Below are 56912 nucleotides of genomic sequence, written 5' to 3'. Positions count from 1 at the left end.
GTCCGAACGCCTTGCCCTTGCAGGTGGATCTGCTGCAACCCGCGGAAGTCTCGGCGATGCTGCCGAAGATCCTGCAACTCGCGGGCGGTCTCGACATCTTTCACGCGAACGCGGGCACTTATGTGGGCGGCGACGTGACGAGCGGCGATCCCGACGAATGGGACCGCATGCTCAATCTCAACGTCAACGCCGCGTTTCGCTCGGTGCATGCGGTGCTGCCGCATCTGGTCGCGCAGAAGTCGGGCGACATTCTCTTCACGAGTTCGGTCGCGGGCGTGGTGCCGGTGGTGTGGGAGCCGATCTACACGGCGTCGAAGTTCGCCGTGCAGGCCTTCGTGCATACGACGCGCCGCCAGGTCGCGAAGCACGGCGTGCGCGTGGGCGCGGTGCTGCCGGGGCCGGTCGTGACCGCGCTGCTCGACGACTGGCCGAAGGCGAAGATGGAAGAGGCGCTGGCCGCGGGCAGCCTGATGCAGCCGGTCGAGGTCGCGGAAGCGGTGGTGTTCATGCTCACGCGCGGGCGCAACGTGACGATTCGCGACCTCGTGATTTTGCCGAGCAGTGTCGATCTCTGATCATCAGGGATGCCAGGTAATTTGCCGCGATCTATTTTTCCTGTTGAATGAGCCATGACCTCTGACACCTTGAACGCCGCCACGCGTTACGCGATCGGCGTGGACGTCGGCACGGGCAGCGCCCGCGCCGGCATTTTCGATCCGGACGGCCGCATGGTGGCCTCTGCGAAGCACGACATCACGGTTTTTCACGAAAGCGGCGCCATCGTCGAACAGTCGAGCGGCGAAATCTGGAACGCCGTGTGCCGGTCGGTGAAGGACGCGCTGGCGCAGGCGAACGTGGAGCCGACGCAGATTGCCGGGATGGGTTTCGACGCGACCTGTTCGCTCGTCGTGCTGGGCGAGGGCGGGCGGTCCTTGCCCGTGGGGCCGTCCGATGAGGCGCAGCGCGACATTATCGTGTGGATGGATCATCGCGCCGTCGAGCAGGCCGAGCGTATCAACGCGACGAACCACGCGGTGCTTAAGTTCGTCGGCGGCAAAATTTCTCCGGAGATGGAAACGCCCAAGCTGCTGTGGCTGCGCGAACATCGGCCCGCCGTGTTCGACGCCGCCTGGCAGTTCTTCGATCTCACCGATTTCCTCACGTGGCGCGCGAGCGGTGACCTCGCGCGTTCGACCTGCACCGTGACCTGCAAGTGGACCTATCTCGCGCACGAACAGCGCTGGGACGAGAGCTATTTCCGCGCGGTGGGATTGGACGTGCTCGCCGACGAAGGCTTCGTGCGCATCGGCGAGCGCGTGGTCGAACCGGGCACGCCGCTCGGACAGGGACTGACCGCGCAGGCTGCCGCCGAACTCGGCTTGCGCGCGGGCACGCCGGTGGCGGCGGGCGTGATCGACGCGCACGCGGGCGGTATCGGCACCGTGGGCGCGGACGGCGCGCCCGAATCGTGTCTCGCCTACGTGTTCGGCACCTCGTCGTGCACGATGACGACCACGCGCGAACCGGTGTTCGTGCCGGGCGTCTGGGGTCCGTATTACTCGGCGATGGTGCCGCACACGTGGTTGAACGAAGGCGGCCAGTCGGTGGCGGGCGCGGCCATCGAGCGCCTGCTCGCGATGCATCCGCTCGCGCCCGAGATGCAGCGCCGCGCGGCGAGCGAAGGGCAGTCGCTGCCGGTCATGCTGGCCTCGCTCGCGGCGCAACAGGGCGGCGATCTCTCCGGCGCGATCGCGCTGGCCGACGGGCTGCACGTGGTGCCCGAATTCCTCGGCAACCGCGCGCCGTTCGCCGATCCGCACGCACGCGCGGTGATCGCGGGCCTCGGCATGGAGACGGATCGCGAGAGCCTCGTCGCGCTCTATATCGCGGGCATCGCGAGTATCGGCTACGGGCTGCGGCAGATTATCGAGGTGCAGGCGGCGGCGGGCGCGGCGGTCGATCGCGTGGTGATCAGCGGCGGGGCCGGGCGGCTCGATCTGGTGCGCCAGTTGCTCGCCGATTCGACCGGCAAACCCGTGCTCGTGACGCAAGCCGACGAACCCGTGCTGCTCGGCGCGGCGATGCTCGGCGGCGTGGCGGGCGGGATGTATGGCGACGTGCGCACGGCGATGTCCGCGATGTCGCGGATCGGCGCGACGCATGCGCCCGCCGCCGGTGCAATCGCCGCGCTGCACGACGCGCGCTACGACGCGTTTCGCCAGCTGCAAGGTGTGGCGCGCGCGATCCGCTGACGAGGTTTCGACGCAGGCCGCGCGACAGATTGCTCACGCCGGCTTGCTTAACGTCAGCTTGCTAACGTTAGCGATACGATTGTAACGAGTATTGTCACGATCGTTTCATCGGTATAGGATGTGTGCAAATAAACCATCACGGTTTGATGTGCATTGCACAAATTCGCTCGCCAGACCGCGCCAGCCTAATCCAGCTCAAAGCGTATGCCTACTGCGTCTGAAGCCTCCCAGCAATCCGTCGTCGCGTTGCGCCACGCCGCGCCCGCCGCGTCTGTCGTGTCCGGCACGCAGGCCGCGCATATCGAGCGCAATCCCGGCACGGCGTTCGACACGGCGTGGATCGACGCGTTGCGCGTCAATCAATCCGCCGTCGAACGCCGCACGGCCACGCTCGGCACACGCCGCGCCGTCAAGAAAGACGCGCAGGCCGCGTGGCTGCTGAAAGCCATCACCTGCATCGACCTCACCACGCTCAGCGGCGACGACACCGAAGGCCGCGTGCGCCGTCTCTGCGCGAAGGCGCGGCATCCGGTGCGCGCCGACCTGCTTGCGGCGCTCGGCATGGCGCCGGAGTCGATCCAGACCGGCGCGGTGTGTGTCTATCACCGCTTCGTGGCGGCCGCCGTCGACGCGCTCGATGGCAGCGGCATTCCGGTCGCGGCGGTCTCCACGGGCTTTCCGGCGGGGCTCAATCCGCACGCGCTCAAGCTCAAGGAAATCGAAGCCTCGGTGGCCGACGGCGCGCGCGAAATCGACATCGTCGTCACGCGCGAATATGTGCTCACGGGCAACTGGCGCGCGCTTTACGACGAAGTGCACGAGTTTCGCGCGGCCTGCGGCGAGGCGCATCTGAAAGCGATTCTCGCGACCGGCGACATCCGCGTGCTGTCGAACATTGCGAAGGCCTCGATGGTCTGCATGATGGCGGGCGCGGACTTCATCAAGACGTCGACGGGCAAGGAAGGCGTGAACGCCACGCTCGACGTCTCGCTCGTGATGGTGCGCATGATCCGCGAGTATCGCGAACACACCGGCGTGCTGGTGGGTTTCAAACCGGCGGGCGGCGTTTCCACGGCGAAATCGGCGCTCGCGTACCAGATCCTGATGAAGGAAGAGTTGGGGCGGCCTTGGCTCGAACCGGAGCTGTTCCGCTTCGGCGCGTCGAGTCTGCTCGCCGATATCGAGCGCCAGCTCGAACATTACGTGAGCGGGCGCTATTCCGCGTTCCATCGCCACCCCGTCGCCTGATCGCGGCGAGCCGCGCGCAGTGATACGCAGTCACACGCAGTCATCTTGACCAGACCACACCGATGAGCGTAGCCGAGTACTTTCGAACGATGGATTACGGTCCCGCCCCGAGGACGATCAGCCGGTGCGCGCGTGGCTCGCGCAGCACGAAGGCGTGTTTGGCCACTTCATCGACGGCGCGTGGCGTGCGCCCGCAGGCGGCGAGCGCTTCGAGGTGCGCGCGCCCGCCACGGGCGAGCCGCTCGCGCAAGTCGCGCAAGGCAACGCCGACGATGTCGCCGCAGCCGTCGCGGCGGCGCGCGCGGCGCAGCCCGCCTGGCAGGCGCTCGGCGGCGCGGCGCGCGCGCGTCATCTGTACGCGCTCTCGCGCATGGTGCAGCGGCACAGCCGTCTGTTCGCCGTGCTCGAAGCGCTCGACAACGGCAAGCCGATTCGCGAAACGCGCGACATCGACGTGCCGCTGGTCGCGCGTCATTTCCTGCATCACGCGGGCTGGGCGCAACTTCAGGATACCGAACTATCAGGCTGGTCGCCGCTCGGTGTGATCGGCCAGATCGTGCCGTGGAATTTTCCGCTGCTGATGCTGGCGTGGAAGGTCGCGCCCGCCATCGCGCTCGGTAACTGCGTGGTGCTCAAGCCCGCCGAATACACGCCGCTCACGGCGCTGCTGTTCGCCGAACTCGCGCATCGCGCGGGCCTGCCGAAGGGCGTGCTCAACGTGGTGACGGGCGACGGCGGCACGGGCGCGGCGCTCGTTGAGCAACCGGGCGTCGACAAGATCGCCTTCACGGGCTCGACCGAAGTGGGCCGCCACATTCGCATCGCCACGGCGGGATCGGGCAAGTCGCTCACGCTCGAACTGGGCGGCAAGTCGCCGTTCATCGTGTTCGACGATGCCGATCTCGACGGCGCGGTCGAAGGCGTGGTCGACGCGATCTGGTTCAACCAGGGTCAGGTGTGCTGCGCCGGTTCGCGCCTGCTCGTGCAGGAAGGCGTGGAAGCGCGCTTCATCGACAAACTCAAGCGCCGCATGAACACGCTGCGCGTGGGCAATTCGCTCGACAAGGGCATCGATATCGGCGCGATCGTCGATCCGGTGCAGCTCGAACGCATCCGTTCGCTCGTGGAAACGGGCAAGCGCGAGGGCTGCACGGTCTTTCAACCGGCGGACGTCGCGTTGCCCGCGGGCGGCTGTTTCTATCCGCCGACGCTCGTGACCGGCGTCGCGCCCGCGTCGACGCTCGCGCAGGAAGAAATCTTCGGCCCGGTGCTCGCGGCCATGAGTTTTCGCACGCCCGAGGAAGCCGTGGCGCTCGCCAACAATTCGCGCTACGGACTCGCGGCCAGCGTGTGGAGCGAGACCATCGGGCGCGCGCTCGATATCGCGCCGCGTCTGCAATGCGGCGTCGTGTGGATCAACGCGACGAATCTGTTCGATGCGAGCGTGGGCTTCGGCGGCTATCGCGAATCGGGCTTCGGGCGCGAGGGCGGACGCGAAGGCGTCTACGAATATCTGAAGCCTGCCGACTGGAGCAAGCTGCCGATGCGCGCGACGCGCGCGCAGAACGCCCAGCGTCAGGAAGCGGGCGTGTCGGGCAATGCGCTCGACCGAACGGCGAAGCTCTTTATCGGCGGCAAGCAGGTGCGTCCGGACAGCGGCTATTCGCATCCGGTCTACGCGCCGAATGGCGAGTGGGTCGGCGAAGTCGGCGCGGGCAGCCGCAAGGACGTGCGCGACGCCGTGGCCGCCGCGCGCGGCGCGCAGAAGTGGACGCAGGCGAGCACGCACAATCGCGCCCAGGTGCTGTACTACCTCGCGGAAAATCTCAGCGCGCGCGCCGAAGAATTCTCGCGCCAGCTCGTGCGCCGCGCCGGTTACGACGCACGCGCGGCCACGCGCGAAGTGGACGCCGCCATCGACCGTCTCTTCAGCTACGCCGCATGGGCCGACAAGTTCGACGGCGCGGTGCATACGCCGCCGCTGCGCGGCGTGGCGCTCGCGATGCACGAAGCGCTCGGCGTGATCGGCATCGCGTGTCCGGACGAAGCGCCGCTGCTCGCGTTCGTGTCGCTCGTCGCGCCCGCGCTGGCGATGGGCAATCGCGTGGTGGTGCTCGCGAGCGAAACGAACCCGCTCGCGGCCACGGATTTTTATCAGGTCGTGGAGACCTCGGACGTGCCCGCGGGCGTGCTCAATATTCTGACCGGCGAGCGCGCGGCCTTGCTACCCGCGCTCGCGAAACACGACGACGTGGACGCGCTCTGGTGCTTCGGCACGGCGGCCGATTCGGCGCTCGCGGAGCGCGAATCGGTCGGCAATCTCAAGCGCACCTTCGTCGATTACGGCAAGCAGTTCGACTGGTTCGATCGCACGAATGCGGGACTGCCGTTGCTGCGTCACGCGGTGCAGGTGAAGAACATCTGGATTCCTTATGGTGATTGAGGGTGACTGAGGCTGATCGACAGTGATTGATTAAGCGGCACGCGAGCGCATAAATACAAACGCGCGTGCCGCACACTCTACGGAGGAGACATTCATGCTGAAGAATCTGGACCCGCTGCTGAACGCCGACGTCTTGCAGGCGCTGCGTGCGATGGGTCATGGCGACGAACTGATCGTCTGCGATGCGAATTTCCCGGCCGACTCCGTCGCACGCGCGACAGTGCTCGGCAAGCTGCTGCGCATGGACGGCGCCGACGCGCCGCGTGCCGTGCGCGCCATTCTCTCGGTGCTGCCGCTCGACACCTTCGTGGAAACGCCCGCGATGCGCATGGAAGTAGTCGGCGAACCGGACACGATTCCCACCGTGCAGCGCGAAGCGCAAGCCGAGGTCGACGCCGCCGAAGGCCGCGCCGTGCCGTTCGCGGGAATCGAGCGCCACGCGTTCTACGCCCGCGCGCGCAAGGCCTATTGCGTGATCGCCACGGGCGAGGCGCGCGGCTACGGCTGCTTCGTCTTCACCAAAGGCGTGATTCTCGCGCCCGATGCGCCGGGCGCAAAGACCGCGCAGGAGCCGGGACGATGAGCGAGCGCGTCGTCATCCTCGGAATCTATGTGACCGATCTCGCGTTTCGCGCGAGCCGCATGCCGGTGATCGGCGAGACCATCGCGGGCTCGGCGTTCGCGATGGGGCCTGGCGGCAAGGGCTCGAATCAGGCGGTGGCGGCGGCGCGCGCGGGCGCGGACGTGGTGTTCTGCACGCGTCTGGGCAACGACGCGTTCGGCGAGATCGCACGCGCGACGTGGGCCGCCGAAGGCATCACCGCGCGCGCGCCGGCCATCGACGGCATGGCGACGGGCGCGGCGCATATCTTCGTCGACGAAACCACGGGCATGAACGCGATCATCGTGGCGCCGGGCGCGGCCGGCACGATGGCCGCCGCCGACGCCGAAGCGATCGAAGCCGATATCGCGGCGTCGCGCGTGTTCGTCACGCAGCTCGAACAGCCGCTCGACGCGGCGCGGCGCGGCCTCGAAATCGCGCGCCGGCATGGCGTGACGACGGTGTTCAATCCGGCGCCCGCGATGGCGCTGCCCGACGACATTTACGCGCTCTGCGATTACGTCACGCCGAACGAAACCGAAGCCGCCGCGCTCACCGGCATCGCCGTGCGCAATGCCGACGACGCGCGCCGCGCCGCCGACGTGTTGCTCGCGAAAGGTGCGGGCGCGGTCATCGTCACGCTTGGCGAGGCGGGCGCGCTGCTGCACACGCGCGAGGCCTCGGTGCTGCTGCCCGCGTATCAATGCGGGCCGGTCGTGGAAACGGCGGGCGCGGGCGACGGCTTCACGGGCGGTTTCGCGGCGGCGCTCGCGCGCGGCGACGACGCGCTCGCGGCCACGCGCTTCGGCTGCGCGCTGGCCGGCATTTCGGTGACGCGGCCGGGCACCGCGCCGTCCATGCCCACGCGCGCGGAGGTGGACGCGATGCTCGCCCGCACGCCCGCCGCGGCGCATTGAAGCGCAAATGAAGCGCAAATAAGGCGCGGCGCGCGCTGACGCACACGCAAAGGATGATGTCCATGAAGGCTTCGTTTTTGGCTCGATGTTTCGGCGACCGGCAACTGAATTTTCTGCTGGCCGTGAATCTGCTCGTCGTGCTGGTCGCCATCGCGATCTCGCACGGCCAGTTCGTCGGCATCGACAATCTGCAGTCGATGGGTTCGCAGTTGCCCGAAGTCGCGCTGCTCGCGCTCGGCATCATGCTGTCGATGCTGTCGGGTAACGGCGGCATCGATTTGTCCGGCGTGGGGCTCGCGAATCTCTCCGGCATGATCGCGGCGCTGATCGTGCCGCATGTTGTGAGCGGCGACGACTCGCCCGTGCTCTACACGGCGCTGTTCTGCGTGATCGTGGTGGGCATGGGCTTGATCGGCGGGCTGCTCAACGGCGTCGTGATCGCGCGGCTCGGCCTCACGCCGATTCTCTGTACGCTCGGCACGCAACTGCTGTTCACGGGCATCGCGGTGGCGCTGAGCAACGGCGCGTCCGTGCACGTCGACTATGTCGAACCGCTCGCGGATATCAGCAACGGCAGCTTCTTTCAGGTGCCGATCTCGTTTCTGCTGTTCGTCGCGGTGGTGATCGTGCTCGGCTGGCTGCTGCGGCGAACGCCCTTCGGTCTGCGGCTCTATCTGATGGGCACGAATCAGCGCGCCGCGTTCTATGCGGGCATTCCGCGCGCGCGCATGCTGATTACCACCTACGCGATGTGCGGCGTGCTCGCGTCGCTCGCGGGCCTCGTGAGCGTCTCGCACACGCTCAGCGCGAAATGGGATTACGGCAATTCGTATCTGCTGATCGCGATCCTGATTGCGGTGATGGGCGGCGTGAATCCGTCGGGCGGCTACGGACGCATCATCTGCGTGTTTTTTGCCGCGACGGTGCTGCAATTCCTGTCGAGCCTGTTCAACCTGATGGGCGTGTCGCAATTCTTCGGCGATTGCGCGTGGGGCCTTTTGCTGCTGCTCTCGCTGGCCTTCGCGGGCGCGGAACGCGTGCGCTCGATCTTCGGACTCGGCGCGGCGCAGGGCGCGCGCAAGCGGCCCGGTTGAAGCGAAGCAGCGCAGGCAAAGCAATACAGCGCGCGGACATCGGGCCTCGGGCGTCCGCCGCCAGACATTTCGGGGCGACAGCGAACAACAAGGAGACAACATGAAGCTCAAACGACTCAGCATGGCGCTCGCGGCGGGCGCACTCGCGGCGGGCACGTTCGCCGCGGCGCAGGCGCAGGACAAGCAGACCATCGTCACGGTGGTGAAAGTGACCGGCATTAGCTGGTTCAACCGCATGGAAGAGGGCGTGAAGGAGTTCGGCAAGGACAATCCGAACATCACCGTCTATCAGACCGGTCCGGGCCGCGCCGACGCCGCGCAGCAACTGAAGATCATCGACGACCTGATCGCGAAGAAAGTGAGCGCGATCGCGGTGGTGCCCTACGATCCGCCCACGCTCGAACCGGCGCTCAAGAAGGCGATGGATCGCGGCATCAAGGTCGTCACGCACGAAGCCGACAACGAGAAGAACACGATGGTCGATGTCGAGGCCTTCGACAACAGCGCCTATGGCGCGGCGCTCAACGACCGTCTCGCGACCTGCATGCACAGCGAAGGCAAGTGGGCAACGCTGGTCGGCTCGCTCGGCAGCCGCTCGCAGGTGCAATGGGCGAACGGCGGCATCGACAACGCGAAGAAGAAGTATCCGAAGATGCAGCTCGTGGAGACCAACCTCGAAACCAATAACGACGGCGAGCGCGCCTATGAAGTCGCGAAGGAAACGCTGCGCAAGCATCCGGACCTGAAGGGCTTCCAGGGTTCGTCGTCGCTCGACGTGATCGGCATCGGCCGCGCGGTCGAGGAAGCGGGCCTGCAAGGCAAGATCTGCGTGTACGGCACGGGTCTGCCGACTGAGGCGGGCAAGTACCTCGAAAGCGGTGCGATCAACGGCATCGCGTTCTGGGACCCGAAGCTCGCGGGCATGGCGATGAACAAGATCGCGAAGCTGCTGCTCGACGGCAAGACCGTGGAGAACGGCGCGAATCTCGGCTTGCCGGGCTACGAGAAGGTGACCGTGTCGAAGGGTCCGGGCAAGGGCATCATCGTGCGCGGCCAGGGCTGGGTGAGCGTCGACAAGTCGAACTACAAGCAATACAACTTCTGATCGCGCGAACTTGAAGTTCGCGTTGAACGCGGCGCGCATTTTTGCTGAGAGGCGAAGCGCGCGCCGCGCGATCTAAGCGAGTGACCGGATCGGGATGAGTGAGGATATGGCTTCGGAACCGTTATTGCAGGTGCTCGGCGTGCACAAGCGCTTCACGGGCGTGCACGCGCTGCGCGGCGTTACGCTCACGTTCGAGCGCGGGCAGATCTATCACCTGCTCGGCGAGAACGGCTGCGGCAAGAGCACGCTCATCAAGATCATCTCGGGCGCGCAGCCGCCCGACGAAGGCGAGATCGTGATCGACGGCGCGCATCATGCGAGTCTGTCGCCGCTCGAATCGCTCGCGGCGGGCATCGAGACTGTCTATCAGGACCTTTCGCTGCTGCCGAACATGAACGTGGCCGAGAACGTCGGCCTCACGGCGGAACTCGCGGAACACGGCGGGCGCCTCTCGCGCACCTTCGACCGGCGCGAACTCGCGCGCACGGCGGCGCGCGCGCTCAACGCGGTGGGCTTGCCCGGCGACGCCGAATTTCAGGCCACGCTGATCGAACAATTGCCGCTCGCGACGCGCCAACTTGTGGCGATTGCGCGCGCCATCGCGAGCGAGGCGAAGTTCGTCATCATGGACGAACCCACGACCTCGCTCACGCAAAAGGAAGTGACGAACCTGATCGCCGTGCTCGCGCAGTTGCGCGCGAGCGGCGTGACCGTGCTGTTCGTGAGCCACAAGCTCGACGAATGCTATGCGATCGGCGGCGAAGTGATCGTGCTGCGCGACGGCCAGAAAGTCACGCAAGGGCCGATCACGAATTACACCAAGGCGCAGTTGAGCGAACTGATGACGGGCCGTTCGCTGTCGACCGAGCGTTATCGCGCCGCGTCGGCGGATGCGAACGTCTTGCTCGACGTGCGCGGTCTCGCGCGCGCGGGCGCGTTTCGCGACGTGTCGTTCACGCTGCATCGCGGCGAGATTCTCGGCATCACGGGGCTGCTCGATTCGGGCCGCAACGAACTCGCGCGCGCGCTTGCGGGCGTCGCGCCCGCGCAAAGCGGCAGCATTACGCTCGAAGGGCAAGCCATCTCGCTGGCCACGCCCGCCGACGCCAAACGCGCGCGCATCGGCTACGTGCCGGAAGACCGCCTGAACGAAGGGCTCTTTCTCGACAAGCCGATTCGCGACAACGTGATCACCGCGATGATTTCCAGCCTGCGCGACCGCTTCGGCCAGATCGACCGTGTGCGCGCCCGCGCGCTCGCCGAAGACACCGTGAAGGAATTGCAGATCGCCACGCCGAACGTGGAGAAGGCCGTGCAGTCGCTCTCGGGCGGCAACCAGCAGCGCGTGCTGATCGGCCGCTGGCTCGCGATCGATCCGCGCGTGCTGATTCTGCATGGCCCGACCGTGGGCGTGGACGTGGGATCGAAGGACATCATCTATCGCATCATGCAGCGGCTTTCGGAGCGCGGCATCGGCATTCTGCTCGTGAGCGACGACTTGCCGGAACTGCTGCAAAACAGCGACCGCGTGTTGATGATGCGTAAAGGCCGCATCGCCGAGGAGCATCGCGCCGAAGGCTTGACCGAAGCCGAGCTGTATCGCGCGCTGCTCGCGGAGGCCGCGTGATGCACGCCGCGCATTCATTGCCGTTTCGTCCGATGTCGTTTCGCCCAATGTCGCTTCGCCCGATGAATCACACGCAGCAGGCAACCGCATGAGCATGAATCAGACCATGAGCACGTCCAACACCGTCGAAGTCGCGCGTCAGTCGCCGCCGCTGAACTGGCGCGCGAAACTCGCGCGCAATCCGGAGTGGTTCACCGGCACGCTGATCGTCATTACCTGCGTGGTCGTGGCGTCGATCAATCCGCTCTTCTTTCAGTGGGCCACGCTGTTCGACCTGCTGCATTCGGCGACCACGACCTCGCTGTTCGCGCTCGGCACGCTCGTGGTGCTGGCGTCGGGCGGCATCGACGTGTCGTTCACGGCCATCGGCGCGCTGACGATGTACGCGATCACCAAGGCCGTGTTCGCCTGGTGGCCCGATGCGCCGTTCGCGCTGATTCTCGTCGCGGGCGCGGTGGGCGGCGTGTTGCTGGGCATGATCAACGGGCTGCTCGTGCATCGTTTGCAGGCGCCTTCGCTGATCGTGACGATCGGTACGCAGTATCTGTATCGCGGGGTGCTGCTGACTTTCGTCGGCACGGTGTTCTTCATGAATATCCCGCACAGCATGGATCATTTCGGGCGCATTCCGCTGATCGCCTACAAGACCGCCGACGGGCTCAACGCGGTGCTGCCCGCGTCCGCGATCGCGCTCGTGCTGGCCGCGCTGCTCACGTGGTGGCTGCTCAATCGCACGATGATGGGACGTGGCGTCTACGCGATGGGCGGCAGCACGGCGATCGCGGAACGCCTCGGCTTCAATCTGCGCGCGATCCGTCTGTTCGTGTTCGGCTATACGGGTTTTCTGGCGGGCGTGGCGGGCATTCTGCACGTCTCGAACACGCGGCTCGCCAATCCGTTCGATCTGGTGGGTTCGGAACTCGACGTGATCGCCGCCGTGATTCTGGGCGGCGCGCGCATCACGGGCGGCAGCGGGACGGTGGTCGGCACGCTGCTGGGCGTGGCGCTCGTCACGCTCATCAATAACGTGCTGATTCTGATCGGCGTGCCGAGCACCTGGCAGAAGGTGGTGATCGGCGCGTTCATTCTGGTTGCGGGGACGTTGTTCGCGCTGCGCCGGCGCGGCTGAGTTTTATCGACGTCGTCAACAAACCAGCAAACGGGCGGCCGTGTAGTGCACGGGCCGCCCGTCGCGCATTCAGGCCTTGCTGCGTTTGCGCGGCGCGGCGCCTTTCTCGGTGATGACCGACGCGAAGTCGCCCATCTGTGCGAATCGCCACGCTTTGACGACGCCGATTTTGCTTGCGTCCGCAACGAGATGGCTTTCGACGGCGCTCGCCATCGCGGCCTGCTTGAGCGCCACTTCGTGGAAATTCCAGCACGTCACGCCGCGCGCTTCGTCGATGCCGCCCGCTGAAATAAAGGCTTTGTTGATGCCCATTCGGCGCAGCATCTCCAGACTTTCGTCGCCCGCGAACGAGTCCGACGACGGCACGTACACGCCGCCCAGCAAGATCATGCGCACGTTGGGCATGCGCCGCAGCACTTCGGCCACGTTCAGCGAATAGCACACGGCCGTGATCTGCAGATGCGCCGGAATCAGGCGCGCGAACGCGGCAAGCGTGGTGCCGCAATCGATGAAAATGGTGTCGTTTTCGGCGATCAGACGCGCCGCATGCGCCGACGCCTGCGCCTTGGCCGCCGCGAAGTGATCCTTCTCGTGTTCGAGCGAATAGCCGGCGGCGTTGGGCACGTGCTCGGCGCTGACGATATAGCCGCCGAGATAGGTAAAGCGCTCGGGATTCGCGCCGATGTCGCGCCGCACGGTCATTTCGGACACGCCGAGCAGCGCGGCCGCGTCCTTCAGATGCATGACGTTGTGTTGGGCGAGCGCGTCGGCGAGCGCCTGCAGCCGGTCGGGTTTGGCCATGTGATCGTCCGCCTTGCGCGCCGGGGAGGGGCGCAAAATCCGTTAGATTTGTATCGATAACTTGATCGGATTATAACAAGGCGGGATGCCCGTGTGACCGCCAATGCAGGTTTGCACGCGTTTTTAAGCGTGTTTTATGCGTGTTAAGGGATGCGTTACGACGTGCGCTCGGGCAGTGCGGAAGCTGCGGGCAACACGATGCGGATGCACGCTTCGTCGTCGCTGAACGCGCCCGTGAGCGTGCCGTCGTGACCCTTGACGATCGCGTGCGCGATATACAGGCCGAGGCCGAGTCCGCCGCGGTTGGACGGATTGTCGAGCGAGCCGCTCTTGAACGGATCGAGCAGCCGTTCGAACGGCGCGGCCGGACGTTCGAGCAGGCGATTGCGGATCTCGATGCGCGGTCCTTCGCTCGTGAGCGTGGCGGCGAGCGTGACGCCTTCGCGCGCGTCGCCGTGCTTGCGCGCGTTGCCGAGCAGGTTGGTGAGCGCCTGCGCAAGCCGGTCCGGGTCGATATAGGCGTTGCCGAGGTCGCCGTCGATGTGCACGTCGAGCATCATGCCCGGATGCGCGAGGCGCGTCTGTTCGGCGACCGATTCGAGCAGCTCGCGCAGCGGCGCGTCCTCGCGCTTGAGGCCGAGCCCCATGCCCGAGCGGATGCGGCTCACGTCGAGGATATAGCCGATCAGCGACTGCATGCGCCGCGTCGAGCCTTCCACGCGCTTGACCGTGTCGTTGCCGGAGGCGAGGCCGCGCCCCATCAGCAGCATCGCCATGTTGATGGTCTGGATCGGATCGCGCAGATCGTGGCCGAGCGTGGCGAGCAGCGTGGTTCTCGCGCGCTCCGATTCGCGCATCTGCACGAGCGCGATTTCCTGCAGGATCGAGCGCAGTTCGCGCGCGGCCAGTTGATCGAATTCGCTCCAGTCGCGGCAACGGCCCGTGACGGTCTGCTTCCAGACTTCGAACGAGCCGCGCGGCGTGAGGCGCGGGCCGTTCGGGCCTTGCGCCACGACCTTGTCGGGCGGCCCGGCCCAATGAATCGTTTCGACCAGTTCGTCGCGCAGCCACACGATCGTGATGCGGCTGTCGCCCTGCATCTGGATCGCGAGGCAGCCCGCCGCGCGGCTCGCGGCGAGTCCTTGCGCGAGCGTTTCGGGCAGCGCGTCGGCGGCGCTCGAACAGGCCAGATGATCGACGCGCGTGCGCGCCATGTGTTGTGCGAGTTCGAGCAGCGTTTCGCGGCATACGGCGTCGGCGTGCTTGCCGCGCAGCACCACTTCGTGATCGACGACGAGCGCGACCGCTTCGCAGTCGACGAGCGCGGCAATGTCGGGCGCGGCGCGCGCGAGTCCGGCGAGCGGCGCGTCGGCTTGCGCGAGTTCGCCGGCGATGCGCGCGCGCAGGTCGTGGATGCGGCGGTCGGCGTCGGCGCGCTGGGTCGCCTCGATCTGGCCGACGAGAATCGACACGATCTGCGTGAGCACCGTCGACGAAAGCCGCACCGCATGCGATGCGCGATAGGGCGTCATGTGATGGCAGGCGAAGAGGCCCCAGAGCTTGCCGTCGCGGATGATCGACACGCTCATCGACGCCGCCACGCCCATGTTGCGCAGATACTCGATATGGATCGGCGAGACGCTGCGCAGCACCGAATGGCTCAGGTCGAACGGCATGCCCGTTTGCGGATGCAGCGGCGGCTCGATCGGCACCGGCTCGGCGTTCACGTCGGCGATCAGGCGGATCGGATTGAGCACGTAGAGGCGGCGCGCCTGCTGCGGAATATCGCTCGCGGGATAGCGCTGCTGCAGGTAGGCGGGCAGGTCGTCGCGCCGGGTTTCGGCGATGACTTCGCCGCTGCCGTCGGCCATGAAACGATAGCCCATCACGCGGTCGAAGCCGGTCATCGCGCGGATCGCTTCGGCAGCGGCTTGCAGCAACTGCCCCACGTTCTCGTGGCGCGCGGCCTGCAAACGCTGGATCGCGCGCTGCGCGAACAGCGCGAACTGCGTGGCGGCCGGCGACTTCAGGCTGATCTGTTCGAACTCGACGACGAGCGTGTCGTCGGTCCAATGCATGATGAGATCGAAGCGCTCGCCCGACGCGCCCTTGCATTCGACGCTCTCGCTCGTCATCTCGCGGTCGGCGAGCGCGGCGCGGATCGTCTGGCGCGAGAGCGGGCTCAAATGAAGGTCGGTGATCGGCTCGCCCAGTTCGGGCACGGCGCCGAGCCACTCGCGCGCGTTGGCGCTGCGCGCGATCAGGCAGCCTTGCGTGTCGAAGCACAGCAGCGCGCCATGCGGCTGGACGCGGCCCAGCAGATGAATCGGCTCGCGGTCGCAGTTCGCGACGATTTCAGCGATTTCGGGCTTGTTCAAGGTCGGGTGGCTTCGGCTCGGACGGACGCGCGCAGAGGGCCTGCGGCTTTCGCGTGACTTTCGCATTGTCCGCGAAGCATGCGCGCGCTGCCAAGGAGAATCGTGGCGCGGGGCGCGGGGCGCGATCCGATGCGCTGCGATTACGTGAGCCGATGCGGCGCGACGAGCGGGCCAGGCGCGATCGTCGCGCGATGCGCTGCGCGATGCGCTGCGGGTGCGAACTGTGGCGCGGCCCGCTGTGTCGCTCAGGCGCCCGTGCGCTCCGACTGCCGCGTGACGAGCGCTTCCGCCTTGCGCGCGGGCGTTTGCGCGGACATCTTCGCGAGCAGGGCGGGCAGCGTGCGGAAGGTCAGCACCGAACCGGCCACGGCGAGCAGCAGCGGGAACAGCAGGTCGTGGCTCGCGTGCGTAAACTCGACGATCAGCACGATCGCGGTGAGCGGCATCTGCATCGACGCGGCGAGGAACGCGCCCGCGCCGATCAGCGCGCACGCGCCGGGCGCCATGCCGGGCAGGAAATGATTCCAGACGCCGCCGAGCACGACCGCGAGCAGCGCGCCGTTCGTGAGGCCCGGCGTGAGCAGGCCGCCTTCGGCGCCCGCGCGCAGCGTCGACGCCTCGATCGCCACCTTGAGCACGAGCAGCGCCGCCGCGAGCCCGATGCCCAGTTCGCCGCCGAACGAGAGCGACGCCGCGCCCTTGCCGTTGCCCGCGAGTTGCGGAAAGACCATCGTGAGCGCGCCGATCGCCGCGAAATTCAGCACCGACAGCACGACGAGATTCACGCCGCGCGGCGCATGGGCGCGCGCGCTCGACGTCAGTTGCACGAAGCCATAGGCGGCGAGGCCGAACAGCGGCCCGCAGACGGCGGCCCAGATCAGCAGCGGCGCGCTCGCCACGAAGGCGGGCACGACGTATTGCTGCTCGTTGCCGAGGCCGCTCCAGGCGACGACGGCGGCGACGGTCGAGGTCACGAGCGCGGCGATCATCGCGCGCGGCGCGAAGGTGCCGAGCAGCACTTCGAGCACGAATACGGCGCCGCCGAGCGGCACGTTATAGACCGCGGCGAGGCCCGCGCCCGCGCCGCAAGCCACGATCAGGCGGCAGTCGTCGCTGGAGAGACCGGCGCGATGCGCGAGGCGTCCGGCGAACAGCGAGCCGATTTCGCGCGGCGCGACTTCGCGGCCGAGCGGCGAACCGAGCGCCACGGTCACGATCTGCAGCAGCGCATGCACGACGGTGCTCACGAACGGCATGCGCGGATCGGCCGAGGCGACCGCCTTGCGGATGTTCACGAGCGGCTTGCCGTAGCGATACAGCGCGGCCCAGCCGAGACCCGCGACGAGCCCGCATGCGCTCAGCACGATCAGACGCCGCAGCGGTGCGGCGGCGCTCACGCCATCGAGAAAACTTTCGTGCCCGACGAGCTGCCCGAGGCTGTAGCCGTAAGAGATGTGCTGGACGAAGTGCAGCAGCAGCGCGAGCGCCATGCCGCCCAGTCCCGCGCCGACGCCCGTCAACACGGTGACGAGCGCGAAGGCGAGCGGTTTGCTGGGTGCGGCGGTGGCGGGACGAGCGTTCATGGCAGCCTGCTTGAGGGCATCGGGTTATTAATTACGGGATAACCCGCATGCTACCGGCTCGCGCGTATGTTTGTGGTGACTTATTTAGATAGATTGATGAGTTTGATACATGGACGCCGCCGCTCAAGCGCTGTGCCGGCTCCGGGTAAAGCGTTGTTCGGTGACTTTCGTGCCCCACTGATCGCCTTCGGCTTCGCTGACGAGTCCGAATCCGAACGATTCGTAAAGATGGCGCGCCGCGTGCAGGCCCTTGAAGGTCCACAAATACGTTTCCTTGAAGCCCGCGTCGTCGACGAATTGCATCGCTTGCGTCATCAGTTGCCGCCCGACGCCCGCGCCGCGCAGGCTGTCGTCGACGATGAACCAGCGCAGGTGCGCGATGCCGGTCGCCAGGTCGCCGTCGATGGCCAGCGAGGCCAGCGCGCGGCCGTTCTCCATGTAGAGCCAGAGCGCCTTGCCGGTGGCGGGCAAGGCGCCCGCGAACGCGGCCAGTTCGGTCGCCACGCGCTGCTCGAAGAACGCGCCGAAGCCCCAGTGCGCCGAATAAAACCGCGCGTGCAGGCTCGCGATATCGCCGATACAGCCTGGCCGGTAGCCGTCGGCGATGGCGCCGTCGCGCGGGGAGTCAGCGGGTTTCGGGTCTGGTTTCGGATCCGACGCCGGGTCGGACTTCTGGTTGGGGTTGTCCTGCGAGAGCGCGTCGGCGTAGAGGGCGAGCGAGCGCACGAGCGCGTGCTGCTCGGACGGCACCATGCGCCGCAGTGCGTGTGAGACCTGATCGGTGGCGAAGCGGTCGATGCGCTGGCGCAGCGTTTCGCCCGCGGGCGTCAGATGCAGCAGCGACGAGCGGGCGTCTTCGGTGGAGGCGGAGCGCTGCACGAAACCGGCCGCTTCGAGTCGCGCGACCTGGCGGCTGGTGTTCGATTTGTCGAGACGCAGGATCTGGCCGAGATCCTTTGCGCTGATGCCGGGCGTCGCGCCGATCTCGATGACGGCGTGCACGGCCGAAGGCGCGAGGTCGCTATCGGCGAGTGTTGTGCGCATAAAGCCCAGTTCGCGCACTAATTTCCGCGAAAAATCGCGTATTTCGAGAATCGTGCTATCTCGGGGTGTGACGGGAACATCGACGAAATCCATGGCGCGACTCGCATTGACCAGTGTGAACCGTCAATATAGTTGCGAGTCGCAACCAATTCAAGCGGCAAATTGGCGGCGGGCGTCGAGTGGCGTCGAGCAGCGTGGATGAGCGTCCGCGCGCCTTAGCTTTGCCCCGAATGGCGCAGCCGTTTGAGCACGAGCACGCAGAGCGCGGGCAGATGCACGACGCCCATGCCCGTGGCGATGACGGCCCACGGCGGCGCGGCGGGTCCGGCCAGCATCGCCGACATCACGCCGAACGCGAGCCCGACGAGCAGCAGCACCGCGTGGGCGATCACGCGTTTGCGCAATCCGGCCGTGTAGCGCGGCAGGGTCACGTGGACCCAGGCGACGATCAGCAGGGCAACGGTGGTCACGGCGGCAAACATGCGATTTTTCTACCTTCTTTGCGTTCGATAAACGGGAGTGGCGGCGTTCGTTGCGTTCGTAGCGTCCTTCAGGAAGCTTCACGCCGCGTCTCAAACCCAACGTATAGCGTGTTCCACGCGATGCCGCAACGCGCGCAGGCGGGCATCGCGATTGCGCTGAACGGGCAGTGAGAGGTCGCGAGCTTTCAACGGAGGTCAGCCATCATGAACGACGAACGCGAAGAACGCATCCGCCGCCGCGCGTATCAGCTTTGGGAAGACGACGGTTCGCCCGAAGGCAAGGCCGACGAATATTGGGGCCGCGCCGAAAAGCAGGTCGCCGCCGAATACGATGCCGAGGGCGAAGTGTCGGACGTCGCCACCGATCAGGCGTCCAAGCGCCGTCACGCCGGCGCGCCGCTTCAGGAGGCGGATGTGATGCCGCCCGCCGAACTCGCGCGCGACAAACGGCGCGGCTGACCGGCTTCCTCGTCTTCTGACTGCGCGACGCGGTCCGCACGACCGCCGTACACGCTTGCCCGCCGAGCCGTTCGCGCGAACGGATGCCAGGCACGGGTGCTAAACTCGTGCGCAGGAGATGGCATTCCTCCTGCATTTTCCCCAACCGCCGGACCGGCAGCGCTGCTTCCTGCTCCGGCTGATGATGCCTGCGAGTCCTGGGTCGGGACGCCGCGGGCTTGCGCCTGGCGTGTCACCGCCCAGCGTGTTCAGCGCATCGACCATCGCGCACGCGTCGGAGAGAGCCATGCAAGGCAGCCAGCTGACCATTTACGTAGCGAACCAGACCCATCGCGTTCATCACCTTCCCATCGTCGAATGGATACTCGACGAAGCACGGCAAGCCGATATTCCCGGCGCCACGGTCGTCCCGGTGGCCGAGGGCATCGACACGCAGGGGCGCTATCATGCGGCGCGTTTCTTCGAGCTCGCGGAGCAATCGGTGGCGATCGCCCTGATTGCCGACGATGCGCGTATCGACGCGTTGCTCGGCAAGCTTGCGGGCGCCGGCGTGCGTCTGTTCTATACGCGCGCGCCGATCGAATATGACTCGCTGGGCGAGAACGCAAGCGACGACCGAAGCGCCGACCAAGGCGAAAACGCAAACGAGCGCGGTTCGGCGTGATCATCGCGTAGAGCGGATTGGCGAACCCGGCGCGAACGTCCGCGCAGCGGCCGGTGAACTAGAATGGAAACGTATCCCGCAGGCATTCCGCCACGCGGGCGAGGCGCGTCATGCACGGCTATCAGCTCACGTTCTACACCGAACAGAATTGCCACCACGGTCATCGGACCGTGTGCGAATGGCTGCTGCACGAGGCGAAGCAACTCGGCATTCAGGGCGCGACCGTGATCCATTGCGCGCAAGGCACCGGCCACGCGGGCGAGCATCACGCGGCGCACCTGCTCAAGCTCGCCGACCAGCCCGTGCAGATCATGCTCGCCGTCACCGAGGACGAAGCCGAGCGTCTGCTCGACGCCGTCAAGGCCGCGCAGGTGAAGGTGTTCTACACGCGTTCGCCGGTCGAGTTCGGTCTGATCGGCGAACACGCGGCGCCCGCCGCGACGAAGCGCTTCGCGCTGTTCGGGCGCAAGCCGCACTGAGTCCGCGAACCGGCTTCACGGCTTCATCCGCCGCAATTTGATCAGTTGCGGCGCGCAGGCTTGTCGCATAAAATCGCGGCACTTTCGGAGATGGCATTCTTCCCGTAACCGCACCGCTTCCCGGCGGCGCTGATGATGCCTACGAGTTCCTGGGTGCAGGAGGTCGTGGGCCGTCCATGCGACGCCTCCTGTCGCCCGGGTTTGACGTCGACTCAAACCTGGATTGCAATGAAATACCTGAAGTCTCTCGAATCGTTCGCGATGGTTGTGTACCTCGCGCGCTGGCTGCTGCTTTCCTGCGTGCTCGGCGCGCTCGCGGGCACGGCCTCGGCGGTGTTCCTATTCGCACTCGATCTCGCGACCGGCACGCGCGTCGCGCATCCCTGGCTGCTGTGGCTCTTGCCGTTCGCGGGTCTCGCGACGGGCTGGGTGTATCTGCGCTTCGGCCAGTCGGTCGAAGGCGGCAATAATCTGCTCATCGACGAAATCCACGATCCGCAGAAAATCGTGCCCAAGCGCATGGGGCCGCTGGTGCTGGCGGCGACCGTCGTTACGCATCTGTTCGGCGGCTCGGCGGGGCGCGAGGGCACGGCGGTGCAGATGGGCGGCGCGCTCGCCGACCGCATCACGCATCTGCTCGGGCTCGGCCGCGAAGATCGCCGCATTTTGCTGATGGGCGGCATCGCGGCGGGTTTCGCGTCGGTGTTCGGCACGCCGCTCGCGGGCGCGATTTTCGGGCTCGAAGTGCTCGCCATCGGCCGCTTGCGCTACGACGCGCTGCTGGTCTGCGTGGCGTCGGCGCTGGCCGCCGATCAGGTGTGCCGCCTCTGGGGCATCGAGCACACCGTTTATACGATTCCGTTCGTGCCGCACGCGTCGGCGGCCGGACTGGCGTCGGCGATCGTCGCGGGCATCGCGTTCGGTCTCGTCGGCATGCTGTTCGCAGATTCGACGCACGCGTTGTCCGCGTTCGTGAAGCGCAAGATCGCCTGGGCGCCCGCGCGGCCCTTCGTGGGCGGCGCCGTCGTCGCGGTGGCGGCGACGGCGCTCGGCGTGCCGCAGTTTCTCGGGCTGGGCATTCCGACCATCGTGCAGGCGTTCCAGCAGCCGCTGCCGGTCTACGACTTCGCGGGCAAGTTCGCCTTCACGGTTGTCACGCTCGCGTCCGGCTTCAAGGGCGGCGAGGTCACGCCGCTGTTCTATATCGGCGCGACGCTCGGCAACGCGCTTGGCCACGTGCTCGCGCTGCCGATGCCGGTGCTGGCGGGGCTCGGTTTCGTCGCCGTGTTCGCGGGCGCGGCCAATACGCCGATCGCCTCGACGGTCATGGCGATCGAGCTGTTCGGCGCGGATATCGGCGTGTACGCGGCGCTGGCCTGCGTGGTCGCGTATCTGTTTTCCGGGCACACGGGCATTTATCGCGCGCAACGCGTGGGGCAGGCGAAGCATCCGCTGCTGCCGGCGGGCGTGCGGCTTTCGGAAATTCCGGCGCTGCGCCGCGCGCGTCGCGACGAGGCGCGTGCCGCGAGCGAAGTGAACTGAAGTGAAGGAAGCGCCGGGCGTTTGACGGCGCGGCGCGTATCGCGTCAAAAGACGCGAAAATGGCGAGAGACTGTGAGCAAGGAGAAGTCGATGGACAAGCCGGAAGCGATCAACAGATTGCCCGACGCGGTGTGCGCGCGTTTCGACGGCACGCATCTCGATGCGGCGACGGGCGAGGCGATCCGCCTCTCGACGGTTGCCGCCGACGGCTGGCCGCACGGCGCGCAACTGAGTGTCGGCGAGATCCTCGCGGTGAGCGCGAGCGAATTGCTGATCGCGATCTGGCCGCAGTCGAACACCACGCGCAATCTGCGGCGCGACGGCCGTCTGACGCTCTCGCTGGTCCACGACGGCGCGATGCTCGAAATTCGCGGCGAGGCGAGCGAACTCGCCCAGTCGCTGCTCGATCTCGCGGTGTTCCGCGTGCGCATCGTCTCGGTCGACGGACATCGCGCGACATACGCCGAGGTGCTCAACGGCGTGACGTATCGCCTTCACGAACCGGAGAGCGTGCTCGCGCGCTGGCGCGAGCAGATTGCGAAGCTGCGCGCGATTATCTGAGCGCAGCGCGGCGGTTTAGTCCTGCTTGTCCGCTTCGGACCACGAATCGGCTTCCTTCGTGTCGCCCGTCACCGAATACAGCACCTGCGTGTTGCGCGTCTTGAGGAAATCCTCGAGCGCTTCGCCGCGCATCGCCGCGTAAATGTGCAGATTCGAGGTGCCGACCACCGCGCCGAGTTTCTCCAGCATGAAGAAAATCACGCCGTAGTGGATCAGCCCGCGCCAGTCGCGGCGGCGCACCAGATCGCGTTCTTCTTCGCTCAGGCCTGCGGCTTCGAAGGTGCTTTCCGGATCCTCCAGGAAGGCGCGGCGATGCGATGCGTCGATCAGCTCGTGCAGATATTTATTGAGCCGATACGCCTTCACGCTCGTCGCCACATCGAACGGATAGGTGCCCGTAAGCGTCTGCGCGCCGTCGAGCTGACGCGCCATGTGCGCGCGATGGCGCGCCTGCGCCTCGCCCGGCAGCGCCGCCGCCGTGTTTTCGAGCACGAGCGTACCGATGCCCGTCATCGACGGCAGGTAGTAGCCGCTGTGCACCTTCTTCACGCTGGACGCGAGTGCGCCGCGCATGATCAGCCACATGATGACTTCCGCGCCTTCGAGGCCGCCCAGTTCGGCGTACTCGGCGTGCGTGAGTTCCGCGAGCGCTTCGGGGTCGTTCGCGATGGCGTCCATGAACTGATGGTCCCACGGCACGTTGTTGAAACCCGCGCGCTCGCCGTGAACCTGGTGCGAGAGGCCGCCGGTCGCCATCACGACGACGCGCAGATCCTCGGGATAGCTTTCGACCGCGCGGCGCAGCGCCTGGCCGAGCCGGAAGCAGCGGCGCGCGCTCGGAATCGGGAATTGCAGCACGCCGACCTGAAGCGGCACGACGCGCACGGGCCAGCCTTGCGCGTCGTGGTCGAGCAGCGCCGACATCGGCGAAAAGAAGCCGTGATCGAGCGGCTTGTCCTGGAAGAACGCCATGTCGAATTCGTCGGCCACGAGGCTGCGGGCGATGTGCTGCGCGAGCTGCGTATCGCCGCCGATGGCGGGCAGGGCGCGCGCGCCGCCGCCTTCGTCCGCGACTTCATAGCGCTCGCCGATGCCGAGCGCGAACGCCGAGTAATGATCGAAGAAGAACGAGGTGACGTGGTCGTTGTAGACGTAGACGATGACGTCCGGCTTCTGCTCGCGCAGCCAGCGCTTGACCGGTTCGAAGGTCGCGAAGATGGGCGCCCAGGCCGGGTCGTCCTGTTTGTGCGCGTCGAGCGCGAAACCAATGGTGGGCGTATGCGAAACGGCGATGCCGCCGACGATCGTGGCCATGAGTCTCCTCCTGCTGGCGGTTTATTTGGGCGAATGCGCCGACTCTAAACTTGCGTGCAGGTTATGTAAATTGACTTTGAGCGTGACTTTCCATAACCTCAGGTGATGAATTTCGACGACTCATTCGACCCTGATCACGCCTCTGGAACACCGGCCGCCACGCGCGCGCTGATCGCCGCGCGGCTGCGTCTGCGGCATCTGAACTGCATCGTCGCGATCGCCCAGGAGCGCACGCTCGCGCGTGCCGCCGCGCGGCTGAATCTGAGCCAGCCCGCCGTGTCCAAGACGCTCGCGGAGCTGGAGCAGTGGGCGGGCGCGCGGCTTGTCGAGCGCGGCCGCAACGGCGCGGCGCTCACGGCGGCGGGCGAGCATTTTCTGCGTTACGCGCTCGATGTGCGGCGCGCCGTGGAGGCGTCGGCGTCGGCGCTGACGCGCGAGGATCTGGCGCGCGTGCAGTCGGTGCGGATCGGCGCGCTGCCCACGGTCGAGGCGGCCGTGCTGCCGCCCGCGATTCTGCGCGTGCAGGCCGTCATGCCGCAACTGGGCGTGAAGATCCACTCCGATTCGAACAGCGAATTGCTGCGTGCGCTGAAGGCGGGCGAGGTCGACCTGATGATCGGACGCATGGCCGAACCGGCGTCGATGCAGGGCGTTTCGTTCGAATATCTCTATACGGAGTCGCTGGCGATGGCGGCGCGCGCCGGGCATCCGCTCGCGCGCGCGGGCGCAGCGCCCACGCTGGAGGACGCGCTCGCGTACCCGCTCGTGATCGCGGGCGAGCAGACCGCGCCGCGCCATCACACCGAGGCGTTTTTCGAGTCGCGCGGGCTCGCCTTGCCGCCCGGTTGCGTCGAGACGCAGTCGGCGGCGGTGGCGCGCGCGGTGGTGCAGGCGTCGGACGCCGTGTGGATCGTGCCGCTGCGGGTGGTCGAGCAGGAACTGGCGGCGGGCGCGCTGGCGCGCATCGAGGTGCCCGCGCCGCACGGCGTCGAGCCGGTCGGCATGCTGCGGCGCACGACCGTGCCGCTGTCGGACGCGGCGCAGGCGTTCATGGAGGCGCTGCGCGAGGCGCAGGGAGGCGAGGGGAAGGGCGGCGGGAAAGACTAAAAGAAATTACATCTGGCGGATAGCGTTCGAAGGAGTCGCATCGCTTAATCTGCGTGCATTCCATCACGGGTCCGCGCCCACACGCGGATAGCGCCATGCGACGTCTCTCCCGAATCCTGGTCGCGCTGCTTGCGACGTTCTGCAGTCTGTCCGCGTTTGCCGCGCCGCGTCTCACGCCGCAACAGTGTGCGGATTACCCGTTCAAGCCGGTGGCCGCGGGCAAGGTCACGCACCAACAGTTGATGCGCGAACTCGGCGAACTGGAGGCCCGGGGTTACGACCCGGGCTCCGACGACGGTGTGTATCCGAGCGATCTGCAAGCCGCCGAAAAGCAGTTGCACGTCGATTACCGCACGCAATGCCGTCCGGTCAGCGGGACCTGACGGCAGCTTCGTTACGCGATGCGCGCATTGCACGCATCGCACATGACGTCGCTTAGAACGCGATGGCCACGCCGAACATCGCGACGAACTGGTTCGCGGTCGACGACGGCGAGGTGTTCTGCGAGTCGCCGACCACCGGCTGGGCGTCGATGATATCGCCCGCGCCGTTCGCGCCGAGCGTCTTGCCCGAAGCGTGCTGGTACGCCTGGATCGTGTAGAGCGTGGTGCGCTTCGAGAGGTGATACAGCTCGCGCAGCGAAATCTGCTGATAGCGCGCGGCGTCGTGAATGCCGTTCGCCGCCGACGCGCGCGTGTAGCTGTAGCCGCCCGACACTTCGAACGGCGTGCTCACGCGGTAGCTGACGAGCGCGCCGTAGGTGTTGAACACGGCGGTGTCGGTGAACATCGAGTGCGAACCCGGACGGTAGAGCACGTTCGAGTAGTTCACGCCGAACAGCAGGTTGCCGACCGTGTACGTCGCCAGCGCCGCGAAGTGCTGCACCGCGCGCGCCGACAGATAGCCCTGGTTGAGGACCGAATGCGGGAACGTCGCGCTGGCGGACGTATCGAAACCGCCCGTGTAGGTGCTCGTGTTTTCCATCCGCAGATAGCCGGCCGCGACCGACAGCGGGCCGCCGTCGTAGCGCAGCGCCGCGCTGATCAGGTTGCCGCTTTGCATGCTGCCGGGCTGGCCGCCGAAGCCGTATTGCACGCTGCCGCGCACGCCCGCGATGGTCGGCGAGGTGTAGGTCACCGAGCTGTTCGAGCGGATATCCGTGTCGAAACCGTCGATGTCGCCGGGGTGCGCGCCCGTCGCGCCGGTCAGGTACGTGACCGGGCCGAGCGTGCCCGCGAGCAGATAGTAGGGCGTGTACTGGCGGCCCATCGTGAGCGTGCCGAGGTGGCTGTCCTGCAGGCCGACGAACGCGTAGCGATTGAACGCGAGGCCCGCCGACTGCTGCGCGCCGGTGCCCGGATCGAAACCTTCCTGCAGATCGAAAATCGCATTGAGCGTCGAGCTCAGCGCCTCCGAGCCCTTGAAGCCGAACTTCGAGGCGTAGAGGTTGCCGTTGCGCATGTAGACGTTCGAATGACCGCCCTGGTTATTCGCGTAGGAGATCGCTTCGTCGACGTTGCCGTACAGCGTCAGGCTGCTTTGCGCATGCGCCGTTTGCGACAGCATCGCCGCGCACATCAGGAGCGAGCCGCTCCAGAAAAGGTGTTCTGTTTTCATGATTGTTGCCGCGAAGTTTGCGTGGCCGCTGTCTTCGTCGTGTTTTAGGTGTCTTCACGTACGCGCCCCCGCCGGTCGGATCGACGGCGGGGGCGCGTTTTCAAATTTGAACCGAGTGGTTAAAAGCGGGGCGGCAAGTCGCGTTGACGTCCCGCTTTTTGTCTGCCTCTGCGGCCGGGTTTAGTGGCTGTCCGGCAGTGCGTAGGCGATCACATAGTCGCCGCGATCCGGCGACTGGCGTGCGCCGCCCGCCGAGATCACGATGTACTGCTTGCCGTCGATCGTGTAGCTCATCGGCGTGCCCTGGCTGCCCACCGGCAGACGCGCCTTCCAGACTTCCTTGCCGGTCGAGCTGTCGAACGCGCGCAGGTAATAGTCCTGCGTCGCCGCGAAGAACACCAGACCGCCGCCCGTCGTCAGCGAACCGCCGATGGTCGGCATGCCGATCGGCGTGGGCATGTGCATCTGCACGCCGTACAGACGCGTGTCCTTGACCGTGCCGAGCGGCACTTGCCACGCGACGCTGCGCGTCTTCAGGTCGACCGCCGTGAGGCTGCCGAACGGCGGCTTCTGGCACGGAATGCCCAGCGGCGAGAAGAAGCGGTCCTTGGTGACCGAGTACGGCGTGCCGCCGAGCGGTACCGCGCCCATGCCGGCGTTGACGGCTTCGTTGCCGTCGGAGGTGCCGCCGCGCTGCTTTTCCTTCACGAGATGCACCCAGAGGCCGAGGCGCATGTCGTTCACGTAGATCATGCCGGCGTTCGGGTCATACGACAGACCGCCCCAGTTCATGCCGCCGAGCGAGCCCGGGAAGCTGAGCGCGTAGTCGGTGTCCGGCGCGGTGAACAGGCCGTCGTAGCGCATGCCGCGGAAGGTGATGCGGCACATCAGCTGGTCGATCGGCGTAACGCCCCACATGTCGGCGTCCTTGAGCACTTCGGCGCCGATCTGCGGCATGCCCACGGAGAGCGGCTGCGTCTTCGCGTACGGCTCGTTCGGAATCGTCGCGGGCTTGACCGGGTGCTCGACGACCTTCGTGAGCGGCTTGCCGGTCGCGCGGTCGAGCACGAACAGCTGGCCCATCTTGGTGCCGACGATCAGCGCCGGCACTTTCTTGCCGTCTTCCATCGGGAAGTCGATCAGAGTCGGCTGCATCGGCACGTCGTAGTCCCACAGATCGTGGTGCACGGTCTGGAAGTGCCACTTTTCAGCGCCGGTGGTGGCGTCGAGCGCGAGGATCGAGCCGCCGTACTTTTCGTCGAGCGCGGTGCGCTTGACGCCCCACAGGTCGATCGCCGCGTTGCCGACCGGCATGTAGACGGTGTTCGAGGTCGCGTCGTAGGTCATCGGCGCCCACACGTTCGGCGTCGAACGCGTGAAGGTCTTGCCGGTGGCCGGTGCGGCGTGGTCTTCCGGCTGGCCCGGATCGAACGCCCATTTCATCTTGCCCGACATCACGTCGAAGCCGCGGATCACGCCGCCCGGCATGTCGAGCGAGACGTTGTCGGCCACGCGGCCGCCCACGACCACGGTCGTGCCCGCGACGGTCGGCGCCGAGGTGAGCTGGTACAGCGGGCTCTTGGCCTTGCCCAGACCCGCCTTCAGGTCGACGATGCCGTGATCGCCGAAGTCGTCGCACAGCTTGCCGGTGTCGGCGTCGAGCGCGACGAGCTTGGCGTCGATCGTGTTCATGTAGATGCGGCGGCGGCATACGGCCGGATCGCCCGAAGCGGCGATCGGCGTGACCGGCGTCGAACCGGTGACCGTCGGCTGCACCAGCGGCAGGCTCGCGTCGAAATACGCGAGACCGCGGCAGCGCACCCAGACCGTGGTCTTGGTCGGGAATGCATGGCGCCACTTCTCGGCGCCGGTGGCGGCGTTCACCGCGATCACCGTGTTATGCGGCGAGCACAGGAACAGCGTCTTGCCGACCTGCAGCGGCGTTTCCTGGTCTTCCGAGCCGCCGCCGTCCGGGCTGAGCGGCACGTCGCCGGTGTGGAAGGTCCATGCGACCTGGAGATTCTTGACGTTGTCGCGCGTGATCTGCGTGTAGCCCGCGAAACGGTCGCCGCCGTCCGAATGGCCGTACGCGGTCCAGTCGCCCTTGCCCGCGGTGCCCGCGACCGGCGCGGTCTCGACGCCGAACTTGCCGTGCGGCACGAACATGCCCCACACGAAGCCGGCGTTCACGACCAGCAGCAGGGCCGCGATGCCCCACGCCGCGCCGCGCGCCGGCGACTTGCCTTCGCCCTTGCGCAGCACCGGCCAGAGCGGCGCGAGCAGCATGCCGATCATCGAGAACATGAAGACGCGCGTGTTGAGCGGCCAGAAGTCGAAGCCGACTTCCCACAGCGCCCACAGCGCGGTGGCGATCAGCATGACGAGGTAGATCGGGAACGCGCTGGCGCGGCGGCGCGCGAGCTGGACGCCCGTTGCGCAGAGCGCGAGGCCGGCGAGCAGGTAGTACCAGCTGCCGCCGCGCGCGATCAGCATGCCGCCGCCGATCGTGAAATACAGGCCCAGCACGAGCCCGACGAGGCCCGCGAGGGTCAAGCCCACGCGCGCCGCTTTGCACATCTGTTGTTTATCTGATTCTGAAGGTTGCTTCGACATCGCTCTTTCTCGTTGTGACGCTCAAGTCCATCCGGTCCAGGCTCCGCAAGTCATTGAGGGACAAAGCGTCGCACCGGCTTCTAGATTAACTACTTGGTACATTTTATTGCTAAAATCGAAATCTTGCCGGGAAACGCGCAAGGGTGTCGGGGGAATGGCACAACGCGCACGCGCGTGCTTGCCGCGCGGTCGGATTGGGGGCGCCGTTTTCGTCGTGGTCGCGAGAATCGCTTGTCGACCGAATCTGTACGGCTGACTTAGTCAGTCATCCTGATCGTGAGCTTCGCGCGCCCGTCGATCCATCCTGGTTCGATATATGCCGGCATGCGCCGACATCGCCGCTCGTCGCCGAACGCGAAAATCCGTAAAATCGCTGCTAAAAAACCGCATGCTGCGCGTAAGGTTCGGCAACTTCCCCGTTCTTACCACTCGTTACACATATAACAAAGTCGGTCGTATTTTCTCCGTCGGCCTGAAATAAGATGTGCCGTTGTCGACGAGAGACGAGCATGGGTCCGAACAGCCAACCGCAACCGCTATTCAAGAAACGCCTGGGTTTTCTTGGCATCCACGGCCTGCGCCACGGCGCCGAGCCGGGCGGCGCGCCGTTTGCCGAATCCTCCGATCCGGAGGTCGTGCGGCACGATTCGAATCTGCTCGGCCGCGACTTCGTGGTCGGCGATCTGCACGGCTGCGTGAGCGCGCTCGAACAGCTGCTCGGCGAGGTCGAATTCGACGCCGGGCGCGACCGTCTGTTTTCCGTGGGCGACCTGATCGACCGCGGAGAGCAGAGCGAACGCGCGCTGGCCTTGCTTGAGCACGACTGGTTTCACGCGGTGCAAGGCAATCACGAAGAGGCGCTGTGCGCGGTCGTCGACGGCCGACTGCCGCGCGAGCGCTGGTACGAGGTGGGCGGCGACTGGGCGCGCTCGCTCTCGGACGGCGAACTGGCGGTGCATGCCGCGCGGCTGCGGGTGCTGCCGCTCGTGCGCATCGTCGGGGAAGGGGACACGCGCTTCAATATCCTGCACGCCGAGTTCCGCGGCAACGACGACCAGCTCGCCGCCGGCCATTTCGAGGCGGCCGTGCGCCGCCGCCTGCTCTGGGGCCGCGATCTGGCGTTCAGCGTGTCGCCCTCTCAGCAAGCCTTGTCCACGACTTATTGCGGTCACACGACCATGCGCGACGTTCGCCGCATCGGCGCGCATATGTTTATCGATACCGGCGCGTGCAGCCCCGGCGGCAAGCTCACGCTCGTCGAAGCGGGCACGAGCCGCGTCTGGTCGAGCTTCGCCTAAGCGCGCGTCCGCCTGACTTTTTCACCGCGTTGCACTTCGGCGTCGCGCGGCCGCCACGCCGCGCTATTCACGCTGCATCATTTGTCTTGCCAGCCCTCCATCACTGAATGATAATAATTATCATTCAGAACCAATCGTCGCCCGCTCGTGTCGCCTGCCGCCGCCGGACCGATTGGACAGGCTCAATACATACCGATTCAGTGGTCGAACGCTATTACCGCGAACTGTTGCGTTTTCTTTCCCGGCTGGTGAAAGACGGTGACACCGCTTCGGATATCGCCCAGGAAAGCTACGTTCGCGTGCTTACGCTGCGCGACTCCGGCGCGACCATCAGCGACCCGCGCGGCTTGCTCTATCGCACTGCGCGCAATCTCGTCATCGATACGCATCGCCGTGCTACAGTCCGCGCTCAATCGGTCGTCGACGAGCTGGACGAGATCGACGAGCCCGCCGCCCACGTGTCGAGCCAGCCCGAGCAGGTATGGGAATCGTCGCGCCGCACCGAGGCGCTGGTCGCCGCGATCGACGCGCTGCCTCCGCGTTGCCGCGAGGCGTTCGTCCTGCACAAGTTCGACGGGCTGAGCCACAGCGAAGTGGCCGCGCGCATGGGTATTTCGCGCAATATGGTCGAAAAACACATCATTCGCGGCGTGCTCGCCTGCAAGCAGCGCATGACGGCCTTCGAGGGCGCGGACAGTCAAGCGACCGTCGCCGCCGAATAAAAAACGATGCAAGGTTCTTCGATGTCAGGTTTTGGCTTCGTCGCGCGTCTTCATAGAGGTACGCGCTGACGATATGACGATGGAACGACCCCAACTCCCCGAGACGACCGACGCCGGTCTCGACGCCGATGCCGAACTCGACGCGCAGGCCGCGAACTGGCTCGTGCGGCGTCAGCGCGGCCTGAGCGCGCGCGACGAAGCCGACTGGCAGGCCTGGCTCGCGCGCGACCCGGCGCATCGTCGCGCTTACGGGCAGGTCGCCGAGATCTGGCAGGCGCTCGACCACATCCCCCAGCAGGATCTCGCGCGCTATCGCGCTGAAATCGCGGCGAGCCGTGCGCGCGGCGCACCGGCGTCGCCGGGCCGTCGCGCGTTCATGCCGCGCTTCGCGCTCGCGGGGACCGCTTTCGCGGCAGTGGGCGCGGGCGTGGTCGGCTGGCAATACTGGCAGAGCACGCCGACCTTCAGCGCGGTCTTCACCACCCGGCGCGGCGAACTGCAGACCGTGTCGCTGCCCGACGGCAGCAAGATCGAACTCGATACCGACACGCACGTCGAGGCGCGGCTGTTCCAGCATCGCCGCGAAGTGCGGCTGGTGCGCGGGCAGGCGATGTTCGCGGTGCAATCCAATCCGGCTTGCCCGTTCAACGTGCTCGCGCAGTCGGTCACGGTGACGGTGGTCGGCACGCGCTTTTCGGTGCGATGCACGGAAACCGGCCTCGAACACGGCACGGTGCGCGTGGAGGTGGAGGAAGGGCGCGTGCGCGTCGCTGCCGCGCCGCAACCGGACGCCGCGCCGCACAGCGTCGAACTCGCGGCGGGCGAGGCCGTGACGACCGGCGCGAACGGTCTGCCCGGCCAGATCGAGCCGATTGCGCCCACGGCGGTCGCGGTCTGGCGTCAGGGCCGCGTGGCGTTCAACAACACGACCTTGCTGCGCGCGCTGCAGGAATTCGCGCGTTACGGCGCGACCAATGTGGTGGTCGACGATCCGGTGGTCGCGCAGATGCGGCTGACGGGCAGCTTCGACGTGCATCAGCTCGACCGCTTCGCGCATGCCTTGCCGCGCGTGCTGCCGGTGCGTCTGCGCCAGCGCGGCAATCTCGTCGAAGTCGTGCGCGCGGCCTGACGCGGCCGGATCTATCGACGTTCTTCCACGCTTTTCTACGCGCGCCCGGTCCCACCCGGGTGCGCGCCTCATTGTCCGCGCACGCGTTCCGGCCCCGCCCGGCGTTCCTAATTTCTTGCGAATTTGATTTGCATAATCCCTCGATCGGGCGTGGACCGCGCTCTCGGCATTGAGGCCAACACTATGCAAATCGGGCTTTTCGCGCATCGGCGCACGGGCGTTCTGACGGGCGCCCTGTTTCTCTCCTGTGCGCTGGCGGCGTGTTCGCACGACCAGAAAAGCGTGCAGAAAAAGGTGCAAACGGTGACCGTGGAAACGGTCAAGACCGTGCCGTACGCGCAATCGTCCTCGATGCCGGGGCGCGCAACCTCGTTCCTGACCTCGCCGGTCACGCCGCAAGTCACGGGCGTGATCCAGAAGCGGCTGTTCACCGAAGGCAGCGTGGTGCACGAAGGCCAGGTGCTTTATCAGATCGATCCCGCGCCGTATCAGGCGACGTACGACGCCGACAAGGCCGAACTCGAAAAAGCCCAGGCGGCGCTGCTTTCCGCGAAACCGATTGCCGAGCGCGACCGCTCGCTCGCGGCCATCGACGCGATCAGCAAGGAAACGCTCGAAGAAGCTGAGGCGACGCTCAAGCAGGACGAGGCGACCATTGACGCCGACAAGGCCGCGCTCGAAAGCGCGCGCATCAATCTGGGCTATACGCGCGTGACCGCGCCGGTCACGGGCACAATCAGTGCTTCCGCCTACACGCCCGGCGCGCTCGTGACGGCCGATCAGACCACGGCGCTCGCGACCATCTACGCCTACGACCCGATGTATCTCGACGTGACCGAGTCGAGCACGGACGTGCTCGCGCTGCGCAAGAAGTTCGCGAGCGGCGAATATAAAACCGACGCGAACGGCAACGCCAAGGTCAAGATCACGCTCGAAGACGGCACGACCTACGCGCACGAAGGCACGCTGCAATTCGCGGGCGTGGGCGTCGATCAGACCACGGGCACCATCACCTTGCGCGTGATCGTGCCGAATCCCGAGAAGCTGTTGCTGCCGGGCGAATATCTGCATGCGGTCGTCGATCAGGGCGTGAACCAGAGCGCGATTCTGGTGCCGCAGCAGGCGGTCGTGCACGATCAGCGCGGCAACGCGACGGCGCTGGTCGTCGATGCGCAGAACAAGATCGAGTCGCGCACGCTGATGCTCGCGGGCACCGCGAACAACAACGAGTGGGTCGTGACGGGCGGACTCGCGACGGGCGATCGCATCGTCGTGGCGGGCTCGCAGTTCGTGAGCGTCGGCGACACGGTGAAGGCCACTGACGCCACTGCGGCCACCGACGCGACCGACGCCACCGAAGCGGCGGCCGCGTCGTCGTCGTCGCCTTCGGCGAACTGAGGGGCGAGTGCATGCGTATCGCTCATTTCTTTATCGACCGTCCGGTCTTCGCGTGGGTGCTCGCGATTCTGGTCTCGCTGACCGGCGCGTTCGCGATCACCCAGTTGCCGCTCGACCAGTACCCCGACATCGCGCCGCCGACCATCCAGATCACGGCGACCTATAACGGCGCGTCCGCGCAGACCAATCAGGACGCGGTCGTGCAGGTGATCGAGCAGCAGATGGTCGGTCTCGACAATCTGATGTACATGTCGTCCTCGGCGAACTCCGAGGGCAATATCTCGATCAAGCTGACCTTCTCGGCGGGCACGAATCCCGACACCGCCCAGGTGCAGGTGCAGGATCAGCTGCAATCGGCCAACGCATTGCTGCCCGAAGAAGTGCAGGAAAGCGGCGTGACCGTGCGCAAGGCGTCGCCGGACACCTTCCTCGTCTTCAACCTCGTGTCCGAGGACGGCAAGATGAGCAAGGCGGCCATCGCCGATTATCTGTACAGCAATCTCGAAGAACAGATCGAGCGTCTGCCCGGCGTGGGCCAGGCGCAGCAGTTCGGCTACGAGTACGCGATGCGGATCTGGCTCGATCCGAACAAGCTGCAAAAATACGCGCTGATGCCGTCGGACGTGGTCACGGCCATCGACGCCCAGAACAACGACGTGGCGGCCGGCGAAGTCGGCAACACGCCCGCCGTGAAGGGCCAGGAACTCGATGCGACCATCACGGCGCGCAGCCGCCTGACCACCGCGCAGCAGTTCCGCGACATCGTGCTCAAGACCGAGACGAACGGCTCGCAGGTGCTGCTCGGCGACGTCGCGCGCGTCGACCTCGGCCCGCAGGCGTATACGGTCGAAACCAACTTCAACAACAAGCCCGCTTCGGGTCTCGGCCTGCAACTCGCGCCGGGTGCGAACGAAGTGCAGGTCGACAAGGAAGTGCACGACTTCCTGAACAAGCGTGCGGCGAGCTTCCCGGCCGGGTTGAAGGTCGAATATCCGTACGAGATGGTGCCGTTCATCAAGACCTCCATCACGGAAGTGGTCAAGACGCTCGTGGAAGCGATCGTGCTGGTCGTCGCGATCATGTTCCTGTTCCTGCAAAACCTGCGCACCACGCTGATTCCGGCGATTGCGGTGCCGGTCGTGCTGCTCGGCACGTTCGGCATCCTCGACGTGTTCGGCTATTCGATCAACATGCTGACCATGTTCGGCGTGGTGCTCGCGATCGGCCTGCTGGTGGACGATGCGATCGTGGTGGTCGAGAACGTCGAGCGGCTGATGACCGAGGAGCATTTATCGCCGCGCGACGCCACCAAAAAGTCGATGACGGAAATCAGCAGCGCGCTGGTGGCGATCGCGATGGTGCTCTCCGCCGTGCTGTTGCCGATGGCGTTTTTCGGCGGCTCGACCGGCATCATCTACCGCCAGTTCTCGGTGTCGGTGGTTTCGGCGATGGCGCTCTCGGTGGTGGTGGCGCTGACCTTCACGCCCGCGCTGTGCGCGACGCTTCTCAAGGACGGCCACGAGAAGCCGAAGGGCCGTTTCTTCAGCGGCTTCAATCGCGGCTTCGACGCGTCGACGAGCAAATATCGCCGCGTCGTCGACCGGATGCTGCATCATCGCAAGCCCGCGATCATCGTTTATGTGCTGCTCGTGCTGGGCGCGGGGCTGCTGTTCGTGCGTCTGCCCACGTCGTTTCTGCCGACCGAAGATCAGGGCGTGCTGATGGTGACGGTGACCGCGCCGGTGGGCGCGACGCGCGAGCGCACCGAAGCGACGATGGCCAAGGTCGAGGACTATCTGCTCAAGCAGCCGGCGGTTTCCGAGGTGTTCAACGTCGCCGGTTATGCAGTCGGCAGTAACGGCCAGAACGTCGGCATGATGTGGGTGAAGCTCAAGGACTGGGACCAGCGCACGGCCGTCAACGACACGGCGCAGGGCTTCGTCGCGAAGGCGTCGCGCGATCTCTCGCAGCAGATTCGCGACGCCAAGGTGTTCGTGCTGCAACCGCCGACGGTGCGCGGTCTCGGCATCAGCTCGGGCTTCGACATGGAGCTTGTCGACGAAGGCGGGCTCGGCCACGCGGCGCTGGCGGCCGCGCGCGATCAGCTGATCAAGATGGCGAACCAGAGCGGCGTCGTGCGTCAGGTGCGTTTCAACGGTCTCGCCGATACGCCGCAACTCTCGCTCGATATCGACGACCGCAAGGCGAGCGCGATGGGCCTCGCGCCCGCCGACATCAACTCGACGGTCGAAGACGCGCTCGGCGGCGAATACGTGGACGAGTTCCTCGACAACCAGCGCATCAAGAAAGTCTATGTGCAGGGCGACGCGCCGTTCCGCATGACGCCCGAATCGCTGGAGCAATGGTATGTGCGCAACACGTCGGGGACGATGGTGCCGTTCTCCGCGTTCGCGACGTCGCACTGGACTTACGGGCCGCCGGAACTGGACCGCTATAACGCGGAGTCGTCGTTCGAGATCGTCGGCGATCCGGCGCCCGGCGTGAGTTCGGGCCAGGCGATGCAGACCATGGAGCAACTGGTCGCGAAGCTGCCCAAGGGCATCACCTACGCGTGGACCGGGCTGTCGTATCAGGAGCAGCTTTCGGGCGGCCAGGCGCCGTATCTCTACGCGGTCTCGGTGCTGTTCGTGTTCCTCTGTCTCGCGGCACTCTATGAAAGCTGGTCGGTGCCGCTGGCGGTGCTGCTGATCGTGCCGCTCGGCGTGTTCGGCGCGGCGCTCGGCACGACGCTGCGCGGGCTGTCGAACGACGTGTATTTCCAGGTGGGTCTGCTGGTGACCGTGGGTCTGTCGTCCAAGAACGCGATTCTGATCGTCGAGTTCGCGACGATGCTCGAAAAGCAGGGCGCCAGTACGCTCAAGGCGATCGAGCAGGCCGTCGCGTTGCGGATTCGTCCGATCGTGATGACGTCGCTGGCGTTTCTGCTGGGCGTCGCGCCGCTGGTGATCGCGAGCGGCGCAGGCGCGGCGGCGCGTCAGTCGATCGGCACGGGCGTATTCGGCGGCACGCTCGTCGGGACGGTGTTGGCGATCTTCTTCACGCCGCTGTCGTATTTCCTCGTGCGCAAGTTCAGCGGCAAGGGCGCGTCGCCGAGCGATCCGGGCGGTCGCGGCGGCGCGGGTTCGCCCGCCGACGATTCCGGTTCGACCGGCGCGCAGGCGGAGCAGAGCGTGTCGGAGCACGCGGAGCAGGAAGCGGGCGAGGACGCGTATGCGTTGCCGGATAGCGCGATGAATGCATCGACTCACGAGTCGAAGAACGGAGGTGCGGCATGAAGCGCGTAGTCCACTGGATGCTGGCCGGCGCGGCCGTCACGGCGCTGAGCGCGTGTATCGACCTGTCGCCTTCGTATCAGCGGCCCGCCGCGCCGGTGGCGGCGTCGTGGCCCGATGCGGCTTCGGGCGCGTCTTCAGGTGCGTCTTCAGGCGCGGCCGCGAATGCGTCATCGTCGGGCACGCTCGCCGCCGATATCGGCTGGCGCAGTTTCTTCGTCGATCCGCGTTTGCAGCGCACGATCGCGCTCGCGCTGTCGAACAACCGCGATCTGCGTATCGCGATTCTCGATATCGAAAAGGAGCGCGCGGAGTACCGCATCGAACGCGCGTCGCTGTTTCCGGAAATCGATCTGGGCGGCTCCGACGAAGCCGAGCGCACGCCGACGTCGGTGCGCCGCGCGGAGTCCGGCGAGTCGGCCACGACGACCGGCGCGAGCGGCGAGACCACGCACGTCTATAGCGCCAATCTGGGCTTCACGTCGTACGAGATCGATCTGTTCGGGCGCGTGCGCAATCTGAGCAACGCGGCGCTCGAAACCTATCTGTCGTCGATCGAAACGCGCCGCAGCACGCAGATCAGTCTCGTCTCCGATGTCGCGAGCGACTGGCTCACGCTGGCGTCGGACAAACGCTTGCTGGTGATCGCGCAGGAAACGCAGGCGAGCCAGCAGCGCACCTTCGATCTGGTCGATCGCGAGCACACGCTGGGCGCGGCGAGCGCGCTCGACGTGGAGCAGGCGCAGGCGAGTCTGCAGTCGGCGCGCAACTCGACGGCGCAGGCGCAGACCACGGCCGAGCAGGCGCGCAACGCGCTCGAACTCGTGGTCGGCACGCGCGTGCCCGACGCCGATCTGCCCGATGCGCAGGTCGATCCGGTCGCCAGCATCACGTCGATTCCGGCGGGCATTCCGTCGGCGGTGCTGCAACGCCGCCCCGACGTGCTGGCGGCCGAGCACACCTTGAAGGCCGACAACGCCGATATCGGCGCGGCGCGTGCGAACTTTTTCCCGACCATCAGCCTGACGGCGGCGCTCGGTTTCGAAAGTCCCGCACTCGCGCAGTTGTTCACGGGCAGCAACCGCGCGTGGTCGTTCGAGCCGTCGGCGGTGATTCCGATCTTCGACGCGGGCGAGAACCGCGCGACGCTCGACGCCGCGAAGGTGACGTTCAAGATCGACGTCGCGACCTACGAAAAGACCATTCAGACCGCGTTCGAGGAAGTGGCGAACGCGCTGGCGACGCGCAAGACCATCGACGAACAGCTCGACGCGCAGACGCGTACCGTGAAGGCCGATCAGCACGCTTACGATCTGACCATGCAGCTGTATCAGCAGGGCAGCGACAGTCTGATCGACGCGTTGACCGAGCAGCGTCTGCTGTACACGGCGCAGCAGTCGCTGGTCGCGACGCAGTTGTCGGCGCAGACCAGTCTGATTACCTTGTATGCGGCGCTGGGCGGCGGGGTCGATGCGGAATCGGCTGCGGCTGCGTCCGGCGCATCGGCCACGCGCTGAGCGGCGAGGCAGGTATCATGACCGGACGTTTTCAGATCAAGGGTTGAGGTAGCAAGGCCATGTGCCCGGAGTCGACACCATGCCGCAAACGCTGACCCGCGTGCTGCGCGAGATTCGCCGCGCGAGCCTGACCGGCAAGCTGTTTGCGGCGATGCTGGTCGTCAACGTGCTGGTGATCGGCGCGATGGCGCTGGGCGCGCGGCTCAGCTTCGAGCGCGGTTTTCTCGGCTATCTGGAGCAGCAGGAAATCAAGCGGCTGGAGTCGAGCGTCGGGCCGCTGGCCATGGCGTATCGCGATCACGGCAGTTGGGATTTCCTGTTGCAGAACCGCAGCCTCTGGCACGAGATCATGCGGCCTTATGCGCCGGCCTCGTATCCGGTCACGAGTCACGCGCCGTTGCCGCGTCTGCCGGTCTCGTCGCTGATCGGCACCAACACGCGCTTCACGCTGCTCGACGCGAAAGGCGCCTACGTGTTCGGCAATCCCGCGTTCGCGGATACCTCGCCGCGCCGTCCGATCGTCGTCGACGGCAAGACGGTCGGCTGGCTGCTGATGGTGCCGTTCGAACGCGCGACCGAAGCCGGCGATCTGCGCTTCCAGAAGACGCAGCGCGAGTCGAGCTGGATCATCACGATCGCGGCCACGCTGCTGGCGATTCTCACCACGCTGTGGATGGCGCGCGCGCTCGCCTCGCCGCTGCGCCGCATCGCGAGCGCGACGCACACGCTCGCGGGCGGCGATCTGAGCGCGCGCGTGCCGACGGTGTCGAGCGGCGACATCGGCCAGCTCGAACACGATTTCAACCATCTCGCGCAGACGCTCGAGAGCACCGAGCGCATGCGTTCCGCGCTGGTCGCCGACATCTCGCACGAACTGCGCACGCCGCTCGCGGTGATGAGCGGCGAGATCGAGGCGATCGAAGTGGGCGTGCGTCCGGTGAGCGTGGAAGCCGTGCGTTCGCTCGGCGGCGAAGTGAAGCGCCTGAGCCGTCTCGTCGACGATCTCTACGATCTCTCGCTCGCCGACGTCGGCGCGCTGCGCTATCACCACGAACAGCTCGACGTCTGCGAGACGCTGCGTTCGGCGTTGCGCCGCAGCGCGCGGCGGCTCGGCGACGCGGGCCTCACGCTGCGCGTCGATCTGCCCGACACGCCGCTGTGGGTGCGCGGCGACGAACGCCGCCTGCAACAGGTCTTCACCAATATTCTCGAAAACGCGCTGCGTTATGTCGATGCGGGCGAGATCGTCTGCGTGACGGCATGCGAGGACGCGCGCACCGTGTATATCGATTTCGACGACAGCGGCGCGGGCGTGCCCGAGGCGATGCTGCCTTCGCTGTTCGAGCGCTTCTATCGCGTGGAGGCGTCGCGCAGCCGCGCGACCGGCGGCGCGGGTCTCGGCCTGCCGATCTGCCGCGGCATCGTCGAGGCGCACGATGGCGAGATCGCCGCCGCGCGCGCGCCGCTGGGCGGCTTGCGCATCGCGATCGCGCTGCCGCGCAGCACGGAAACCTTCAGGAACCGACGTGACCATGAGTAACGAAACGCCCATCGACATTCTGATCGTCGAGGACGAGCCCAAGCTGGCGAGCGTGATGGCGGATTTCCTGCAAGCCGCGGGCTACACCACGCGCTGCGTGGACGACGGCCGCGAGGTGGCGAACGAAGTGGCGCGGCGCATGCCGGGCCTGATCGTGCTCGACCTGATGCTGCCGGGCCGCGATGGCCGCGATATTTGCCGCGATCTGCGCACGTACAGCGATGTGCCGATCATCATGGTGACGGCGCAGGTGGAGGAGGTCGATCGCCTGATCGGCCTCGAACTCGGCGCCGACGACTACATCTGCAAGCCGTTCAGTCTGCTCGAACTGGTTGCGCGCGTGAAGGCGATTCTGCGCCGCTCGCGCTTCGAGCGTTTTCCCGAAAGCGTGCCGCTGCAACTCGACGAAGAGCGGTTCGTGGCGACGTATCGCGGCGTGGAGATCGAACTCACGCCGATCGAATTCCGCTTGCTGAGGACGCTGGCGGCGCGACCGGGCCGGGTCTTTTCGCGCGATGTGTTGATGGACCGGCTGTATCCCGATGGCCGCATCGTCGAGGATCGGACGATCGACAGCCACGTGAAGAAAATCCGCCGCAAATTCGAAGCCGTTGCGCCCGATGACGACGTCATTCAATCCGTGTACGGCGCGGGATTCCGGCTGGCTTTATAAGGTATTGCCGAGTCTTGCGGGTTCGCTCAGGCGCGCGTTCAGCCGCCTTCTGGCCGCTTGACGAAAGCCTGCACGAAAGTCTGCACGGCCGCTTCCACCCAGCGGTCGATCTGCGCTTCCGAGGGGCGCGCGTTGGGATGCGTGAGGCATTCCAGTTGCGCCTCGCCGCGCACGATGCTGATGAACAGCATCGCGGCCGTGGTGTAGCCCACGGCCTGCACGTCGATCTGTCCGCGCGCCGCCGCGCGTTCGAGAAATTGCCCGACGATGCTTGCCACCACTTCCGGCCCCGCCGCATAGAACGCGCGCCCCAGCTCGGGAAAGCGCTGCGCTTCCGAAACGATCACGCGATACAGCGCGAGTCCCATCGGCGACACCACCAGATCGAGATACGCGCGCGCGAGCCGCGTGAGCGAGCGCGTGATGTCGTCGGTTTCGAAATCCATCTCGCGCAGCGAATTCGCGAATTGCCCGCATTCGCGCTGAATGACGGCGGCGAACAGCGCTTCTTTCGTCGGCCACGCGGCGTAGACCGTCGATTTCGAGACGTGCGCCTCGCGCTGGATCATGTCCGTCGTGGCGGCGCTGAAGCCGTGCGCCAGAAAGATGTCGCGCGCGGCGTTCAGGATCGTGTCCGCCTTGCTCGGGGCGGGCGCGGGGTCAGGCTTGCGGGGAGTGGGGGGCAGGCGCGCCGGTGCGCCGGTTTCCTTGTGCGTCGCCATTTGTGTTGAATCGGTAGCGATAACGGTGTCGCGGGATCGTAACACAGCGCCGGGACGCGCTTCCCGGCCACTGACATTGTCGCAGCGCAGAGTACCGATCGGTTCGATTTTTATTGACACGGCAATCATGTGCTCTTATCATCCAGTACCGTTCGGTACTATCCCGCCTGGATGATCCTCCCCTTATTGACGGTTTTCGCTGCGTGACGGCCCCGCCCGTGCAAGCAGCGCGGGGCCGTTTTGCGCGCGTTTTTGCTCGCGATTTGGCGAGCGGATCCAGGGCGGCGAGCCGCATCGGCCGCACGGACACATCAACTTGATCAGGATTGCAAACGGATGATGGAATCGCGAAACCCTTCCACGCGGAGCGCGCAGTGAACGCGCCCGCCGCATCCCCGCCGCCGCTGAGCGGCGGCAAACTCGCGCTCGGCACGCTCGCCGTCGCGCTCGCGACCTTCATGAACGTGCTCGATTCGTCGATCGCGAACGTCGCCATTCCCACCTTGTCGGGCAGCCTGGGCGTGTCCGTGGACGAAGGCACGTGGGTCATCACGGTGTTCGCGGCGGCCAACGCGGTCGCGATCCCGCTGACCGGCTGGCTGACGCAGCGCCTCGGCCAGATTCGCCTGTTCGTGGGCGCGATCGTGCTGTTCACGATCGCCTCCTGGCTGTGCGGCATGGCGCCCAATCTGCCGGTGCTGCTGGCCGCGCGCGTGTTCCAGGGTCTCACGGCGGGACCGCTGATTCCGATGTCGCAAGCGATTCTGCTCAGCTCCTGGCCGAAGCAGAAGTCCGCGACCGCGCTCGCGCTCTGGGCCATGACGGCCACCGTGGGGCCGATCGCGGGACCGTCGCTGGGCGGCTGGATCACCGACAGCTACAGCTGGACGTGGATCTTCTACATCAACATCCCGGTCGGCATTTTCGCGGCCACGGTCACGTGGATGATCTATCGCTCGCGCGAAACGCCCACGCGCAAGCCGCCGATCGATCTGGTCGGCCTCGGGCTGCTCGTCGCGTGGGTCGGCACCTTGCAGGTCATGCTCGACAAGGGCAAGGACCTCGACTGGTTCCATTCGCCCGTGATCATCGGCCTGACGATTGCGGCGGCAGTCAGTTTTGTGGCCTTCGTGATCTGGGAGCTGACCGAGGAGCATCCGATCGTCGATCTGCGCCTGTTCGGCCAGCGCAATTTTCTGGGCGGCACGATCGCCATTTCGATCGCGTATGGCGTGTTCTTCGGCAACCTCGTGCTGCTGCCGCAATGGATGCAGGAATACCTCGGTTATCGCGCGGTGGATGCGGGCCTCGTGATCGCGCCGATCGGCATCTTCACGGTGCTGCTCTCGCCGGTGATCGCCAAGGTGCTGCCGCGTTCGGACGCGCGCGTGATCGCCACGCTCGCGTTCATCGGCTTCGCGGCGGTGTTCTGGATGCGCTCGAATTACATCGTCGATATCGATACGTATCACCTCGTGCTGCCCACGTTGCTGCAAGGCATTCCGATGGCGATGTTCTTCGTGCCGCTCACCGCGATCATTCTTGCGGGCCAGCCGCCGCAGCGCATTCCGGCCGCCGCGGGTCTGTCGAATTTCGTGCGCGTGTTTTGCGGCGCGGTCGGCACGTCGCTGGGCGCGAACGAGTGGTACGACCGCACGGTCGTGCATCACGTGCGGCTCACCGAGCAGGCGACGCCGGAAAATCCGGCGTTCTCGCAGTTCGTCGACTTCGTCACGAAATCGATGCATGTCGATACGGCGACGGCGCACGCGATGTTCGGGCAGCTCGTGGAGTCGCAGGCGGCGATGCTCGGCCTCAACGACGTGTTCTGGATTTCGGCGGTGATCTTCATCGCCATCATTCCGCTCATCTGGATTACGCGCGCGGGCCGGGCTGGCGCGGGCGGCGCGGATTCGGCGGCGCATTGAACCGCGCATTGACTCTGTGTCGACTACATAAAACGGCGCTGCCTTTTTCGATCATCAGGAAAACATGACTCACGTTTCAATTACGCGTCCGCCGCTGCGGCCGCGCGCGCTGTCGATAGTCGTTGCATGCGCAACGGTTGCGATCATGAGCGGCTGCGCGAATTACATCGGCATCAAGAGCGACAAGACGCTCGCGCAGCCGCAGCAGTTCGAGTCGTCGCAAAGCATTCCGGCGCAGGGCGGGCAGTGGCCCACGTTCGACTGGGCGAAGCAGTTCGGCGACCCGCAATTGCAGAAGCTGATCGACGAGGCCATCGACGGTAATCCGACGATCGCGCAGGCGCAGGCGCGTCTGGCGAAGGCGTCGTCGTATATCGAGACCTCGAAGTCGGCGCTGGCGCCGAAAGTGACCGCGGGCTATTCGTGGACGCGTGAGCTTTACTCGTCCAATGCGCTTTATCCGACTCCCTACGGCGGCAGCTGGTACAGCGAAAACAACGTACTCGCCAGCGCCTCGTGGGATCTGGACCTGTGGGGCAAGAACCGTCAGCGACTCGCGCAGGCGGTCTCCGCACAGCGCGCCGCCGAAGCCGAGATGCAGCAGGCCCGCATCACGCTCGCCGCGTCGGTCGCGCGTACCTATAACCAGCTCGCCCAGCTCTACGCGCTGCGCGACATCGCCGCGCGCGAAATCGACAACCGCAAGACCATCGGCAACATCACGAACGGCCGCGTGGTCGCGGGCCTCGACACCAACGTCGAGCGTCAGACCGCCAACGGCAACATCGCTACGAGCCAGGCCAATCTCTCGCAGATCGACGGCCAGATCGAGACCGTGCGCTATCAGCTCGGCGCGCTGCTCGGCAAGGGTCCGGATCGCGGTCTGCAGATTGCCAATCCGGTGCTCAATCCGGTGGCCAGCGTCGCGCTGCCCGACAACCTGCCCGCCGATCTCGTCGCGCGCCGTCCGGACATCGTCGCCGCGCGCTGGCAGGTCGAAGGCGCGATGCACGACGTCAAGGAAGCGAAGGCCGAGTTCTATCCCGACGTGAATCTCGCGGCGGGCTTCGGCTTCGATGCGTTCGGCTGGGGCAAATTCCTCAACTTCACGAGCCGCCAGATGAACATCGGCCCGGCCGTGCATCTGCCGATCTTCGACGCGGGCGCCCTGCGCGCGCAACTGAAGGGCCGTTACGCCGACTTCGAACTCGATGTCGCGAACTACGACCAGACGCTGATCGGCGCGTTCCAGGACGTGGCAACCACCGTCTCGTCGATCCGTTCGGCCGACAAGCAGCTCGTCGATGCGCAACACGCGCTCGATGCGTCGACGAAGGCGTATCAGCTCGCCGTGATCCGCTACAAGGCGGGCCTCTCGGAGCAGCTGCAGGTGCTCAACGCCGACCAGAACCGCCTCGCCGCCGAGCAGACCGTGACGAACCTGAAGTCGCAGCGCGCCGACGAGCAGATGGCGCTGATCAAGGCGCTGGGCGGCGGCTTCGACGCGCAGAACGCGGGGCTCGTGCCGCCGGTGCAGGTCGGCAGCGAAGCGCGCGGCCAGAGCGACGTGAACGGCGGGCCCTGGCGCGATGCGCCGTGGACCGCACCGGCCTCGTCGGCCTCGGCCACGCCTGACGCGTCGGCACACGCCGCCACGAACTGAATTCCAATAACTGAACGCACAGCACGCAAGAACCCGGAGATCCTTCCATGAGCACCCCCCAGCAACCGGCCGCCAATCCGCAGCCGAACGCGAACAACGGCAAGCGCAAGCGCATGATGACGCTGCTTGTTCTCGTGATCGTGATTGCAGCCATTGCCTACGGCCTCTACTACTTCCTCGTCGCGCGCTTCAGCGAAAGCACCGACGACGCCTACGTGAACGGCAACGTCGTGCAGATCACGCCGCAGGTCACCGGCACGGTGGTCTCGGTCAACGCCGACGACACGCAGACCGTCAAGATCGGCGATCCGCTCGTGGTGCTCGATCCGGCCGACTCGCGCATCGCGCTGCAGCAGGCCGAGGCGAATCTCGGCCAGACCGTGCGCCAGGTGCGCGGCCTCTTCGCCGACGACAGCCAGTACGAAGCGCAGGTCGCCGTGCGTCAGGCGGACCTCTCGCGCGCGCAGGACGATCTGCGCCGCCGCATGCAGGTGGCGCAGACGGGCGCGGTTTCGCAGGAAGAAATCTCGCACGCACGCGACGCCGCGCGCAGCGCCCAGGCCGCGCTCGAAGCCGCGCAGCAGCAGCTCGTCGCGAACCAGGCGCTGACCGCGAACACGACGATCGCCAATCATCCGAACGTGATGGCGGCCGCCGCGAAGGTGCGCGACGCCTACCTCGCGAACGCGCGCAACACGCTGCCCGCGCCGGTCACGGGTTACGTGGCGAAGCGCTCGGTGCAGGTCGGCCAGCGCGTTTCGCCGGGCACGCCGCTGATGTCGGTGGTGCCGCTGAACTCGCTGTGGATCGACGCGAACTTCAAGGAAGTGCAGCTCAAGCACATGCGCATCGGCCAGCCGGTGGAAATGACGGCGGACGTGTACGGCTCGTCGGTGGTGTATCACGGCAAGGTGGTGGGCTTCTCGGCGGGCACGGGCTCGGCGTTCTCGCTGCTGCCGGCGCAGAACGCGACGGGCAACTGGATCAAGGTAGTGCAGCGTCTGCCGGTGCGTATTTCGCTGGATCCGGAAGATCTGCAGAAGCATCCGCTGCGTATCGGTCTGTCGATGCAGGTTGACGTCGACATCAAGAACGATGCGGGCAGCCAGTTGGGCAACGCGCAGAACACGGTGTACGAGACGAACGTGTTCGAGAAGTATGGCGATGAAGCCGATGCGGAGATTGCGCGGATTATTTCGCAGAATGCGGGTGGGAAATCGGCAGACAAGCGCGACGCGCGCGCCGAGTGATGGCGTGCGGATGAAGATGCAACTAACTGCCAGAAACCTCCGCGTTCCGCCGATGCCGGTTCCCGGCGCACAGTCACAGCGCACACAACGCACACAACGCAGTCCAGCGCGGGCAGGGTGCGTGCGTTGGGCTCGCGTCTGTTGTCACAAAAACTGATTACACGAATTTGCACCGACCGCTTAAAAACGGCTGGTTTGCGAACATCGTTCGGATAACCAGGTATTGTTCAAAAGCCTCCTGAAAACAGGAGGCTTTTGTTCGACTGGCGATTGCGAAGCGTGACCGGCTGACTGGTCAGGCAAAACGCGGATCAATGACCGTGCGCTTCCCTGAAACCAGCGTCATGTTCGAATCGCTCGGCACGTCTACCGGACTGAAATCCGGCCGAGACAATGAACAGGACTCCTGCAAACGGCCAGGAAAAAGTGGCCAGAACGAAGCAGAACCAGAAAGCGTCTTGAGGAGGGTACGCGGGGAGTGCCCATGAAAGGCAGGCAGCTGGCAACAGCAACATACACAGCGCCGACCGATTGAGGAAAACGGCGACCTTTGCGTTCTTGAGCGTTTCAGCGTGCATGCCTGTCTCCATAGGAAGTGGCACTGAGACATAGAGTCGCACGATGGCAATCCAATGAAAACTTGGTGAAAGCCCTGAGGTAATTTCGCTGAAAATCGACGTGGAATTGCCGAAATTGCGGGGATTTGATGGGGCCAAGACACGTATTGCACGTTGTGCGAAGCCGCATAAAACGCCCGAATTCCGCATCGGAAATAACGCGAAACAGAAGCGCGCGAAAGGAAAAGTGAGCGTAATCGCTATTGGCGTTAAGATGCGCGCTCGACACCGATGTCTCTCTGGCTCAATCAGGCTCAATCGCAGACTCCTCCTCGCGCCATGCCCCAATACCTCGACGCCGCTGCATTACTCAAACTCGCTCAACGCGCGGAACACGCCGACGCCCCCGTGTGCGGCTGCACAAAAACACCGCTCGATGGCTGGCAATCGCAGCCGCTTTCGCTCGACGAGCGGCAACTCGAACAGATCGGCACACTCATTCCGGAAGATGAGGCAGAACCGACTTTTTCCGAATATTTGCCGGAAAACCACGGTTACTGGTCCGACGAAGCGCCCATTGCCCCGCGTTACTTTCCCTATAACCGCTGTGGCGTGTGGAAATGCACGCAGTGCGGCCGGCTTTATCTGCGCTATACCGAAGGCGGTGGCTATTTCGTCGATCAGCGTATTCGCGCGTTAAAAGCGCGGCTAATCGAAGACGTGCCGCTTTAAAGCCGCTTCCCGTTATGCTGTGCGGCGTCGGGGACGCATCGCGCGCCCCGGCTCACTGCTCCACCATAAGGCCAGCGGACGGGCGCGCCGCTGTTTGCCGAAGGCATGGAGAAGGGCTATTAGCTCCGCAAACCTGATGGTGAGGTATGGCAGTGGTACGCGGGGCATTTTTGACGCTTGCAGGAGATGGGCGTCGATTGCTTCAAGACGGATTTCGGCGAGCGTATTCCTACCGACGTGATCTATCACGACGGTTCCGATCCGCAAAAGATGCACAACGACGACAGCTACCTTTATAACAAGGTGGTGTTCGACGTGCTGCGCGAAGTGCGCGGCGAAGGTGAGGCCGGGGTGTTCGCGCGATCCGGCACCGTCGGCAGCCAGCCATTGCCCGTGCGTTGGGGCGGCGATTGCAGCGCGACTTACGATCGAATCGATAGCTGAAACGCTGCGCGGCGGGCTGTCGCTCGACCTGAGCGGCTTCGGCTTCTGGAGCCACGACATCGGCGGGTTCGAGCATACGGCGCCCGCCGATGTCTACACGCGCTGGTGCGCGTTCGGGCTGCTGTCGAGCCATAGCCGTTTGAACGGCAGCAAGTCGTATCGCGTGCCAGGGTTGTTCGACAACGAAGCCGTGGAGGTCGTGCGCCCTTTCACCGAATGGAAGTCGCGTCTGATGCCGTCTCTGTTCGATGCCGCGCAACAGGCGGTAGAGCATGGCACGCCGATGCTGCGCGCGATGCTGATGGAGTTTCCCGACGATTCGGCCTGCGATCAACTGGATCGTCAGTATCTGCCCGGCGATGCGCTGCTGGTCGCGCCGGTGTTCAACGCGATCGGCGACGTGGACTTCTGGCTGCCCGAGGGCCGCTGGACGCATCTCTTCACGAGTAAAACCGTTGCGGGCAGCAGGTGGCTGCGCGAGCGTCACGGCTTTTTGAGTCTGCCGGTGTACGTGCGGCCGAATACGCTGCTCGCGATCGGGACTAAGGATCGGCGCCCGGATGACAACTACGCGTCGCGCAGCGAACTGCATCTGTTCGAACTCGCCGATAGCGCGAGTGCGACGCTCAAGCTGCGCGATGCGGGCGGCCTGGCGAAGCAGGCGAGCGAGTCCGGCGTCGTCGTGCAGTTGCCCGCAGGCGACCGCGAGGCTGCGTTGTACGTGTAAGCCGAAGCGATGATCTGGCTGACGCGCGGAAACGCATGTCAGCCAGACAATTCGGCAGCGGCGTTATTTTCGATGCTATGAAATCCGCGTGGAATTTATTTCCCCGCAGCGTTCTTCACATCGCATTGCGCCGACACTTTCTCGCCGTCGCTGAAAGCAAAGGTCATCGGAATGCTGGTGCCAATTTTGAGTGGATGTTTCGCGTGCTCGAACATCACGTGATAGCCACCGGGCGCAAATTCGAGCGTGCCATTTGCAGGAACGGTGGCCTTGTCGACCATGATCATCTTCGAGGTACTGCCGCTGCTTTGCGTCTGATGCAGCATCGACATCCCAAACGCTTCCGTTGAAATGCCAACGAGATCGACCGGCTTGTCGCTCTTGTTCATGAGTTTGAAATAGCCGCCCGAAGGCACGTCGCCGGGCATGGAACGAATCCAGCAATCCGACACCATGACGGAGTCAGTCGCGGCCATTGCGGCGATTGGAGCGGCAAACAGGACGAACGTCGTTGCGAGCGAACGGAAAAGAGCGGACATGGTGAATCTCCAGTTTTGAGTGGATAAGGTTTTGGAAATACATTGCGATTAAGCGGGCTTCAGCAATTCGCCCAGATCGTGAACCCACGGCGTCGCACCCTGTGCGTCGCGTGCATACAGGCGCAATTTGCCGTCGGCGTCGAAAACAAAACTGGCTGCCGTGTGATTCATGGTGTAGTTGTCCGCGTTCGTACCGGGGACTTTTTCGAAGACCAGCTTGAAGTCCTCGGCCAGCGTTCTGAGTTGCGCATCGTCTGCGGGACGCAGTGCGCGAAACGATGGATTGAACGCCGCCGCATATTGTGCGAGCACGGAAGGCGTGTCGCGTTGCGGGTCGAGCGTCACGAACAGCACCTGAATGCGCGCGGCTTTTTCGGGGCCGAGTTGCTGCATCGCCTGCGAGAGTTCGGCCAGCGTGGTCGGGCAAACATCGGGGCAATGCGTGTAGCCGAAAACCATCACGACGATCTTGCCGTGGTAATCCGCAAGCGTGCGGGTTTGTCCGTTGGTATCCGGCAGGGAAAACTGGCCTGAAAACTGCGTATTGCCCGTAATGTCCAGATTCTGGAAGGACAGTACGGGCTGCTGATTGCACCCGGTGAGCGCGAGCGCACCGCAAAGCGTCAGGACGGCGCAAGCCGTCACGGCGGCGCGTCGCCATGGGCCGGACGCCGCGGTTAAAAGCGGTTTTTGCATGATGCGTTATCGAAAGCGTTTGCGCGACGACGGCGCGCGGACGAGCGCAGGCGCAGGCCCGGGCCTGGCGTGTCGATCGTGCGAATAAGGACGTGAAGCGGGGGACGTGAAGCGCGCGGCGACGCTTCAGTGCGCAGACGGCGGGGCGCGCGGATAACCCGCAAAGTAGGGAAGCGTCGGGAAGTCGGCCCGCAATGCGGGCATGACGACAACAGCCGCAAAAAGCGGCAGCCATTGCGCAACGGATGGCGCAAGAGGCGGCGGCGCCGAGGGCGTGGCGAGCAGATTGCAATAGCCACAGGCCGCGAGCGGATCGTCCGCTACAGCGGCATGGCTATGGATCGGCGGCCCGGCGGAGCAGAGCGCCGCGTCGGGCGACGCCGCGCGCGCCGAAGCACGCATTTGACTGACGAGCGGCGCGAACACAATCAGGCACATGGCGAGCAAGGCTAGCCATGTGCCGAGTTGTTTTCGAGTGCGTGCGAGTGCAGTCATGCGCGCATGGTAGCTCACTCTCTCGACATTGCGGTAGCGAATGTGCACTCGGACCAGGCTCAGTCCGCGTGTGAGACGGAATGTCGCGTCGATGAACCGGGTGGTCGCTGAAGCACGTTTTTCGCCGCATGGAGCAGCGGTGCAGCGGCGGTGCAGCAGCAGCACCGAATCGCGAAAGCCCGTTCACGCCGCTCTGTTTATCCCTTAGGAATTTGAAAGCCGGATAGAATGCGCGCCATGAGTGCCTTTCGCCGATTCCTGCTGCGAGGCGGCATGGCGAATCGGGCATGGTTCCTGATTGCTGTGGCTGTCCTCCTTGTACGCGCGCTGCTGCCGGGCGCCGTCATGCTGGATCCGGCATCCGTGGCGCAGGGCGATTTTGCACTCGTGATGTGTTCCGGGCACGGTCCGATGTTCGCGGGTGATTCCGGCGCGGCAGTGAAGATGTCCGATGTCATGCCCGGCATGGACATGACGCACATGGCGGGCATGATGCACGGCGACATGGACATGTCCGGCATGGCGGGTTCGCCCGCACACGATCACGGCGCCATGACCGGCGACGACGGGCTTTGTCCGTTCAGCGCCGCGCTGGTCGTCGCGTGCGTGGGCATCGCGCTCGCGATTGCTCTGTTCACGCTGACCCGTGTGACGCAGTCGTGGCGTGCTGTATCGACGCGCCCGCTGGTGCGCCTGTCACTTCATTTCCGGCCCCTTTCGCGGGCGCCGCCGCTTTTCAGCTAAATGCCGTCTCCCTGCTGCGCGTCGCGATGGCGCCGCGCATGCACGACCATTTCTTTTAGCTGAATCGACAACATGAAGACCCAACAACGACCGCCGCGCGCGGGCGTCGTCGGCACGCGCGCGTCCGGAACGCACCGCGCCGAACCGCATCTTTTTACATTGCGTGCACGTCCTGAAGCCGCACCTGTCCGTGCGGTGCTGGCCGTGCTGATGACGGCACTCGCGGTGATACCTGAAGCACGCGCGGCAGAACCGGAATCGGCCCCGCCCACTTCGAGCGATAGCAGCGCCGCGGACCCGGTCATGGCGCCGATATCGGTGGTGGGCACGCGCGGTTCGCCTTATATCGCGCCCACGTCGAGCAGCACGACGAGAACCGACACGCCCATCAAGGACTACGCTGCATCCATTCAGGTCGTGCCGTCCGAGGTTCTGCAGGACCGTGGCGTGACGAGCATCGATCAGGTCGCCGATACCGTAAGCGGTGTACACGCCGAAGCAAGTTACGGCGGCAACGGCGCGACGTTCTTCAATATTCGCGGATTCAGCGAGAGCAATGGCTTGCGCGATGGCTTCCGCAACTATGGCTATTACGCGTTTCGCGATGTGCAGAATATCGACGACGTGGAGATATTCAAGGGCCCGGCGGGTGCGCTTTATGGCGGCATCGGCGCAGTAGGCGGCTATATCAACACCGTCTCGAAGCGACCCGAGCAGGAGAATTTCGGCGAAGTCAGCGCGACGGCGGGAAGCTACGGCCTCGCGCGCACGACGGTGGATCTGAACCGCGTGCTGAACGACGACCTGAGCATCCGGCTCAATGCGTCTGCCGAAACCAACTCGACGTTTCAGGACAACGGCGGCTACAAGTCATGGTCTATTGCACCGGCCATCACCTGGAATAACCATCACGGCACGTCCGTGACGTTGCTGAGCGAATTCAATCATCTGAATCGCGACGGATTCGACTTCGGCGTGCCGGCGGTCGACAATTATCAGGCGCTTTCGCGCAGCCGCTATTACGGACTTCGCAGCGGCGTCTATCCGGGCGTCGATGGCGACTACGGCCGTAACGACACCTGGTCCGAAACGCTGTTGTTCGAGCACGAACTTTCGCAGAACTGGAAACTGCGCCTCGCCGGGCAGTACGCGTACGCGCGCCAGCACTCAACGCAGTCGTTCCCCGACAGCACGACCGCCACGGACAATCTGCTCGAATACGCGGTCTACAGCGGCGCGAATGAATTCTCGCGTCAGTATTCCGCCCGTGCCGAACTGGTCGGCGACTTCTTCACCGGCAGCCTGAAACATTCGCTATTGGCCGGTGTGGATTACGGGTATCTGGAAGTCGGCAGCGGCGGCTCGCAGGTTTCCACCATGAACGTGGATCTCTTCAACCCGAGCTACACATCTGGATTGACCGCGGGGGACGCATTGCCCGGACATCAAGGGCGCGGCGCGGATTACGGCGTCTATGTGCAGGATCTGATCGATCTGACTCGACAGATCAAGCTTCAGGTCGGATTGCGCGCGGACCGTTTCATCAATAGTGCCGACGAAGCAGGCGAGCCGACCGGGCGAGGTCAGCAGACGGCTTTCTCGCCGCGCGTCGGCCTGGTCTGGCAGCCCACGCGCAGCACGTCGTTTTTCACCGACTGGAGCCGTAGTTACGCACCGAATGTCGGTCACAGCGGCAGCAACGTCACGTATGCGGCGGAGGTCGCGGAACAATTCGAAATCGGCGTGAAGCAGGAACTGATTAAAGATCGCCTGAATGCAAATCTGGCGGTTTTCAATATCAACCGGAATCACATTCTCACGACCGATCCCACCAATCCATTGCTGGAAGTGCTCACCGGCAAGCAGCGCAGTCAGGGCGTGGAGCTGGACATCACCGGCAACATCACGCCGCGATGGAAGGCCATCGTGACCTATGCCTATACGCTCGCGAAGGTCACGAGCGACACGACATATCCGGTGGGCGACATTCTGAGCAATGTTCCGCGCAACAGTGCGAGCCTCTGGACCGTCTACGATCTGGAGTCCGTTCCGGGCTTGCGGATTGGCGCGGGTGTTTATTATGTCGGGCCACGCGAGGCGACGCTACCCAACAGCTTTAAACTCGCGGGTTATGTGCGTACCGATGCGATGGCCTCTTATCGCCAAGGGCATTGGAAGACGCAGTTGAATATCTTCAATCTGTTCAATCGCAAGTACTACACCGGCGGCTCGGCGGCGACGTTCGATTACACGCTGACGCCAAGTCCGCCTTTATCGGCGCAGGTGACGATTTCGTACGATTTTTAAATGTCGACCGGTCGCGAGCGCAGTTTTAATGGCGCTTCTGACCGTTTCATTTTCAATGAAACAACGCAAAACGAAAACACGTCGCAAACGGCGTGCCGTGCTTTTTTCTTAAGCCCTGCCAACGACGCGTTGGACGCCGCCACTCGATTTAGAACCCGGGCACCGAAAATGCATTGGGGTCGCGAAAGAGCCATCGGCTCTCTGCTCATCATGCCAAGGAGTGGACAATGATCGGCGTCGTGATACCTGCACACAACGAGGCGAGCTGGCTCGGGCGATGCCTGTTCGCCGCTGCCATGGCCGCGCGGCATGTCGAGCTGATGGGCGAATCTGTCTGCATCGTCGTCGTGCTCGACAGTTGTACCGACGACTCGGCCTGCGTCACTCAGGCATTCGGGGCAACCGCGCTGACGGTGCAGGCGCGCAACGTGGGCATCGCGCGCGCGACGGGCGCAAGTCATCTGATCGCGCTGGGCGCACGCTGGCTGGCGATGACGGACGCCGACACATGCGTCGCGCCCGACTGGATCGTGGCCCAGCTCGCACTGCGTGCCGATGTCGTTTGCGGAGCGGTCGAAGTCGACGACTGGGGCGCGCATCCACCGTGTGTACGCGAAACGTGGTCGACCCATTACCGAAGCGTCGACGGACATCGTCACGTGCATGGGGCCAACCTCGGCGTGAGCGCGAAGGCGTATCAACGCGCAGGCGGGTTTCCTCCGCTCGCGTGCGGTGAGGATGTGGCGCTCGTGGAGCGGCTGACGGCGAACGGCGCGAGAATCGCCTGGAGCGTTGCGCCGCGCGTGACGACGAGCGCGCGCACCGATTTCCGGATTCGCGGCGGTTTTGGCGATACCTTGTCGTCATGGTCGAGCGGGGTTGCGTGTGCGCCCGCAGGCGTTACGCTGAACGAGACGCTTCAGGGCAGGGAGCACCATGAATAGCGGCGTCGGATCGCTCTTTGTCGTGTCGCCCCATCTGGACGATGCGGTGTTTGGATGTGCCACGCTGCTGGCTTTGCCACCCGGCGCCACGGTCTGCACTGTATTCGCCGGTACGCCACGGGCGCCGCAGATTCAACCGTGGGATGCAGCGGCGGGCTTCAGCGATTCGTCCGCGGCGATGCGCGCCCGCACGCGAGAGGACGCACGCGCGCTCGCGCGTCTGGGCGCGCGGGCGATCCGGCTGCCATTTCTCGACGGCCAGTACGGCGAACTGCCTTCCGTTCGCACTGTGGCGAGGGCTTTGCTCGCTTGCTTCGAGCCGCTCGATCGATCCAGTCTTGTCGTTCCACTCGGGCTGAGGCACCCCGATCACCTGCGCGTGGCCGATGCATGGCTCGCGTTGCTGCGCACGCGGGCCGTGCAGTCGTGCATCGTCTACGAAGATGCGATTCATCGTACGGTGCCGGGCATCACGGCGGCACGCCTCGCCCAACTGTCAGCCGCCGGACTGCGCGTTACCGCGTTCGATGCTTCGTGGACTCCGCAGCGCGAAAGCACGCGTGCGCTGCGCTTGAAGCAGCTCGCGGTGCGGGATTACGGCAGTCAGCTTCAGGCCTTTGGCGAGGACATTCCCGCCGATCTGTCCGAACCGGAACATTTCTGGCGCGTGGAGTGGCCCAGATATCAGGGCGCGTCGTTTTCGCCGCGCGAGCGCGACATCAGCGATGCTCTTTCGGCGACGCTGAGTTGATCGGCGCACCAGACGTCGAGTGTGAAATCCGCATCGTCGACGTGCACGGCATGCTGTAACGAAGCGGCGCGCGCGGACTCGCGAAACAGGCTGTGAACCGCGTTGCCGGTTATGAGAAAGTCGTCGGCGTGGCGTCGCCAGTGGCAGCACAGCAGTGCGCCGTCAGCATCGAGCGATGAACACGCGAGGCGCGCGAGGGCGCGGCAACGCGCTTCGTCGAGATAGTAGGCAAACTCGCTGATGACGATCAGGTCGAAGCGGCCTGCGGGCCAGTCCTGCGGCATGGCGCGCGTTTCCACCTGGGCGGCGGGCCAATCGTCCAGCCGCTGTCGTGTGAGCGAGACGGCGCGCGGCGCGAAGTCAGCGCACAGCAATTCGTCGCAGCGATCGGCAAGCAGCGCGGAGAGTTCGCCGGTCGCACAGCCGGGTTCGAAACCGCGTCGGTATTTTGCTCGCGGGAGCGCCGCCACCATCAACGCCCGCTTACGCGCCTCGTACCAACTGGTGCGATAGCGCCACGGATCGGAATCGAGCTGGAATGCTGCGTCAAATCGTGCGGCATCCTCGTCACGCCGGGTCTGCATTTGCGCTCCTGTCGCGTTTATAGCTGCCAGTCCTCGCCGATCTCGGCGAGCGCGCCGCCAAGCGACGCGAGGTCGCGCTCGGCGTGACTCTGGCGCATGAACACGGAAAGGTCGGACGTCATGTGCGCGAACCACGCATCCTGGCAGAGCGGCCCGGCGCCCAGGCCACGCGCGGCTGCACGCAGGACGGCATCGCAGGCCTGTTCGACGGCGGCGCGAACCCGTAATGCAGCGGCGGATCCAAAAGCGTGGGGGTCCGCGTCAATGCATTGCGCTGATTCACGCAGCAATGCGCGCGCGGAGGCGAGTGCCGCATCGGCCGCGCCCAGATGGGCGTGCAGATGCGGATCTTTGCGTCGCGCGGCGGCTTCGCGCAAGCGTCCCGCGAGCGCTGCCGCGGCGCCGTACCAGCAGGCGGCGATACCTGCGCCGCCGTGCCAGAAACCGGGCCGTTCGAGGTAAGCGCGGGGCGGACCGATGAGGATCGCGTCCGCGCCCTCCATGTCGATCTCGACGCTTTGCGTGACCTGCATCCCGACCGCATTCCAACCGCGCGTGCTGACCTGTACATCCGGCTGCTTGACGCGCAGCGCGGCGAGCCAGTCTTGCTGATCATCGTCGACACAGGTCACGAGCGCGAACGTGACGAAGGCCGCGCCGGAGCACCATGGCTTCGTACCCGAGAGCCGGACTCGCTGCCCCTCTTGCCACGTAACACGCAGATCGTTGTGCGGCGCCCGCGCGGCCCACACGGCCCAGAGGGCAGGGCCCGCCTCTGCGGATTGCGGCCGATCTCCGCCGAGTTCAGTCAGGATGGCGATGGCGTCGGCGTGTGCTTCGAAGATCTTCACCAGCGGCAGGTCATGCGCGGCGACCGCCGCGAGCGAGCGCCAGCGCGCCAGCGTATTGCCGCCGCCGGGCTGAGGCAACGCCGGGCAGGCCTCGACAAGTCGATAGGCAGCCGAGGGAAGACTGACGGCATCGAGTGGCAATTCGAAGTCGTGCAGGGCGGCGTCGATTTCCGCTTGTGCAGCGCACTCGGTCGCATCGGTCGCATGCCGGACGTGGGTTCCCTGCATTCGCGCCTCCAGAGCGTTCGCGAACCGATTGGCTTGGCGCTTCGTGGCATCGTGCACGCCCCGTGCAATTGTCTGCACAATCACGCTGGACGGAGCGTGCGCGGCGAAGATGCGCTTGCG

At 65.6% G+C, this 56912-nt stretch carries 49 protein-coding genes, 1 pseudogene and 2 riboswitches (2 of these 52 running past the window's edge); of the genes and pseudogenes, 35 read left to right on the top strand and 15 right to left on the bottom strand.

The window, feature by feature from the left end:
- The 10 genes and pseudogenes from G5S35_RS17075 to G5S35_RS17030 all read left to right on the top strand — a co-directional run.
- Nucleotides 1-575: the 3' portion of an SDR family oxidoreductase gene (locus G5S35_RS17075; RefSeq protein WP_065065005.1), read on the top strand. The gene continues 154 nt to the left of window position 1, outside the view; 575 of the gene's 729 nt are visible here — the last part of the coding sequence; its start codon lies off the left edge, out of view; its stop codon occupies nt 573-575.
- 54 nt (nt 576-629) lie between these two features.
- Nucleotides 630-2252, top strand: coding sequence for an FGGY-family carbohydrate kinase (locus G5S35_RS17070; RefSeq protein ID WP_183039255.1), 1623 nt, complete (start codon nt 630-632; stop codon nt 2250-2252).
- 204 nt (nt 2253-2456) lie between these two features.
- A complete protein-coding gene (deoC, locus tag G5S35_RS17065) occupies nt 2457-3500 on the top strand; it encodes a deoxyribose-phosphate aldolase (RefSeq protein ID WP_183039254.1) in 1044 nt (347 codons plus the stop codon).
- A 62-nt stretch (nt 3501-3562) separates the two neighbouring features.
- Nucleotides 3563-5943 (top strand): annotated as a pseudogene (locus G5S35_RS17060) (aldehyde dehydrogenase family protein).
- Between the two features lie 94 nt (nt 5944-6037).
- Nucleotides 6038-6526 carry an RbsD/FucU family protein gene (locus tag G5S35_RS17055; protein ID WP_065065009.1) on the top strand — a complete coding sequence of 163 codons (489 nt, stop codon included), beginning with the start codon at nt 6038-6040 and terminating at the stop codon, nt 6524-6526.
- Entirely contained in the window at nt 6523-7461 is a 939-nt protein-coding gene (locus G5S35_RS17050) for a ribokinase (protein WP_065065010.1), read from the top strand. The genes G5S35_RS17055 and G5S35_RS17050 overlap by 4 nt, the downstream gene beginning before the upstream one ends.
- Before the next feature lie 62 nt (nt 7462-7523).
- A complete protein-coding gene (locus G5S35_RS17045; RefSeq protein WP_065065037.1) occupies nt 7524-8555 on the top strand; it encodes an ABC transporter permease in 1032 nt (343 codons plus the stop codon).
- A 100-nt stretch (nt 8556-8655) separates the two neighbouring features.
- Nucleotides 8656-9660 carry an autoinducer 2 ABC transporter substrate-binding protein gene (locus G5S35_RS17040; protein ID WP_065065011.1) on the top strand — a complete coding sequence of 335 codons (1005 nt, stop codon included), beginning with the start codon at nt 8656-8658 and terminating at the stop codon, nt 9658-9660.
- 106 nt (nt 9661-9766) lie between these two features.
- Complete coding sequence (locus tag G5S35_RS17035) at nt 9767-11287, top strand: sugar ABC transporter ATP-binding protein (RefSeq protein WP_420874532.1); 1521 nt, start codon at nt 9767-9769, stop codon at nt 11285-11287.
- Nucleotides 11288-11393: 106 nt separating this feature from the next.
- Nucleotides 11394-12416, top strand: coding sequence for an ABC transporter permease (locus G5S35_RS17030; protein WP_420874531.1), 1023 nt, complete (start codon nt 11394-11396; stop codon nt 12414-12416).
- A 69-nt stretch (nt 12417-12485) separates the two neighbouring features.
- Here G5S35_RS17030 and G5S35_RS17025 read toward each other — a convergent pair whose 3' ends face one another.
- The 5 genes from G5S35_RS17025 to G5S35_RS17005 all read right to left on the bottom strand — a co-directional run bounded on the left by G5S35_RS17025 (nt 12486) and on the right by G5S35_RS17005 (nt 18704).
- Nucleotides 12486-13217: a DeoR/GlpR family DNA-binding transcription regulator gene (locus tag G5S35_RS17025; RefSeq protein ID WP_065065014.1), complete on the bottom strand. Its 732-nt coding sequence runs from the start codon at nt 13215-13217 to the stop codon at nt 12486-12488.
- Between the two features lie 155 nt (nt 13218-13372).
- Complete coding sequence (locus G5S35_RS17020; protein WP_065065015.1) at nt 13373-15595, bottom strand: GAF domain-containing protein; 2223 nt, start codon at nt 15593-15595, stop codon at nt 13373-13375.
- A 245-nt stretch (nt 15596-15840) separates the two neighbouring features.
- The gene (locus G5S35_RS17015) at nt 15841-17178 is read right to left on the bottom strand and encodes a chloride channel protein (RefSeq protein WP_183039251.1); all 1338 of its coding nucleotides are present in this window, start codon (nt 17176-17178) and stop codon (nt 15841-15843) included.
- 123 nt (nt 17179-17301) lie between these two features.
- A complete protein-coding gene (locus G5S35_RS17010) occupies nt 17302-18315 on the bottom strand; it encodes a bifunctional helix-turn-helix transcriptional regulator/GNAT family N-acetyltransferase (RefSeq protein ID WP_183039250.1) in 1014 nt (337 codons plus the stop codon).
- A gap of 122 nt (nt 18316-18437) precedes the next feature.
- Nucleotides 18438-18704: a hypothetical protein gene (locus G5S35_RS17005; protein WP_065065017.1), complete on the bottom strand. Its 267-nt coding sequence runs from the start codon at nt 18702-18704 to the stop codon at nt 18438-18440.
- 204 nt (nt 18705-18908) lie between these two features.
- On the opposite strand from G5S35_RS17005, the gene G5S35_RS17000 reads away from it, so the two are divergent.
- The 5 genes from G5S35_RS17000 (at nt 18909) to G5S35_RS16980 (ending at nt 22409) form a co-directional block, all read left to right on the top strand.
- The gene (locus G5S35_RS17000) at nt 18909-19163 is read left to right on the top strand and encodes a DUF2934 domain-containing protein (protein ID WP_065065018.1); all 255 of its coding nucleotides are present in this window, start codon (nt 18909-18911) and stop codon (nt 19161-19163) included.
- Between the two features lie 105 nt (nt 19164-19268).
- Nucleotides 19269-19361, top strand: a riboswitch (Fluoride riboswitch).
- Between the two features lie 88 nt (nt 19362-19449).
- Complete coding sequence (locus G5S35_RS16995; RefSeq protein ID WP_110329965.1) at nt 19450-19827, top strand: DUF190 domain-containing protein; 378 nt, start codon at nt 19450-19452, stop codon at nt 19825-19827.
- 110 nt (nt 19828-19937) lie between these two features.
- Nucleotides 19938-20306: a DUF190 domain-containing protein gene (locus G5S35_RS16990; RefSeq protein ID WP_074985996.1), complete on the top strand. Its 369-nt coding sequence runs from the start codon at nt 19938-19940 to the stop codon at nt 20304-20306.
- Between the two features lie 77 nt (nt 20307-20383).
- A riboswitch (Fluoride riboswitch) is annotated at nt 20384-20455 on the top strand.
- A gap of 79 nt (nt 20456-20534) precedes the next feature.
- Nucleotides 20535-21848, top strand: a complete 1314-nt coding sequence (locus G5S35_RS16985; protein WP_110329964.1) for a voltage-gated chloride channel family protein — start codon at nt 20535-20537, stop codon at nt 21846-21848.
- Nucleotides 21849-21938: 90 nt separating this feature from the next.
- Nucleotides 21939-22409 carry a pyridoxamine 5'-phosphate oxidase family protein gene (locus G5S35_RS16980; protein WP_183039249.1) on the top strand — a complete coding sequence of 157 codons (471 nt, stop codon included), beginning with the start codon at nt 21939-21941 and terminating at the stop codon, nt 22407-22409.
- 15 nt (nt 22410-22424) lie between these two features.
- Here G5S35_RS16980 and G5S35_RS16975 read toward each other — a convergent pair whose 3' ends face one another.
- Entirely contained in the window at nt 22425-23723 is a 1299-nt protein-coding gene (locus tag G5S35_RS16975) for a gallate dioxygenase (RefSeq protein ID WP_065065022.1), read from the bottom strand.
- A 105-nt stretch (nt 23724-23828) separates the two neighbouring features.
- Between G5S35_RS16975 and G5S35_RS16970 the strand changes: the two genes are divergently transcribed.
- Nucleotides 23829-24830, top strand: coding sequence for a LysR substrate-binding domain-containing protein (locus G5S35_RS16970; RefSeq protein WP_183039248.1), 1002 nt, complete (start codon nt 23829-23831; stop codon nt 24828-24830).
- 95 nt (nt 24831-24925) lie between these two features.
- Entirely contained in the window at nt 24926-25213 is a 288-nt protein-coding gene (locus G5S35_RS16965; protein ID WP_183039247.1) for a DUF4148 domain-containing protein, read from the top strand.
- A 52-nt stretch (nt 25214-25265) separates the two neighbouring features.
- Here G5S35_RS16965 and G5S35_RS16960 read toward each other — a convergent pair whose 3' ends face one another.
- Together G5S35_RS16960 and G5S35_RS16955 are read right to left on the bottom strand one after the other, a co-directional pair.
- A complete protein-coding gene (locus G5S35_RS16960; protein WP_065065025.1) occupies nt 25266-26447 on the bottom strand; it encodes a porin in 1182 nt (393 codons plus the stop codon).
- A gap of 180 nt (nt 26448-26627) precedes the next feature.
- Nucleotides 26628-29060, bottom strand: coding sequence for a membrane-bound PQQ-dependent dehydrogenase, glucose/quinate/shikimate family (locus tag G5S35_RS16955; protein WP_183039246.1), 2433 nt, complete (start codon nt 29058-29060; stop codon nt 26628-26630).
- Between the two features lie 509 nt (nt 29061-29569).
- Between G5S35_RS16955 and G5S35_RS16950 the strand changes: the two genes are divergently transcribed.
- From G5S35_RS16950 to G5S35_RS16915, 8 genes are all read left to right on the top strand, one after another.
- The gene (locus tag G5S35_RS16950) at nt 29570-30358 is read left to right on the top strand and encodes a metallophosphoesterase (RefSeq protein ID WP_183039245.1); all 789 of its coding nucleotides are present in this window, start codon (nt 29570-29572) and stop codon (nt 30356-30358) included.
- Nucleotides 30359-30558: 200 nt separating this feature from the next.
- On the top strand, nt 30559-31080 hold the full coding sequence (locus G5S35_RS16945) for a sigma-70 family RNA polymerase sigma factor (RefSeq protein ID WP_065065027.1): 522 nt from the start codon (nt 30559-30561) through the stop codon (nt 31078-31080).
- 79 nt (nt 31081-31159) lie between these two features.
- The gene (locus G5S35_RS16940) at nt 31160-32209 is read left to right on the top strand and encodes a FecR family protein (protein WP_183039244.1); all 1050 of its coding nucleotides are present in this window, start codon (nt 31160-31162) and stop codon (nt 32207-32209) included.
- A 183-nt stretch (nt 32210-32392) separates the two neighbouring features.
- Nucleotides 32393-33607 carry an efflux RND transporter periplasmic adaptor subunit gene (locus tag G5S35_RS16935; protein ID WP_183039243.1) on the top strand — a complete coding sequence of 405 codons (1215 nt, stop codon included), beginning with the start codon at nt 32393-32395 and terminating at the stop codon, nt 33605-33607.
- A gap of 17 nt (nt 33608-33624) precedes the next feature.
- Complete coding sequence (locus G5S35_RS16930; protein WP_110330079.1) at nt 33625-36903, top strand: efflux RND transporter permease subunit; 3279 nt, start codon at nt 33625-33627, stop codon at nt 36901-36903.
- Nucleotides 36900-38417 carry an efflux transporter outer membrane subunit gene (locus G5S35_RS16925; RefSeq protein ID WP_183039242.1) on the top strand — a complete coding sequence of 506 codons (1518 nt, stop codon included), beginning with the start codon at nt 36900-36902 and terminating at the stop codon, nt 38415-38417. The genes G5S35_RS16930 and G5S35_RS16925 overlap by 4 nt, the downstream gene beginning before the upstream one ends.
- 79 nt (nt 38418-38496) lie before the next feature.
- Complete coding sequence (locus G5S35_RS16920) at nt 38497-39957, top strand: ATP-binding protein (RefSeq protein ID WP_124261272.1); 1461 nt, start codon at nt 38497-38499, stop codon at nt 39955-39957.
- On the top strand, nt 39950-40630 hold the full coding sequence (locus G5S35_RS16915; RefSeq protein ID WP_183039241.1) for a response regulator: 681 nt from the start codon (nt 39950-39952) through the stop codon (nt 40628-40630). The genes G5S35_RS16920 and G5S35_RS16915 overlap by 8 nt, the downstream gene beginning before the upstream one ends.
- A 38-nt stretch (nt 40631-40668) precedes the next feature.
- Here the strand turns inward: G5S35_RS16915 and G5S35_RS16910 are convergent, their stop codons facing one another.
- Complete coding sequence (locus tag G5S35_RS16910) at nt 40669-41352, bottom strand: TetR/AcrR family transcriptional regulator (RefSeq protein WP_183039240.1); 684 nt, start codon at nt 41350-41352, stop codon at nt 40669-40671.
- 374 nt (nt 41353-41726) lie between these two features.
- Here G5S35_RS16910 and G5S35_RS16905 point away from each other — a divergent pair, with 374 nt between their 5' ends.
- From G5S35_RS16905 to G5S35_RS16885, 6 genes are all read left to right on the top strand, one after another.
- The gene (locus G5S35_RS16905; protein ID WP_231957749.1) at nt 41727-43280 is read left to right on the top strand and encodes a DHA2 family efflux MFS transporter permease subunit; all 1554 of its coding nucleotides are present in this window, start codon (nt 41727-41729) and stop codon (nt 43278-43280) included.
- A 64-nt stretch (nt 43281-43344) separates the two neighbouring features.
- The gene (locus G5S35_RS16900; RefSeq protein WP_183039239.1) at nt 43345-44943 is read left to right on the top strand and encodes an efflux transporter outer membrane subunit; all 1599 of its coding nucleotides are present in this window, start codon (nt 43345-43347) and stop codon (nt 44941-44943) included.
- 47 nt (nt 44944-44990) lie between these two features.
- Nucleotides 44991-46193: an EmrA/EmrK family multidrug efflux transporter periplasmic adaptor subunit gene (locus tag G5S35_RS16895; protein ID WP_080180537.1), complete on the top strand. Its 1203-nt coding sequence runs from the start codon at nt 44991-44993 to the stop codon at nt 46191-46193.
- An 896-nt stretch (nt 46194-47089) separates the two neighbouring features.
- Nucleotides 47090-47482, top strand: a complete 393-nt coding sequence (locus tag G5S35_RS16890; protein ID WP_074987425.1) for a hypothetical protein — start codon at nt 47090-47092, stop codon at nt 47480-47482.
- A gap of 186 nt (nt 47483-47668) precedes the next feature.
- Nucleotides 47669-47926 carry a TIM-barrel domain-containing protein gene (locus G5S35_RS39295; protein WP_074987424.1) on the top strand — a complete coding sequence of 86 codons (258 nt, stop codon included), beginning with the start codon at nt 47669-47671 and terminating at the stop codon, nt 47924-47926.
- On the top strand, nt 47823-48653 hold the full coding sequence (locus G5S35_RS16885; RefSeq protein WP_202035006.1) for a TIM-barrel domain-containing protein: 831 nt from the start codon (nt 47823-47825) through the stop codon (nt 48651-48653). The genes G5S35_RS39295 and G5S35_RS16885 overlap by 104 nt, the downstream gene beginning before the upstream one ends.
- Nucleotides 48654-48748: 95 nt before the next feature.
- Here G5S35_RS16885 and G5S35_RS16880 read toward each other — a convergent pair whose 3' ends face one another.
- The 3 genes from G5S35_RS16880 to G5S35_RS16870 form a co-directional block, all read right to left on the bottom strand.
- Nucleotides 48749-49192: a copper chaperone PCu(A)C gene (locus G5S35_RS16880; RefSeq protein WP_183039238.1), complete on the bottom strand. Its 444-nt coding sequence runs from the start codon at nt 49190-49192 to the stop codon at nt 48749-48751.
- A gap of 48 nt (nt 49193-49240) precedes the next feature.
- The gene (locus G5S35_RS16875) at nt 49241-49888 is read right to left on the bottom strand and encodes an SCO family protein (RefSeq protein WP_183039237.1); all 648 of its coding nucleotides are present in this window, start codon (nt 49886-49888) and stop codon (nt 49241-49243) included.
- A 126-nt stretch (nt 49889-50014) separates the two neighbouring features.
- Complete coding sequence (locus tag G5S35_RS16870) at nt 50015-50548, bottom strand: DUF2946 domain-containing protein (protein ID WP_237181427.1); 534 nt, start codon at nt 50546-50548, stop codon at nt 50015-50017.
- 72 nt (nt 50549-50620) lie between these two features.
- Between G5S35_RS16870 and G5S35_RS16865 the strand changes: the two genes are divergently transcribed.
- Nucleotides 50621-51127 (top strand): DUF2946 family protein, encoded by a 507-nt coding sequence (locus tag G5S35_RS16865; protein WP_124261738.1) that lies wholly within the window; start codon nt 50621-50623, stop codon nt 51125-51127.
- Here the strand turns inward: G5S35_RS16865 and G5S35_RS16860 are convergent.
- Entirely contained in the window at nt 51124-51456 is a 333-nt protein-coding gene (locus G5S35_RS16860) for a hypothetical protein (RefSeq protein WP_161495572.1), read from the bottom strand. The genes G5S35_RS16865 and G5S35_RS16860 overlap by 4 nt on opposite strands.
- Here G5S35_RS16860 and G5S35_RS16855 point away from each other — a divergent pair.
- The 3 genes from G5S35_RS16855 (at nt 51431) to G5S35_RS16845 (ending at nt 55129) form a co-directional block, all read left to right on the top strand.
- Nucleotides 51431-53434, top strand: a complete 2004-nt coding sequence (locus G5S35_RS16855; protein ID WP_183039236.1) for a TonB-dependent receptor — start codon at nt 51431-51433, stop codon at nt 53432-53434. The two genes, G5S35_RS16860 and G5S35_RS16855, sit on opposite strands and share 26 nt — an antisense overlap.
- A gap of 227 nt (nt 53435-53661) precedes the next feature.
- Nucleotides 53662-54378: a glycosyltransferase family 2 protein gene (locus tag G5S35_RS16850; RefSeq protein ID WP_183039235.1), complete on the top strand. Its 717-nt coding sequence runs from the start codon at nt 53662-53664 to the stop codon at nt 54376-54378.
- Nucleotides 54371-55129, top strand: coding sequence for a PIG-L family deacetylase (locus G5S35_RS16845; protein WP_183039234.1), 759 nt, complete (start codon nt 54371-54373; stop codon nt 55127-55129). Before G5S35_RS16850 ends, G5S35_RS16845 begins: the two co-directional genes overlap by 8 nt.
- Here the strand turns inward: G5S35_RS16845 and G5S35_RS16840 are convergent.
- The gene (locus G5S35_RS16840) at nt 55063-55713 is read right to left on the bottom strand and encodes an SAM-dependent methyltransferase (protein WP_183039233.1); all 651 of its coding nucleotides are present in this window, start codon (nt 55711-55713) and stop codon (nt 55063-55065) included. The genes G5S35_RS16845 and G5S35_RS16840 overlap by 67 nt on opposite strands.
- A 17-nt stretch (nt 55714-55730) precedes the next feature.
- Nucleotides 55731-56912 carry the 3' portion of an acyl-CoA dehydrogenase gene (locus G5S35_RS16835; RefSeq protein ID WP_183039232.1) on the bottom strand. Its footprint extends 33 nt past the window's final position, so the window shows 1182 of its 1215 coding nt (coding positions 34-1215); its start codon lies off the right edge, out of view; it ends in the stop codon at nt 55731-55733.

The sequence above is a fragment of the Paraburkholderia tropica genome (genome assembly GCF_014171495.1).
Lineage (GTDB): Bacteria > Pseudomonadota > Gammaproteobacteria > Burkholderiales > Burkholderiaceae > Paraburkholderia > Paraburkholderia tropica.
Note: the sequence above shows the minus strand (reverse complement) of the source record. Positions and strands in the feature narration are given on the sequence as shown.

Excerpts from the sequence above, each read along its gene's own strand:
- G5S35_RS17015 (WP_183039251.1), bottom strand. The coding sequence starts at position 17,178 with ATGAACGCTCGTCCCGCCACCGCCGCACCCAGCAAACCGCTCGCCTTC.
- G5S35_RS16900 (WP_183039239.1), top strand. The coding sequence starts at position 43,345 with ATGACTCACGTTTCAATTACGCGTCCGCCGCTGCGGCCGCGCGCGCTG.
- G5S35_RS16910 (WP_183039240.1), bottom strand. The coding sequence starts at position 41,352 with ATGGCGACGCACAAGGAAACCGGCGCACCGGCGCGCCTGCCCCCCACT.
- G5S35_RS16865 (WP_124261738.1), top strand. The coding sequence starts at position 50,621 with ATGAGTGCCTTTCGCCGATTCCTGCTGCGAGGCGGCATGGCGAATCGG.
- G5S35_RS16940 (WP_183039244.1), top strand. The coding sequence starts at position 31,160 with ATGGAACGACCCCAACTCCCCGAGACGACCGACGCCGGTCTCGACGCC.
- G5S35_RS17055 (WP_065065009.1), top strand. The coding sequence starts at position 6,038 with ATGCTGAAGAATCTGGACCCGCTGCTGAACGCCGACGTCTTGCAGGCG.
- G5S35_RS16890 (WP_074987425.1), top strand. The coding sequence starts at position 47,090 with ATGCCCCAATACCTCGACGCCGCTGCATTACTCAAACTCGCTCAACGC.
- G5S35_RS17025 (WP_065065014.1), bottom strand. The coding sequence starts at position 13,217 with ATGGCCAAACCCGACCGGCTGCAGGCGCTCGCCGACGCGCTCGCCCAA.
- G5S35_RS16920 (WP_124261272.1), top strand. The coding sequence starts at position 38,497 with ATGCCGCAAACGCTGACCCGCGTGCTGCGCGAGATTCGCCGCGCGAGC.
- G5S35_RS16845 (WP_183039234.1), top strand. The coding sequence starts at position 54,371 with ATGAATAGCGGCGTCGGATCGCTCTTTGTCGTGTCGCCCCATCTGGAC.
- G5S35_RS16875 (WP_183039237.1), bottom strand. The coding sequence starts at position 49,888 with ATGCAAAAACCGCTTTTAACCGCGGCGTCCGGCCCATGGCGACGCGCC.
- G5S35_RS16975 (WP_065065022.1), bottom strand. The coding sequence starts at position 23,723 with ATGGCCACGATCGTCGGCGGCATCGCCGTTTCGCATACGCCCACCATT.
- G5S35_RS16985 (WP_110329964.1), top strand. The coding sequence starts at position 20,535 with ATGAAATACCTGAAGTCTCTCGAATCGTTCGCGATGGTTGTGTACCTC.
- G5S35_RS16965 (WP_183039247.1), top strand. The coding sequence starts at position 24,926 with ATGCGACGTCTCTCCCGAATCCTGGTCGCGCTGCTTGCGACGTTCTGC.
- G5S35_RS16980 (WP_183039249.1), top strand. The coding sequence starts at position 21,939 with ATGGACAAGCCGGAAGCGATCAACAGATTGCCCGACGCGGTGTGCGCG.
- G5S35_RS16925 (WP_183039242.1), top strand. The coding sequence starts at position 36,900 with ATGAAGCGCGTAGTCCACTGGATGCTGGCCGGCGCGGCCGTCACGGCG.
- G5S35_RS16970 (WP_183039248.1), top strand. The coding sequence starts at position 23,829 with ATGAATTTCGACGACTCATTCGACCCTGATCACGCCTCTGGAACACCG.
- G5S35_RS16960 (WP_065065025.1), bottom strand. The coding sequence starts at position 26,447 with ATGAAAACAGAACACCTTTTCTGGAGCGGCTCGCTCCTGATGTGCGCG.
- G5S35_RS16955 (WP_183039246.1), bottom strand. The coding sequence starts at position 29,060 with ATGTCGAAGCAACCTTCAGAATCAGATAAACAACAGATGTGCAAAGCG.
- G5S35_RS17050 (WP_065065010.1), top strand. The coding sequence starts at position 6,523 with ATGAGCGAGCGCGTCGTCATCCTCGGAATCTATGTGACCGATCTCGCG.
- G5S35_RS16850 (WP_183039235.1), top strand. The coding sequence starts at position 53,662 with ATGATCGGCGTCGTGATACCTGCACACAACGAGGCGAGCTGGCTCGGG.
- G5S35_RS16880 (WP_183039238.1), bottom strand. The coding sequence starts at position 49,192 with ATGTCCGCTCTTTTCCGTTCGCTCGCAACGACGTTCGTCCTGTTTGCC.
- G5S35_RS16895 (WP_080180537.1), top strand. The coding sequence starts at position 44,991 with ATGAGCACCCCCCAGCAACCGGCCGCCAATCCGCAGCCGAACGCGAAC.
- G5S35_RS17000 (WP_065065018.1), top strand. The coding sequence starts at position 18,909 with ATGAACGACGAACGCGAAGAACGCATCCGCCGCCGCGCGTATCAGCTT.
- G5S35_RS16950 (WP_183039245.1), top strand. The coding sequence starts at position 29,570 with ATGGGTCCGAACAGCCAACCGCAACCGCTATTCAAGAAACGCCTGGGT.
- G5S35_RS17005 (WP_065065017.1), bottom strand. The coding sequence starts at position 18,704 with ATGTTTGCCGCCGTGACCACCGTTGCCCTGCTGATCGTCGCCTGGGTC.
- G5S35_RS39295 (WP_074987424.1), top strand. The coding sequence starts at position 47,669 with ATGGGCGTCGATTGCTTCAAGACGGATTTCGGCGAGCGTATTCCTACC.
- G5S35_RS16995 (WP_110329965.1), top strand. The coding sequence starts at position 19,450 with ATGCAAGGCAGCCAGCTGACCATTTACGTAGCGAACCAGACCCATCGC.
- G5S35_RS17045 (WP_065065037.1), top strand. The coding sequence starts at position 7,524 with ATGAAGGCTTCGTTTTTGGCTCGATGTTTCGGCGACCGGCAACTGAAT.
- G5S35_RS17010 (WP_183039250.1), bottom strand. The coding sequence starts at position 18,315 with ATGGATTTCGTCGATGTTCCCGTCACACCCCGAGATAGCACGATTCTC.
- G5S35_RS17035 (WP_420874532.1), top strand. The coding sequence starts at position 9,767 with ATGGCTTCGGAACCGTTATTGCAGGTGCTCGGCGTGCACAAGCGCTTC.
- G5S35_RS17030 (WP_420874531.1), top strand. The coding sequence starts at position 11,394 with ATGAGCACGTCCAACACCGTCGAAGTCGCGCGTCAGTCGCCGCCGCTG.
- G5S35_RS17040 (WP_065065011.1), top strand. The coding sequence starts at position 8,656 with ATGAAGCTCAAACGACTCAGCATGGCGCTCGCGGCGGGCGCACTCGCG.
- G5S35_RS16855 (WP_183039236.1), top strand. The coding sequence starts at position 51,431 with ATGGCGCCGATATCGGTGGTGGGCACGCGCGGTTCGCCTTATATCGCG.
- deoC (WP_183039254.1), top strand. The coding sequence starts at position 2,457 with ATGCCTACTGCGTCTGAAGCCTCCCAGCAATCCGTCGTCGCGTTGCGC.
- G5S35_RS16915 (WP_183039241.1), top strand. The coding sequence starts at position 39,950 with ATGAGTAACGAAACGCCCATCGACATTCTGATCGTCGAGGACGAGCCC.
- G5S35_RS16990 (WP_074985996.1), top strand. The coding sequence starts at position 19,938 with ATGCACGGCTATCAGCTCACGTTCTACACCGAACAGAATTGCCACCAC.
- G5S35_RS17070 (WP_183039255.1), top strand. The coding sequence starts at position 630 with ATGACCTCTGACACCTTGAACGCCGCCACGCGTTACGCGATCGGCGTG.
- G5S35_RS16935 (WP_183039243.1), top strand. The coding sequence starts at position 32,393 with ATGCAAATCGGGCTTTTCGCGCATCGGCGCACGGGCGTTCTGACGGGC.
- G5S35_RS16840 (WP_183039233.1), bottom strand. The coding sequence starts at position 55,713 with ATGCAGACCCGGCGTGACGAGGATGCCGCACGATTTGACGCAGCATTC.